The following is a 57671-nucleotide window of genomic DNA, read 5'->3' as shown; positions in this document are numbered from 1 at the left end:
CTGCCAATCTCTTACGCTTACATTGCCATGATGGGCGGGGAAGGTTTGACAGAGGCAACCAAAGTGGCTATACTGAACGCTAACTATATTAAGGCACGTCTAGAGAAGCATTACCCTGTGCTGTATGTAGGTTCTAAAGGCCGTTGCGCACACGAGATGATCCTCGATTGCCGTAACTTCAAAAAAGTGGGTGTAGAGGTAGAGGATATTGCAAAGCGCCTGATGGACTACGGCTTCCATGCGCCTACCGTATCTTTCCCGGTTGCCGGCACACTGATGGTGGAGCCAACGGAGTCTGAGGCACAGGAAGAACTGGACAGGTTCTGCGATGTGATGATATCTATTCGTGAGGAAATTCGTGAGATTGAAGATGGCAAAGCAGACCAGAAAGCGAACGTACTGAAGCATGCGCCACACACCCTGAAAGTTGCAATGACAGAGAACTGGAAAAGACCATACAGCCGTGAGAAGGCGGTATTCCCGATGGCTTATCTGCGCGACAACAAAGTATGGCCAACGGTTAGCCGCATCGACAGCGCATACGGCGACCGTAACCTGATTTGCTCCTGCGCGCCAATTGAAGCTTATAATGAAAATGGAAACGAGATGGTAGCTGTAGGCTAAGCCAATACGAAACTCCTGTTAATATAGAAAGCCCCGTAACAAAAACTGCTGCGGGGCTTTTTTGTGCTTGTCTCAAAAGAGCGTCTCCTATATAAAAATTAGACTAAAGCATGTGTAGCAGGAATAGTTAGAACAATCATTCAATATTTTGTATATTCCGGTGCTGTAGGCACTGTTGTTGGCGCGGTTACAACAGCTACAGCATATACCTCGTTATATCATTTAGAAAATAAATAGAAGTCTGAAATGATAAAAGCCACACCCTCTGGCACCTTTTTCCTGCTGCTTATCACCCTGCTGTCTTTGGCCGGCTGTGCCCGCATTCCGTTGGCAGATGTACAGTATGCATATGACCCAACTGTAAATTACAGAAAGTACCGCACCTTTGGCTGGTACAGAGCAGAGGTGCCGACTCCTGTTGCAGGAGGTTCAGGTCCTGCATTCAGTACACTTGTAGATGATAGAGTAAAGGGAGCCGTGGCCAGTGAGCTTGTAAAACAAGGGCTAAACCTAATGGTAGAGGGAACTCCTGACTTGCTGGTGGCTTACGATATTGCTGTTGATACTGCACTTCTGGTGCAGGATTATAACCTGCCACCAGGCTATGGCTACGCCTACTGGTATGGGTACCGCTACCGTTACAGTTATGCAGGTGTGCCAAACTATATGGATATAAGAAGGTATGACATCGGCACACTCGTTATCGATCTTATCGACCCAACCACAAACCAACTAATCTGGCGCGGCTGGGTAGGCTCCGACATAGACCCTGCTGCTCTGGATAATTCTTATATTCCGGTAGTTGTGGCAAACATCATGTCACGCTTTCCGCCAACACCAGATATAGCCCCCTAAGGCTATCAGGCCTATAACTTGTAGCTGATATTGATACCGCCATAGTAGTTGCGGTCGGGGGCAGGCTGGAAATAGCGACCGCCAAAGGCGTTCAGGTCATTCCCGAGGCTGTACTTTTCATCTGTAAGGTTGTCCACTCCTCCAAATACCTCCAACCCGATGTGGTAGCCGAGTTGCCGCTTAAAGCCAGCCCGTGCTCCCAATACTAAATAGCTGTCGGCGTATACCGTGTTGGCGTCATTCAGTGGAATTTCATCCACGTAAGTGCCTGTTGCATTTAAGTAAAACCCTAGGCTGGTGTTGAGGTCGAGGCCTGCAACGGCAGCGTGTGGCGCTGTGCCGGTCAGCCTGTTGCCGGAGAAGTTGTCTTCGTCCCGTTGGTATTCGTCAAAACGGAAATGGTTATAGGTATAGCTGGTCCAAGCCTTGAGTAAACTTAGCGTCTGCTCCGGCTTATCTATGAATGTGTAGCCTATACTCGTCTCGATTCCTTTCTGATTTGTGGAACCCACATTCCGAAACACAGCCACACTCGACACATCCTGTCGGCTCACAATAGTCTCACTCAGCCGGAAATAAAAGGCTGCCACATCAAAGCTCAGCTTGTCTGCCAAAGCAAACCCGCGTACGCCTACTTCATAGTTTGTGCCTCGCTCTGCCTCTAAATCCTCGTTTAAAATACCGTTAGAGGTGAGTATCTCCTCTTCTGTGGGTGGAGAAAAACCTGAACTTACGCTGGCATGAACCGATATATTATTAGAAAACTGCTTCAGCAGGGCAATTCTTGGAGAAAGTTCGGCCTCAAAGTTACGGGTATATATGTAATCGCCGGTGGCTACCTGTTGCAGCCGGGTTATTTCGTAGCGGGTGTCGTTCAAGCTAAGCGCTGCGGTGGCAATGATACCGGCAGGCAGTTCAAACTCAGCCTGGGCAAACAGGAAACCTGACTTTGCCACCACTTCGTCGTCGGAGCGGAGGGCGCCGGGTTCGCCGCCGTTGTTGTCATAGGTGCGGGATGCCTCAAAGCCCCGCTGGAACTCGCCTCCTACTGTAAAAGCAGCTCCTACACTTCCGAGGTTCATATCGTAAACAAAACTGGTGCGACCACCGAATTCCTGGCTGGCGTTGCGCTCATAGTCAGTGTTGAAAGGATGGTTCCTGAAGCGGTGCAGCCCATACAACACGGTGTTGTTCCGGAACTGGTCATTGAACCTGTACTCCTGCTTTACGCCTACATTAATACCCTCCTGGTTCATGGAAGCATTCTGTGCTTCGCTGCCAAACATGCCGCCCCGTGCCTGCCGTGGGTTTTCGTCATACTGCTCCTGCGTCAGCCCACCGGGAAGTTCATAGTATAGATTGGAGTAAATGATATTTGCCCCGACTGTTCTTTTCTCGGAAGGGTAAAATTCCGAGGTGATCAACAACACATCACGGTCAATGGCTGATTGCGGGCGATAGCCATCATACTGCTGTTTTGCATACTGCACCAGCACATTAGCTTTCTCTGTGCCGAAGCCAGCGGTGGCCGAGTACCGCCTAAAACCATAGGAGCCTGTGGTGGCACCAACCTTCAAAGCGCTTTCTCCGGTAGCGGCACGTCTAGGTTCCAACAACACGGTACCGCCTGTACCGGCACCGTAAATACTACCTGCAGGCCCCTTCAGCACTTCAATTCTTCCAATATTAGCAGCATCCATCAGGTTCAGGGCTGTCGTGCCATTGGCTTCTGTAAAGGGTATACCATCGTAGTACACCTTCACATTCCGGATACCATAGGGCGAACGCAGGGTACTTCCCCGGATAGAAAGGCGGTAACTGGCGGGAGCCCGCTCCTCCATCCGCACACCCGGCACTGTGTTCACGGCTCTTACAATGGAGCTCTCGTCGAAGCGCTCTATCACCTCCCGATCTATCAAACTCACGGCGCCGGCTGTTTGCAGCAAGGGCCGGTTGCTTTCATACCCTGTTATTACTACCTCCTGCAAACTGGCAGCGCTAGGCTCCAGGAGCACGCGTAGTTCCTCTCCGGCCGGGGGAATTGTTGTTCGCTGTGTTGTGTAGCCGAGGTAACTGAAGACTAGCCTTCTTGCTCTTTCCGACACAGATAAGCCAAAGTCACCCAGCTCATTTGTTACAGCCTGCTCCCCGGTACTAGCCGTAACGGTAACACCTTCCAGTGGTAATTCACTTCGGGCGTCCAGCACCCGGCCACTCACAAGCCGCTGGGCCAGCAGCGCCTGCGGTAGAAAAACCATTAAAATAAAGAGGAAAAAGGAGAATAGAGGTAAAGAAATCTTCATCAGATAATGTTTAGTAATAATCTCAAAACGGAAGAAGCTACTCAAAGTTTGAGCACTGTTTTACAACCTGTAGCAAAAGTACCCTTCATGTCTGCCTGTAACAATTCTTCAGACTTCAAGTTATAGATAGGAATCAACCATAAAGCATCTTGTTCCAGGATGCCGCTACGATACAAGACACAAAGTAAAACTATGAAAACATTTAACACCGCCTTGGCAATAGGCTTAGCCTTTACTTTTTCGGCTGCCACGGCACAAAACAGCGGTCAGCCTATAACTGCCTCCATGGAAGGGCATATTTATAAACCTGTTAAAGTACCCGCCACCGACGAACGGGTACGCCAATTGAAGGTACCCGCCGGCTTTACGATAACTAAGTTTGCTGAAAACCTGAACAAGCCGCGCATGCTGGCAGTTAACTCCGACGGCACAGTATACGCCACTGACCGCGACAAAGGCACTGTGACCATGCTCCGCGACACAAACAACGACGGAAAAGCAGACCAGCAGAAAGTGGTTGCGACAAAAGACCAGATGCACGGCATTGCAATCCGCGATGGTAAAGCTTACCTGATGACAGTGTATGACATTTACTCGGCCGACATTAACAAAGACGGCACATTGGGCGAGTTGAAAACCGTTGCCACAAATTTTCCTGCCGGGGGCCAGCATGCCAACCGCACGATTGAGTTTGGGCCTGACGGCATGTTGTATGTATCTGTAGGAAGCACCTGCAACGCCTGCAAAGAAACAGGAGAAGAGAGCGCTACGCTGGTGCAGATGAAACCCGACGGCTCCGGCCGCCGCATTTACGCCAAAGGCCTGCGCAATATGATTGGCTTCGACTGGCACCCACAGTCTAAAGAGCTATACGGCTTTGACCACGGCATCGACTGGCTGGGAGACACCACACAGAAGGAGGAACTCAATAAGATAGTTGATGGTGGAAACTACGGCTGGCCTTATGTTTACGAAGACGGCGAAGCCAACCTGGCAGATGAGCCGCCACAAAACATGACATGGGAAGAGTATGCAAAGAAAACAGAGTTCCCTGTACTGACGTATGATGCACACTCCGCTCCTATGGACCTCGTTTTCTACACTGGCTCTCACTTTCCGCAGGAGTACAGGGGAGATGCCCTTGTAACCTTGCACGGCTCCTGGAACCGGAGTGAACCTGTTGGGTATAAAGTAGTGCGGGTGCGTTTCGAAAACGGTCAGCCTAAGCAAATTGAGGATTTTGTAACCGGATTTTTAATGGAGGATGGCAAGTCCCATTTTGGGCGGCCGGTAGGTATAGCACAGCACCGGGATGGCTCACTGCTGATAGCAGATGATGATAATGGTGTTATTTACCGTGTAGCTTCTAAGAAATAAGCTTTAGATTCAGAGAAAGACTAAAACAAATATCCAGTAACAAGAAGAGGCTGACCGATTTGGCCAGCCTCTTTTTCATTGGTGTCTGTTAGATTTATTATATCGTTATCACACTAAATACTGCGCACGAAGCTGTTCTGCAGAACCCACCCCTGCCCCTCCCAAGAGGGCCCCTACCCCCAGGAGGGGAATCTGCAGACAGTAAAATGCAATGCGCATGAACCCAGCCGATAGTGGTATTAATTTTTCTTGATGACGAATTCTGTACGGCGATTCTTTTGATGATCTTCCTCAGAGCATATCACGCCATCCCCACAACCATTCACCAGCCTTGTTTTACCATAGCCTTTGGCAGTCAGCCTGCTTCTGTCTATACCCCTGGATACCAGGTAATCTACAGCGGACTGAGCTCTTCGCTCTGAAAGGATTTGGTTGTAATCCTGACTCTCGCGGCTATCGGTGTGGGCACTCAGCTCAATCTCGATTTGCGGGTTATTTTCCAGCAGCGTGGCCAGCTTGTTCAGCTCACTTGCAGCATCCGTACGGATATCCGCCTTGTCAAGGTCGTAGTAGATATTCTCCAGCACAATGGCTTTCTCCAGTTCATTCTTGTCAAACAGCAACACCACCTCTACGGTGTCAGGGGCTGATGCTGGCACCTCTGCAGTGGTTTGCATTTTCAGGTAACCGTGCTTCTCACCCATAAAGGTATAAGCATCCCCTGCTCTGCCATCCAAGAAGTGCTTACCGCGCTCGTCTGTGACAAACACAGTAGAATCTTTTATACTCTTCTGAGCCATTACGATTCTTGTTTCAGGAAGAAGCTCCTGCACCGTCCGCTTCTGCTTGTCTTGCTTACGCTCGAGTGTGGTGATGGCAAGCACTACCGGCTTGTTCAGGATATCGAAGGTAAATATATCATCCGTTCCATTGCTGGCATCGCGGTTAGATGACAGCAGCCCTTTCTTACCCGGCTCTGTAAACATGATGCCGTAGTCGTTCTTCGGCGTGTTAACCGGGTAACCCATATTTTTAACTTTACGCCAGTTGCCTTGTGTTCCCTCAGCAGAGAAGATATCAAGGCCACCCATACCTACATGGCCATCAGAAGCAAAGAACAGCTTACCTTTGGCGTCTACATAAGGGAAACTCTCACGGCCCGGGGTGTTGACAACAGTACCTGCATTTATTGGTTCACCCCAGCTGCCGTCGGCCTTGCGAAGGGAGTAGTATACATCCGTATCGCCCATACCTCCCGGCATATCAGACACAAAGTACAGCACCTGCCCATCGGGTGACAGTGCGGGGTGACCTACTGAATATTCCTCTACCTTGTTGTATACGAAAGGCTGAATGTTGCTCCAGCTTCCGCCTTGCTTTTCAGCAGTGAATATCTCTAGGCGGTTCACGTAATCCTTCGCCTCTGGCTCGGCCGCTTTTACCCAACTGGTTGGGTCAGAATTTACATGCATTTTTCTCTGCATTACCTGCGTGCGGGTAAAGTAAAGCGTTTTACCATCCTCAGCGGCAGAAGCAGTAGCGTTGTGATAGTCGGAGTTGATGACATCCTGCAGTGGCATGGGGTTGCCCCAGTTACCCTGCACATCCTGCTCAGCGGTAAACAACTGCAGATAAGGGCGGCCGGTCCAGCCGTGCAATAGCGCCTGGTCTTTCTTTTTATCGCCGGTGACCGGCTTCACTCCCCTGTCAGAAGTGAAGATAATGCCTTTGTTGCCGTACTGCATCGGGCTGAAATCGGAGTAGTTAGCATAATTAAGCACTTGCAGCGGCTCTACTTTGGCCACAGCAGGCTGACGCATCCATCTTGCTGCCATTTCTGTTGCCTCTATCAGCTCCTGGGCCTGCTCTGCTTTGTCGGGCATTTCTTCGCCCCATGCCATGTACTGCTCTTTTGCCTCTGCATATTTGCCGTTGCTGCGCAGTGCATCCGCAAAGTAGAACAGGTTTATCGGCTCGCGGCCGGTCATCTTCACTATTTTACCGTACCAGTTTTCGGCTTGCGCTGTCTGGCGCGTCAGGCGGTATGCATCCGCGATGCGTGTGGCTGTCTCTAAATCTGGTGTGCGTTTCTGGATGGCCTCCTGGTAGTTTTCCAGCGCCAAAGCGAATTCGTAATTCTCGTATTGTTTGTTTGCCTTGCGAAGGGATGACTGGCTATGCGCCACAGGGCCAAAACCTAACATCGCCGCCACAACTAAACATAAGGGTGTGTATTTATATCTCATAGGTGTAAGCGCTAATGGTTAAAAGTACTGCGGTGTGAGCATTTTTGTCTCTTTCTTCTTTTTGAAGAAGTAGTATCCAACGGATACCTCGTGCGTGTTGTAGCCACTCAGGCCGTTCAGCATCTTATCGTAAGAGTAGCCGAGGCGAAGTGTCTTGAGCACTTGCAGCTCCGCGATGAGCGCCACTGCCGTAGGTCTGCTCAAACCCTCTCCTTCCGCTTCGCCTATCAGGTTCATGCTGGTGCGGTAAGAGCTGCCCAGCCACAGGCGGTCGCCCAGCAGCACAAAGGCATTCAGGTCGATGTTAGCCGGTGCGTTGAAATCTTCTTTGATGAGCACGCTTGGCTTTACTTTCACAAAAGGACTTACATCAAACACATAACCTGTCGTGAAGTAGTAGTGGCGCTGCGGCTCTATCTGCTGCATGTCTTTGTACTGCAGCAGGTCTGAAGCAGACAGGCCAGCATAAAAACGGTTTGTGTGGTAGTAGGCACCAATTTTAACGTCTGGCTTGATGTACACTTCTTTGCCTGAAGGAATCGCGTCGTCACCCTCAAAGTTGCCGAGTGCTGTGCCGTCTATCATGTTCTGCACCAGGCCAGGCGCTATACCTAAACTTATGACAGAGTTCTCACTCAGCTGCAGCTTCACTGCAAAGTTAGCATAGGCGCTGAGCGTGCTCTGCGCGCCTATTTCATCTCGTGTCAGGTTCAGGCCCACGCCCACCCGGTCGTTTGCCAGCACGCCATCCACAGCCAGCGACTGCGTAGTGGGCGCTCCGTCAATTCCTGTCCACTGCGAACGGTGGAAAGCGTTCAGGTTCAGCACGTTTTTACTTCCGGTATAAGCCGGGTTAATTCCCATGCTGTTGAAAATGTATTGGGAGTACTGCGGATTCTGCTGTGCGCTGGCTGCTGTTGTGAACAACAGCGCCAGCAATAAATAAAGTATTCTCATATTCATTGAAGTTTCAGATTTCATAACCACTGCTTATCGGAAAAGGGTTGTATAGCCAGTGAACTCTTTTACAACGCCCTCACATAATGTTACCCTTACCTTATAGAAGTAAGTACCCGGCTCCAGTTTGCTTGCACTCCAGTTGCTCTGGTAGTTTCTTGTTTTGTATACTTCAGAACCCCAGCGGTTAAAGATGGTCACCTCATTGGCTGTGAACTTCTCCAGATTCGTTATAACCCAGGTATCATTCTTGCCGTCTCCGTTCGGGCTAAAGGCTTTCGGGAAGTTAAGCTGGCCATCGGCAAGTGAAATATCTATTGTTGCGCTGGCGGCAATGCCGCTGCAAGTACCGTTTAGGGCGGCCACTGTTACCTGACCCGCTGCAGTCGGGCTATCCGCTGTTACGGTGATGGTGGTTGTGCCCTGACCTGAAGTGATGGTGAAGCCTGACGGAACAGTCCAGGTATAACCTGTCGCTCCTGTCACAGCATTGATGGTGTAAGTCAGGCCGTCGCATACATTACTGTTGTCTGTAATGACACCTGGTGAAACCGGCGGCACTGTGATGCTGACATCTTTGGAGATGCTTTGAGCGGTGCCGCAGGTGTTAGTTGCAATAACAGAGACAGTTCCTGCAGTTGCTGTCGTGTTCACCGTGATGGTGCCTGTTCCCTGGCCGGATACTAGTGCCCAGTTGGCAGGCACTGCCCAGGTGTATGTTACGCCATCTTCTACAGTAGCCAGCGTATACGTTACGGTCTCCCCGTACTCACACACGGCGCTGTTACCAACTATCTCATTTGTTTCGGTCGGAGCCAGCACTGGAGCCACATTTAAAGTAGCGGCATTGCCTGTTCCACAACCATTTATCACGCCTACTGTAACCTGACCTGCCTCTTCACCTACTTCCACTACAATGCTGGTCGTGTTCTGGCCGCTAACCAATGTCCAGGTAGCCGGCACTGCCCACGCATAACCCGTGGCGCCAGTTACAGCAGGAATGGTATAAGTTAGGCTTTCTCCGATACAGGCACCTACCTCTCCTGTTATAGCCGGAGCGGCAAGTTTGTCATTCACCGTTACTGCCAGCGTTGCTGCGGAGCTGCCACCGCAGTTGTTGTCTGCTGTTACACTGATAGCACCTGCTGCTGTGCCAACCTGCACAGTTACCCGTGCTGTGCCTTCGCCACTTACGATACTCCAGCCTGCAGGCAGTGTCCAGGTATAACCGGTAGCACCTGCTACGGCAGCCACCGCATAGGTTGCTTCAGTGCCGGCGCATACAGTTGCCGCGCCAGTAATAGCCACCGGAGCTGCCGGCACTGGACTGATGGTGCTGTTATAAGTGCGCTCCCCGCTGTCGCCGCATTCGTTTGTTGCTTTTACTTTGATAGCACCTGCCGTTTCACCTGCTGTTACGGTAATGCTGGTAGTATTCTGCCCGTTCTCGACTGCCCAGCCATCAGGCACCGTCCATACATATCCTGTAGCACCGTCTACGGCAGCTACACTATACACATTACCTGTTCCTTCGGCACACACGGCAGATGGGCCTGTGATGGCACCCGGGGTTGCCGGTTTGTCGTTTACTGTTACAGCTAGTGTTGTAACCGGGCTGCTACCGCATCCATTGTCTGCTGTTACGGTGATGTTTCCGCCTGCTGCGCCAACTTTGTAAGTAACGCTTGCAGTGCCTCCCCCGCTAACGATGCGCCAGCCAGTTGGAGGTGTCCAGGTATAGCCTGTCGCTCCTGCAACAGCAGCTACAGTATAGGTTACATCAGTTCCTGCACATGCAGTTATTTCGCCGGTGATGGCTGCAGGAGCTGCTGGTGTTTCATTTACCTGTACCGCTATAGTAGCAGCGCTTGTGTTACCGCATGCATTGGCCGCTGCCACGCTTAGGTCTACATTGCCCGGAGTGTTGCCAACCTGTAGTGTAATTGTTCTGGTACCTTCCCCTGAAACTACCGTCCAGCCAGCAGGCACAGTCCATAAATAACTGTCGGCTCTGGCTACTGCTGCGGTGCTGTACGTTACCTGGTTACCTACACATACTGTTGCGCTACCGGTTATAGCAGTTGGTGCATTTGGTAAAGTAGTAGTGGTTATCGCTTTGGAAACAAGTGTAGTGGTAAAGCAGCCGTTGCTTACAACTAATGTTAAGGTGCCACCTGCCAAGCCTGCGCTTAATTCCACCGCAGGTGTGTTTTCGCCAGCGGTTATCTGTAGGCCGCCTGTTGCCACCCAGGTGTAAGTTGCATCATCGCCGTAATCGGCCACACGATACGCGTTGCCTGTACTGTTCTGGCAAACTTTAGCTGGTCCTTCAATAGTCGGGTTCGCCAGTCTATTTAAAACTTTGATTTCCTTTGAGGCGGTAAAGGTGTTACCGCAGAGGTCTGTCACCGATACTTCCACTGTACCTGAAGCGGCACCGGCACTCACTGTTATGCTGTTACCAGTCTGAGAAACTTTTGTCAGGCCGCCTGTAACGGTGAAAGTATAAGTGGCACCTGGTACTTGAGTTGCCTCGAACACAGCATTCGTGATTCCTTCGCAAAGGCTCAGGTTACCTGTAATCTCAACTGCTGCTACCGGTACGCAGGTTGCCTCAATTTCTTCTCCACCTGTGTTGTCACCCGGTGTTAAGTCCGGCACATTACCACCAGGAGATACAGTAACCGTGTTTACAATTTTACCCGGTGCGTTTATCTTTGCTACCAGTGTAAGCGTTGCCTGGCTACCTACTGCTAAGTCGCCGATTGTATAAAGCCCTGTAATGTTATCATAAGCACCCTGGCTAGCAGTGGCAGAAACAAACCCTAAGCCTTCCGGAAGCACCTCTGTCAGTGTTACCGCTTTTGCATCGTATGGGCCTATATTGTTCACCGTGATGGTGTAGGTTACATTGCCACCTACATAATAAGGTGCGCCTGCTGCTACTTTCGTAACGTTGAGGTTTGAGCTTATTTCCGGTACTTCAATGATTACTTCATCCTCATTGTCTTCTATCTGAGGGTCTTTTTCTTCACTTTCAACAATAACCGTATTGACAATTCTGCCTGCGCTTAGAATTTCAAATGTAAGCTCTATCTCCCGGCTCTCACCGAACTGCAGGAAGTCTAATGACCAGATATAGTCGCTTTCATCGAATACGCCGTCAGTATAAACAGCAGAACCAGGTATATAGCGCAGGCTTGCCGGGAATCGCTCTTTCATATTCACGACCGTAGCCGTACCCGGACCTTCGTTGTGCACTAAAATGGTGTAAGTAATTTGGTCACCCACACGATAGTCTCTAGCTGGTGCTGTTTTGACAACACTCAAGTTGGGGTCTATGGTTGAAGGCAGGAACAGGTTGTTCCTTTCTCCATTGAATATTACCTTACCTTCCAGCGATATAGCCCGGCCTTCTACAGTTACACCAGCCAATGTTATATCTCTTTTAGCCAGCATGTTGCCTTTCATCGCAGATATACTACCTAATCTGACTTCTCCGCTTATGATCCAAAAAAGGTTTTTCACGTGGCCCCCATTCTGTCCTATAATACTGGCATTAGGGGACTCAGACAGGAGATTGCCATCCACGATAATGATGAAAGTAGAATTATCGTCACCCAACCCTTCCAGCGTTAACCTGCCCTGCAAACTGAGGTCTCCACTTATCTTATGAACACCAGGTGTTAACGTTGTCCCGGTTCCAATTATAGAAGAAAGCGTTTTAGTTTCGTCGTGGTCCTTCTGTGCTAAGAAATGATTATACGCGGCTAGCGCATCTTCCTGAGCAGCTGCGGCGATGGCAGTACCTTTTTCGGTTCGCCCCTGCAAAATGCTCATTCGATCCTCGCCGATAATAGAATTGCCCGGATGTACTCCCACGTTTCCTGTCACCCCTGTCCGGTCTGCGTTGTTGATGATTTCTGTGGAAGCCAGCACGGTGAAGGTGGTTGCCCTCTTTAGCGCGGGGTCTGACTGTGCAAGGCTAAGGGAAACGCCCAGTGTCAGAAAGAAGAAGACTAGAAGTAAAGCTCGGTTCATATAGTGTTAGTAAAGCAAAATGGTAGTTCCTGTTTAGATTAATTCAAATATAAATAGATATAAGTACATATATATACTCCCCCGTATATACTTGCCTTTCTTTATTTAGTTTCCGAAACAAAGAAAAAATTGTAAATAAATATAAATTGATCTATATATACTGACTAATTTATACAAGAGGAACTTAAAGCATCCGCTTTACAGTGCCTGTAGAAAAAACTATCGGGACATTCCATGGTTTCTGAAAGCAAAAGTAATGATATTTATATATTATAAAACTATATGTTTAAATATATAAGAAATAAAATACACTTTATTCTAAAAACCTCAATAGCGTTAAATGCAGCACTATAATTCGCTCAACTTCAAAAATGATTTCCTGAAAAATTGTGCAATAAAAAACCCGGCTACATCCTATGTAGCCGGGTTTTTTATATTCTTTGCTTATGTACAGCTTATATTAAACGTTTACGTGGCGCTCTGCGTGATAAGAAGACCGCACCAACGGGCCAGACTCCACATACTTGATTCCTCTTTTCAAGCCTTCCTCACGATAATGGTCGAACAGGTCGGGGTGAATAAACTCTGCTACCTCCAAGTGCATCTTGGTAGGTTGCAGATACTGCCCTAAGGTCAGGATATCGCAACCGTTGGCTGTAAGGTCGTCCATGGCCTGGTACACCTGCTCCCGGGTTTCGCCGAGGCCCAGCATGATACCGGTTTTGGTTCGCTTGCCATACTCCTTGGTGCGACGGATCTGCTCTAAGCTGCGGTCATACTTCGCCTGCGGGCGTACACGGCGGTACAGCTCTTTTACTGTCTCCATATTATGCGATACGACCTCCTGTCCTGGAGAAATCATCGTGATCAAGGCATCCCAGTTTGCTTTCACATCCGGAATCAGTGTTTCAATGGTAGTGCTTGCCGACATGAGCTTCACTTGCTTCACCGTATCGTGCCAGACGGCAGCGCCACGGTCTTTCAGTTCGTCGCGGTTCACAGAAGTAATCACGGCATGTTTTACTCCCATTAGTTTGATAGCCTCTGCCACACGGCGCGGCTCATCTTCGTCGTACTCGTTTGGGCGGCCGGTAGCCACAGCGCAGAATGAGCAACTGCGGGTACATACATTGCCTAAGATCATGAAGGTGGCTGTACCTGCACCCCAGCACTCACCCATGTTAGGGCAGTTGCCGCTTTCGCAGATGGTGTGCAGTTTATATTCGTCTACAATGCTTCTTACTTTGGCGTACTCCTTCCCAACCGGTAGTTTTACACGCAGCCAGTTTGGCTTGCGTGGCTGGCCCAGCGCGTTCAGCCCCTCGGGCTGTGCATTAGGCTGTATAACCGGAAGTGTCATTAATTCATCCATGGTGCAAAGATAGGAAGTTATGGGTTAAGAGGTTAACCTTGGGCTAAAAATGTAACCCTTACAGGTTTTGCCTCTGTAACAAAGTAGCTGCTCTGTTTGTTCGGGGATGGTTTCAGAGCGTGTTTAAACTTTCTCTTTTGAGTTGCAAATAGATGTTTCCAGGACCTGACAACACTCCTTTACGCATTCAGCACCAGATGTAAACGTGCTCTAATTACGGCTGCCGTAGTACAGGTTCAGGTAAACGGAAGTGAATGTTTTGTGATTGTCAGCATCCGGGATAATGATGGGTGTGTTGAGAAAGCGCTCTACCAGAAAACCTACCTCTATGCCGGCAATGCTCTCGCGGTAGCGGCCGTACTCAAAGGTGAGACCCGCTTTGAAATGTACGCCGGGGTTCAGGCTAGCTTCTCCGAGCCCCCTGAGCACACTGTCGCTGCCAAGAATATAGTCTCTGTCCTGGTGGCGGCTCGGGTCATACTGCTCTGTGCGTATATCGGTGCCCTGGCCACCATAATTATAATCAATATAATACGGCACCAGTAAGCCAAGTGACGGCCCTGCAGCTGCGAGGGCATTTACCTGCACCCCCGACTCCGGCGCCTTCCTGAACAAAACCAGGTCACGGCCATAATGTGGCCGCACTACAAAAAGGTAGTTCTGTTTACCATCCACAAAGGACTCACCGGAAATAGGGCTGAAGTAGCGGTTTTCTTTCGGGTGCTTTACTTCTACAACCTCTATGGCACCGAACTGGTACATGTTATCATTCATGAAAAAAGTAGAGCGAATGAAAGCACCTCCGATAAGGCCGCCATTGGAGTTGAAATTAACGCCATAGCTCAGCTCATTCTGAAAGCCTTCATCTTCCTCGGACTGGGCTTTAGCCGGAGCGGCTGCCAACAGTGCGAAAGCAAACAGGAGTATAAGGGTTCTCACCAAGTAATTTTTGAGTTTTGGATTGTATAAAAGTAAGTATCTTTACGCTGATATCAAAACAGAGTTTATACCTATGGCTACTATAAGCAGCACTTACCAGGGAGGCTTGCGCACTACTGCTCAACACCTTGCCTCTGGCAATACCATCATCACCGACGCCCCTGTTGACAACAACGGCAAAGGGGAGGCTTTCTCGCCAACCGACCTTGTTGCTTCCGCGCTGGGCTCCTGTATGATGACCATCATGGGTATTGTCGCCAACCGCGCCGGTATCGACATTGACGGCATCGCGGTAGAAACCACAAAGGTTATGGCTGCTGAGCCACGCCGCATTGCAGAGGTGGTACTGCACTTTACTATGCCGGTCGGCAAAACCTATTCTGAGAAAGAGAAGGCGATGCTGGAAAAGGCTGCCCGCACCTGCCCTGTAGCACTTAGCCTGCACCCCGACATCAAGCAGTCGGTAACTTTTCAGTACTAAAGCATTAACGGCGTGGCAGCCTGATAATTATCGCTACGCCGTTACTTTTTTCTTCAGTGCATCTACGCCAATACTCATATGGGAGGCATTGTAGGTGCAAACTCCATCCTGCACCAGCAACAGCTGCGGCGACTGGTGCTCAACCTGCAGCGCCTCGGCTACCTCGTTCGACACTGGCCGGTATCGCAGTAAATCCAGGTAATAGGTTTTTACATGGTCTAAGCCAGCGCCTTCCCACTGGCGCTCTATGCGGCTTTTAGCCGTGGAGCTGATAGAACACGAGGTGCTGTGCTTAAAAATCACCACCGGTGTCTCTTTCGACTCTTGTATTACTTCATCCAGTTGCTCCGGGCTTGTTAGCGGGTGCCAGTTCATAGCTGTCTCTCCTTTTCCTTCTTTAGTTAAATTAATCTTTCTTTCTCTCCTGCTTCCTTTTCTTCTTCAGGAAGTGATACCATCTTATGGGCTTGCCCCTCTCATTAAACTGGTAGCTGGCAAGCTCATCTTTTTTTGCCCGCTTGCGGGCAGCCGTTCCCTTCCTGAAGGTGTAAGTGTTTGTGTTAAGATGAGTTTCTTTGTAGGCAAGGTCCGCTTTGGCAGCCTCTTTCAGAGATTTGCGCACCTCCCGCCCATGGTTTTCATGCGCCTTAAAGCTAATCTGAGCATAGCCTGGCAGAGCTCCGAAAAGGAGCAACAGCACCAGGGGCAGTATTACTTTGAGAGCCTTTTTCACTGCAGTACTCACCATCATCTCTTTCATATTTTCAGGAGATTATACTGTTCTTCACAAAAGTAGTTTCCGTTGCTTACCATATACGCCAGCCTCCTTTCTTCACTCTGCCATTCTTATCCCGGGGTACTTTGATGGCCTCAAACCCCTGTCCTGCTTGTGTGGTCATTTTTACACGGTTCTTATTGCCTGTTGGCTTGGGGCAGGGAATACCTTTACGCTGGCAGCCGGTACCCAGCAGCAGCCCCATGCAAAGCGAGGCTAAAAGAAATGACCGAAGTATGCGCATGGCATGGTGCTTTATGTTTTGATATAGTACTTGTACAGTATAAGCAAATATAACTTAATACGCCAACATGGCTTCCACTTTCTGGCGAAGGCGCTGCTTTGGCAGGAAGTCCTGCTCTAACTGTGGCGCAAACGGAACAGCCGTATCCAGGCTGGCGACACGGGCTACCGGAGCATCCAGCAGTTCAAAGCAGTTTTCTCCAATCCAGGCAGCAATCTCACCGCCAATGCCTCCTGTTAGGGTGTCCTCATGCAATACAAGCACACGGCCTGTTTTTGCAACAGCCTGCTGCACGGCTTCTTTATCCCAGGGCAGCAGCGAGCGCAGGTCCAGTATTTCAAGGCTTGCATCTGTCAGCTCTTGCTGCAACTGGCTGGCCCAGTGCACGCCCATACCATAGGTGATGATGGTCAAGTCTGTGCCTTCAGCTACTGTTCTGGCTTTGCCAATTTCTACGGTATAATAGTCATTTGGTATCTCCTGCGAGATAGAGCGGTACAACAGCTTGTGCTCAAAATACATCACCGGGTTCGGGTCTTCTATGGCCGCATTCAGCAAGCCTTTGGCATCATAGGGTGTGGAGGGATAGACCACCTTCAGACCAGGGGTGTGGAAAAACCACGCCTCATTGCTCTGTGAATGAAATGGACCTGCCGCTGCGCCCGCTCCTGTAGGCATGCGCACCACCACGTCGGCAGCCTGGCCCCAGCGGTAATGGCTTTTGGCCAAGTTGTTTACAATCTGGCTGAAACCTGTGCTCACAAAATCTGCAAACTGCATTTCCACAATGCTCTTTTTACCGCGCACCGACATCCCGAGGCCTACACCAAGTATAGCGGACTCACACAATGGCGTGTTACGAATGCGTTCTTTGCCGAACTTATCAACAAAGCCCTCCGTCACTTTAAACACTCCGCCGTACTCCGCCACGTCCTGCCCCATCAGCACCAGTTCCGGGTAACGCTCCATGCTTTGGCGTATGGCATCCGAAACGGCATCCACAAAGCGGCGTTCTGTTTTTCCTTCCGAAGCTGGCTTTATCACCTCCTGGTCAAAGGACTTATACACATCCGCCAGTTCCTCCTGCCTGTTGGCTTCCGGCATTGGCGTAGCAAAAGCCGCCTGAAGCCCAGCCTCTATCTCGGCCGCTATCTCTCCTCTTATACTGTCCATTACCTTTTGCGTCAGGATGAGCTCTTCCAGCAGGAACTTCTCGAAGTTTTCCACAGGGTCTTTTTTCGCCCACTTCTCAAACAGCTCCTGCGGCACGTATTTGGTACCGCTGGCCTCTTCGTGGCCGCGCATCCGAAACGTAATGGCCTCTATCAGCATTGGGCGCGGATTTTTGCGGATGCTGGAGGCTGCCTGCCGCACGGTATCGTACACTTCCAGCACGTTGTTGCCGTCAATCTGCAGGGCATCTATGCCGTAAGCCGGACCTTTGTCTATAAAGTGCCTGAACTTGAATTGCTCGTTATTCGGTGTGGATAAACCGTAGCCATTGTTTTCAATCATGAAGATAACGGGCAGGCCCCACACGGCTGCTACGTTCAGGGCCTCATGGAAATCTCCTTCTGAAGCCCCTCCATCGCCACTAAACACCAGTGTTACTTTCTCTTTCTTCTCCAGCAAATCAGCCAGGGCAATGCCATCTGCCACCGCCAGTTGTGGCCCCAGGTGCGAAATCATCCCGACAATATGGTGCTCGTTGCTCCCGAAATGAAAAGAACGGTCGCGGCCTTTGGTAAAGCCGGTGGTTTTACCCTGGAACTGGGCAAACAAACGATCTAATGGAACTTCGCGGCTCGTGAACACGCCCAGGTTGCGGTGCAGGGGCAGAATATACTCATCTTTCTCTAAGGCCAGCGCCGACCCTACCGAAATAGCTTCCTGGCCGATACCTGAGAACCACTTGCTCACTTTGCCCTGCCGCAGCAGCACCAGCATGCGCTCCTCAATCATGCGCGGCTTCAGGATAGCGCGGTAAAGGCTGATGAGTTCGTCTTCGGTATAGTCTTGGATGTTATAGTTCATCTGTAAAAAGGAAACCTTGTTATATGGTGGCAAGTTAATGTATTGGCGGGTGACCTGAAATTTATGCCGCTCTTTTTTAATTTTGTTCTTATTTCAAAAGCTGAATGGCTGAATAGTTTAATTGTTCAATGGTTTGAAAATTGATTTTTAGATTGAATGACCGAGAACTTAAATCAACAATTTAGCAATTCAACAATGTAACAACTACCTATGATAGAATTTAGAGAATTTACACTTGATAATGGCCTCCGTGTGATTGTGCACGAAGACCACACCAGCCCCATGGCCGTGCTGAACGTGCTGTATGATGTAGGATCCAGAGATGAAGAAGAAGCCCACACTGGTTTTGCCCATCTTTTTGAGCACCTGATGTTCAGCGGCTCGAAAAACATACCTGTTTATGATGAGCCTTTACAGCGTGTAGGCGGCGAGAACAACGCCTTCACCAGCCCCGACATCACGAACTATTACCTCTCGCTTCCGGCACAGAACATTGAGACCGGCTTTTGGCTGGAGTCGGACCGCATGCTGGAACTGGCCTTTAGCGAGAACGGCCTGGAGGTGCAGCGCAAGGTGGTGGTAGAGGAGTTTAAGCAAAACTACCTGAACCAGCCTTACGGCGATGTGTGGCTCAAACTGCGTCCGCTGGCTTACAAGGAGCATCCGTACAAATGGGCGACCATCGGCAAAGAAATTTCTCATATAGAAGAGGCGACGATGGATATTGTAAAGGCTTTCTTCCGGAAGCATTACTCCCCGAGCAATGCCATACTGGTAGTGGCCGGCAACGTAACGTTCGAGCGCGCAAAAGAGCTGACAGAAAAATGGTTCGGTCCGATACCTGCCGGGGAGAGATATGTCCGCAACACCCCCAGAGAGCCAAAGCAAACAGAGCCGCGCGTACTGGAGACAAGCGCCGATGTACCGTTAAATGCCATCTACAAGACATACCACATGCCTGCCCGCACTGAGGATGACTATCATGCCGTTGACCTTATCAGTGACATACTGGGCCGTGGAAAGTCGAGCAGGCTGTATGACCAACTGGTAAAAGAGCAGAAGCTGTTCAATTCCATTACGGCTTCAGTTTCAGGTTCTGTGGAGCAGGGGCTGCTGATTATACAGGGCAAACTGAATGAGGGTGTGGACCTGCAGGAAGCGAACGCTGCCATTGAGGCTATCAACCAGGAACTGATGGATAAAATGGTAGATGAGGAAGAGCTGAACAAGGTGAAAAATCAGGCGGAAACGGCTATTGTGTTTTCTGAGATTGAGCTGCTGAACCGTGCCATGAACCTGGCCTATAGTAAACTCATGGGTGATGCGAACCTCATTAACCTGGAAGGAGAGAAAGTACAGGCTGTGACGCCACAGGACATTCTGCGGTGCGCAAAGCAGGTACTGGACCCGAACAACTGCTCCACGCTACTGTACAAAGCGGAGAAAAAGAAAGACAAGGTGCAAGAGCCAGTAGAAGCAGAGGCGTAAGCCTTACCACCATATTTCAACCAAAAAAGGAATGGCTGCCATACTTTGGCAGCCATTCCTTTTTTAAATACTTTCGCTCAGCCCGCTTAGGTCACCTGCTCAAACGCTCGGTGCCATGCTGCAGGCTAAAACTTAGTCTTTCATGTTGATGGAAGGCCAGTTGTCTTTGCCCCACTTCATTTCTTTAATTCTTAGTTTAGGTTTGCCTTCGTCCTTTTTGTCGTAAGCATGGAAAATCAGGTAATCTTTCCCGTCAAAGGTATAGGCAGCCGGGTGCCCTGCAGCCGCCCACTCATCATTGCCCTGCGCAACCAATGTTCCTCCACCATGAACCAGCTTTTTACCCTCCTTGTCAAGGTAAGGGCCGGTTATGTCTTTCGATCGGCCTACCAGAACTTTATACGTGCTTTCCAAACCACGGCAGCAGCGGTCCCAGGACATAAACAGGTAGTAGTAGCCGTTCTTCTTAAATAGAAACGGAGCTTCAATAGAGCCATTTTTCATGTTCCTGGCCTGCTCCAGCATCTCCGTCGTATATAGCGTTTCATAGTCCAGTTCAGGATTGGCGGCATCGCCTGCATCCCGCTCATCCAGCAGCCAGTTTCGTTCTCTGGCTGCAATAGTTTGCCAGCTCTGGTCAGGGCCAGTGGCAACAGAAGTCAGGTCAGGATTTAACTTCACTAATTTAAGGCCTTGCCAGAAGGAACCAAAGGTCATCCAGGGTGTGCCTTTGTCATCAAATATGACATTCGGATCAATGGCATTCCACATATCGCGGCCCGGCACAGACTGGATAACGACACCCTTGTCTTCCCACTTGAAATTTGGATCATTGGGATTCAGAGTTTTGTTGGTGGCCACTGCTATGGCTGAGTTGTTGCGACCAAAAGAAGACACAGAATAATACAGGTAGTAGGTGCCGTTGTGCTGAATGATGTCGGGTGCCCAGATGTTGCCATCGAATTTCGGAATCATCTCAGTGACCCAGCTTGGAGTGCTTGCAAAAACCGGCTTTTCTTGCTTCCAGTTTTTTAAGTCCTTCGATGATTTCACATGAATACCCTCCCCTGTATGAAAAACATAATAAGTGTCATTCTGCTTGATCATAACCGGATCATGCACAATAACGTCACGCGACTGTGCCAGCAGGTTAGTGCTTCCCAGAAACAAAGCCAGAATCAGGGAAAGGAGTGGTTTAATATTTAGATGAAGGTTATGCATATTTAAAGATACAGTTTAGTAATTTAAAATTCATTTATTAAATGTATAAACTACATTTATAATAGGCAAGGAATTTTGCTTCTATTATACTTGTAATTAAAAATGTAGCACACTTAACCTTCACTTTTGTTGTAAACGATCATGGAGTAGCGATCTTTTTCGTCTTACTGAGGAAGCTTTCTGACACAGAATTTTCTGGCTATTATCCCCACCTCTGCCTTTTGTTACCTGTCGTTTTATATCTTTTGTCCAAATGCCTTTTTCCTTTAGACAAGTCTTCCAGAAGCCCCTTTGCCAACACATCTTTTGTTATGACAGTAACCTTACACCTACAAATTTTGTATATACAAATATCATTCGTACCTTTGTTCCCATTAAAGGAGCTATGCGCATAGAAGACGAAATACATCAGAAGAATTTCAAGGACGACTACCGTCGCCTGCTGGCTAACCTGTTGTTTACGAACAACTGGTTGAACCAGCAACTGATGCCTTTCTTTAAAGATTTAGGTCTTACCCTGCAGCAGCACAACGTGCTGGCCATATTACGTGGGCAGCAACCTGACCCGGTATGTTTTGGCGATATTCAGAACCGGATGGTGGATCGGAACTCAAACGTTACGCGCCTCATTGATAAGCTGATTGAGAAAGGTTATGTGACCCGTGATATCTGCCAGACGAACCGACGTATGATTGAGGTGCGTATCACAGAACCAGGGATGCGTAAATTAGGACAGGTGGACGAGAATTTCCCCAAGCTGTTCGCGAAGCTTCATAACCTGACGCAGGAGGAAGCTGTTTTAGTAAGTAACCTTTTAGACAAGCTACGCGGGTAGCCTATTTTTTTACTTGAATATTTGTATATACAAGTAATGTACTAACCGATAATAAACAGATTATGAAAGACATAAAAATAAAAGGCGCTACAATACCCGCACTGGGGTTTGGCACCTTCCAGTTAACCGGCGATACAGCACACAAACTGGTCAAAGCTGCCTTGGATACAGGCTACCGCCACATCGACACAGCCCAGATGTATGGCAATGAGGCGGCCGTAGGCAGTGCCATAAAGGAATCAGGTATAGCCCGTGAGGAGGTATTTTTGACCACAAAAGTGCTCCCTTCTAACCTAAGCAGGAAAGACTTCCTACCCTCCGTGGAGGAGAGCCTGCAGAAGCTGAAAACAGATGCTTTAGACCTGTTGCTCATACATTGGCCAAACTCGGAGGTACCTGTGGAGGAATACATAGGGGAGTTGGTGAAGGCACAGGAAAAAGGCTACACGAAGCATATTGGTGTTAGTAACCACACCACTGCACTTCTGAATAAAGTGCTAGCCACAGGTGCTAACATCATCACCAATCAGGTGGAGTACCACCCTTTCCTCAACCAGAATAAGCTGTACAACTATATGCGCCAGCACGATCTTACACTAACCGCCTACAGCCCGATTGCGCACGGTAAAGTGATGAGTAACGACACACTGAAGCAGATTGGTGAAAAGTATAACAAAAACGAGGTACAGATCACGCTTCGCTGGCTCATCCAGCAGGATGGGGTCCTGGCTATTCCAAGGTCTTCGAAAGAAAATCATATGCAGTCCAACTTCAACATTTTCGATTTTGAACTGACAAAGGAGGAAGTGCAGCAAATAGACAAACTGACACAGGCAAACAACCGCCTCATCGACCCCGGTTTCGCACCTGACTGGGATTAAATTAATTATGAATTACGAATTATAAATTATGAATGAAGGTGGAGGGAACAGAAGCTATACAGTACTCTTAACTTTTTAACCCTCTAACTTTTTAACTTTCTAACTTAGAAAAACATGTCTCAATCACTTTTGAAACCAATAATTATCAACGGCCTGGAATTGAAAAACCGGGTAGTGATGGCCCCAATGACGCGCAGCCGCGCAGACAATGAAGGCAATATACCAAACGATCTGATGGTAACTTACTATACGCAGCGCGCCGGAGCGGGCCTGATTATTTCGGAAGGTTCCCAGGTTTCAAAGCAGGCCGTAGGTTATATCAACACACCCGGCATCTACTCGCAGGAGCAGGTAGAAGGCTGGAAAAGAGTAACAGACGCCGTGCATGCAGAAGGAGGCAAGATTTTCCTGCAGCTGTGGCACGTTGGCCGTATGTCGCACCCTGACTTCCATAACGGTGAACTACCGGTGGCGCCTTCCCCTATTAATCCGAATGATAAGTCTTATACACCGGAAGGTTTTAAAGACACCGTTACGCCACGTGAGTTGACTGTGCCGGAGATCAAGCAAATTGTGCAAGACTTCAAAAACGCAGCTAAAAACGCGATAGCTGCAGGTTTTGACGGAGTGGAGGTTCACGCTTCTAATGGTTACCTGTTCCACCAGTTTTTTGTGACCACCGCCAACCACCGCACAGATGAGTATGGCGGTTCTAAAGAGAACCGTGCCAAATTGCTGTTTGAAGTACTGGATGCCATCAAGGCAGTAATTCCGATTGAGAAGATAGGCGTGCGTCTGAACCCAAGCCTGCACAACGGCTTCGGCATCACCGTGAATGAAGACACCATTCCAACCTACGATTATATTATTGAAAAGCTGAATGACTATAAACTGGCTTACCTACACCTGTCAGAGCCATTCTCAGACGTAAGTGATGTGCCGCATGCAGAGTCAGATATTGCAAAACGCTACCGCCCGGTATATAAAGGCAACCTTATCATCAACGCTGGCTTTACGCAGGAAACAGGCAACAAAGTAATAGAAGAAGGCGATGCTGATATGGTGGCTTTCGGCGTACCTTTCATTGCAAATCCAGACCTGCCGGAGCGATTTGCTCAGAATGCAGATCTCCAGAAACCAGACCAGAACACCTTTTACTCTCCTGGTGCCAAAGGCTATATCGATTACCCTTCGTTAGTGGAGGCAGAGGCCTAAGCCAAAGACGCTTTTTCATATATCTTTTTACAGCCAGCTACCGCAAGGTAACTGGCTGTTTTTTTAGCGGCAATCCCTTTTCTGGTGCTATAGCTTCTACAAGGCAAAGGCTAAAAAAGAATACCTGCATTATGTCTCAACATCAAAAACCGGAATGCTTTTTGCCCACTTCAGCACAAATTAAGCTACTTTTACGTTTTGGACCTGCTGCCAAAGGGAAGCGCAACAGGCTCGGACACAAGTATAATTACATGAAACTGAAAATAAGAACCGGCTTTGGCTACGATGTGCACCAGTTGCAGGAGGGATTGGACTTCTGGCTCGGCGGCATCAAAATACCGCATACACACGGAGCACTGGGCCATTCTGACGCCGATGTACTGATTCACGTTATCTGCGATGCCTTGCTGGGTGCAGCAAACATGCGTGACATCGGCTTTAACTTTTCCGATAAAGACCCTAAGTACAAAGGCATCGACAGCAAAATTCTGCTGAAAGAGGTGGTGCACCTGCTGGCCATGGAAGGCTACGAAATCGGCAACATCGACTCTACCGTATGCCTGCAGGAGCCAAAGGTAAACCCGCACATCCCAGCCATGAAAACCTGCCTGGCGGAAGTAATGGGCATTCCGGAGGCAGATATTTCCATTAAAGCCACCACCACCGAGAATTTAGGCTTTGTAGGAAAAAAAGAAGGCGTAGCCGCCTACGCAACCGTACTGATTATGAAGCAGTAAAAGAGGGACACAGGCGAAAGTACCTGATGTACCGTAGAAGCGAACAAGCTATAACGTTGTCATACAGGGAAAAGCTGCCTGCTTCGTCTTTTATCCTTTGTCAGAATATCATTTGTCTAAATAACCACACCTTTATCTAAACTAACAAATCTACAATATGAAACACAATGCCTATGGGTATTTGCTGCTAGCCGCCCTTGGGTTTGGCTGCGCGCAAACACCTACCACTTCTACTCCGCAGGGCCCTGTTACAGATGTGGCCCAGCTAACTGAAGTTGCTCCACAATATGCCAGCACCGTTACCGCCGCTGACCTCTCCAGGCACCTGACCATTCTGGCATCAGATGAGTATGAAGGGCGCAATACTGGTGAAAAAGGCCAGAAAATGGCCGCCGAATACATTGCCCGTGAGTTCCGGGAGGATGGTTTGACCGGACCGGTACAAGGCGGCAGCAACCCTTATTACCAAACTTTCGACCTGGAAAGAAGCCAGTGGGGAGACGGCTATATGACAATTGGCGAAGAGAAATACCTGATGATGCAGGACTTCTTTGTACTGGGCAGTTCTCCGTTTCAGACAGAGCAAGCCGTTGATGCAGTGTTTGCCGGATACGGTATTGATGCAGAGAATTACTCCGACTATACGAACAAGGACGTAACCGGCAAAGTAGTAGTTGTATTAGCAGGCGAGCCAAGAGACAGTAATGGCAACTTCCTTATCAGCGGCACAGATAAAGCCTCTGACTGGGGCAACGACTACCGCACCAAACGCAATGCCGCCACAAAGCACGGTGCCAAAGCGGTACTTATCGTGACGGGCACCAACGAGTCAGAATTTAACAGCCTGACGCAGCGTTACAAAGCATACGCCAGCCGTCCGTCTATTGGCTTAAGAAACAGTGGCAACCAGGAAAACGCGGCAACTGTTTTTATTTCTCCAATTGCAGGTGCTGCCCTGTTTGGCATCACCACTGATAAACTCTTTGATTATACCAATCAGGTAGTACAGGCAGGCGGACCAGTGGCAGCCAATCTTACGGCAGTAAAAGATGTGAATATCAAAACTTCGCGCGACGCTTCCCCGCTTCCAACTGAAAACGTGCTGGGCTTTGTGGAGGGCTCTGACAAGAAAGACGAAGTAATAGTAGTAACAGCACATTACGACCACGTGGGCGTAGACAGCACACTGCAGGGCGACCAAATTTTTAATGGTGCCAACGATGACGGCTCAGGCACAGTGGCTGTAATAGAACTGGCCGAGGCATTCGCACAGGCAAAGAAAGATGGCTTCGGCCCACGCCGCAGCATCCTGTTTATGACGGTAACAGCTGAGGAGAAAGGCCTGCTAGGTTCTGAATATTACTCAGAGAACCCCATCTTTCCGCTGGAAAACACTGTCGCCAACGTGAATATCGACATGATTGGCCGCATGGACAAGGAGCACGAGAAGACGAACGACAGCAACTACATCTACTCTATCGGGGCAGACAAGCTTTCATCGGAACTGCACCAGATAAACGAGGAGATGAACCAGAAGTATGTGAAACTGAAGCTGGATTACACTTACAACGATGAGAACGACCCAAACCGCTTCTACTACCGTTCAGACCACTATAACTTCGCCAAACACGGTATTCCAATCGTGTTTTATTTTAATGGCGTACACGATGACTATCACCAGCCGTCAGACGAGGTTGACAAAATCATCTTCGAGAGTGCCGAGAAAGTAGCAAGGCTGGCCTTCCATGTAACATGGGAGTTAGCGAACCGCGAAAACCGCATTGTGGTAGACAGCAACAAAAAATAGTACACTACAGCGGCCGGAACAGCTGTTAGAAGTATAAATATTTACAGCTTTATTAGCTTTCAGAAAAACACCCTAACTTTAAGGGTGTTTTTCTTTTTTATGACTGCCTAAGGTGCAGCCATATACAGAGAAAGAACGTAGGGGGAGAATAATTATGAGTAAACTGAAACAGTTTCTGCTGGACGCGGAGACAAAAGCATTTGACCAGGGCCACCGCGCGACCATCAAGTTTAACATCGGCAAGTATAATACCGCTGTGCAGCGTGGCCTTACCCAGTACTCCGACCATGAACTGGCCCGCGAGCGGGGCTCCTATATAAAAACGAACACCATCAATAACCTGGACAAGTACCTGATGGAGTTTGAATCCAATTTCACGGCGCGGGGCGGTAAGGTAATCTGGGCCCGCGACGCCCAGGAGGCACTGAAGGAAATAGGTGAAATCATGAAGCGGAAGCGCGCCCGCTCTGTCGTAAAATCTAAGTCGATGACGACGGAGGAAATTCACCTGAATGAGTACCTGGAGAAGAACGGCATTGAAACCGTAGAAACCGACCTGGGGGAGTATATTGTGCAGCTGGCGGAGCAGCGACCTTATCATATCGTAACACCGGCCATGCACATGTCTAAGAAAGACATCTCTGAGCTGTTTGTGCGCAAGCTGGGCATCGCGCCCACTGACAATGCCGAAGAACTCGTAGCCGTAGCCCGCAAGCTGATGCGAGAGAAATACACCGCTGCCGAGGTAGGTATAACAGGGGGTAACTACCTGATAGCAGACGTAGGTGGCGTAGCCGTGACAGAGAACGAAGGCAATGCTCGCCTTTCCACCACCTTCCCGAAAACGCACATTGCCATTGTGGGTATCGAGAAGATGATTCCGTCTATCATGGACCTGGACCTCTTCTGGCCACTACTGAGCACCAGCGGCACGGGTCAGGACGTAACTGTGTACAATACTATTATGACGGGCCCGCGCCAGCCAAAGGAAAAGGACGGCCCGGAAGAGATGTATGTGATTCTGCTGGACAACGGCCGCACCGACCTGCTGGCACTGCCGGAAAAACGCGAGGCGCTGAACTGCATCCGCTGTGGGGCCTGCCTGAATGTATGCCCGGTTTACAAAAACATTGGCGGCCATACCTACGAGAGCACCTACAGCGGCCCGATTGGTTCTGTTATCACGCCACATTATAATGGGATGGCCGAAAACAAGCACCTGAGCTTTGCCAGCTCTCTTTGCGGTGCCTGTACTTCCGTATGCCCGGTTAAAATTAACATCCACAACCTGCTGCTGCTTAACCGCAAACAGAGCGTGGATCAGGGAATGGCCGATAGTGGGGAGGCAACAGCTATTAAGTTCTGGCTGAAAGCGATGAAGAGCCGCACGCTGCTGAACCTGGCTCCTGCCTTTGCCAAGAACTTTGTGCTGAAACAGGTGCTGAAAGACACTTGGAGCAAACGCCGTGAGCCGCTGCAGGTGCCTGCTAAATCGTTTAACCAGCTCTGGAAAGAGCGCAACAGATAATAAAAAAAGCCTGCTTCACGCAGGCTTTTTTTATTATGAAGTTTTCCTATTGTCCTTCTTCTCTAGTTGAGAACTTATAGACGGTTGTTGTTTCGTAAGTGTTTCCCGGCTCCAGAATGGTGGAAGGGAACTCCGGCTGGTTTGGAGAGTCAGGGAAGTGCTGGGTCTCCAGCGCAAAGCCGTAGTGCTGCTTATAGACTTTGTTCCCGCTTCCGGTGATGGTGCCGTCCAGGAAGTTGCCGGAGTAGAACTGGATGCCGGGCTCTGTGGTGAAGACCTCCATCACCCTGCCGCTGGTCGGCTCGTATACCGTGGCCGCCTTCTCAAGTGAATCATCTGTGTTGTTGAGCACGTAGTTGTGGTCGTAGCCGCCGCCCTCCACCTGCTTCACGCGGGCGCCTATGGTCTGAGGCGAAGTGAAGTCCATCACCGTGCCCTCCACATCGCGCAACTCCCCAGTTGGAATCAGCGACTCGTCCACCACTGTGTACTTGTCTGCGTTTATCGTCACCACGTGGCCCAGCGCATCCTCAGCCTCTCCTGCGGCCAGGTTAAAGTAACTGTGATTGGTCAGGTTTACTGGCGTGGCCTTGTCAGTGGTGGCTTGGTAGTCTATCCTAATCTCGTTGTCGTTGGTGAGGGTGTAGGTGACGGTGCTGGTGAGCGTGCCGGGATAACCCTCCTCCCCGTCTGGGCTCACATAAGTCAGTCGCAGGGCGTTCTCTCCTTGCACCGGCTCTGCCTGCCACATCACTTTATCAAAGCCCTTGTCTCCCCCGTGCAGGTGGTTCTCGCCGTTGTTGGTAGCCAATTGATACTCTTCCCCGTTGACGGTGAACTGACCCTTGGCTATCCTGTTGCCGTAGCGCCCCACAATGGCGCCGAAGTAAGGTCCGCTTTTTACGTACTCCGGACTCTGATAACCTTCCATACTGTCGAAGCCCAGCACCACATCGCCCAGTTCCCCTTCCCTGTCAGGCACAAGCACCGAGGTGATAGTGGCCCCATAGTTTGTAATCTGCACCTGCATGCCATTGGCGTTGGTGAGGGTGTAGAGGGTGGTTTCTTCTCCTTCGCTGGTTGTGCCGAATGGCTCTTGCTTGATATTCATGTTATTTTCGTTGTTTGCTGTTGTCGTCTCTGTGTTTTCCTCGTTGCCCTCCTGGCTGGAGCAGCTGCTTAAGCCAGTGGCTCCGATACAACCTGCCAAAGTTAGCATTAACAGCTTTTTACTTAGGTGTCTCTTCTTCATGTTGAATTTAGGTGTTATATGTATGTGATTGTTTTTTTGCATTTTCTAAAACGGGAAACGTTTTCTTTCTTTTCTAATTGTCCACCCGGAACCAGTCAAAGGCAGCGGTGGCGTTTTCCGGACCTTTTGCTGTCAGTCCCACGCGAACGCCCCGGTCCCAGGGCGGCAGGTAAGAGGCGTCTACAGCTTCGCCCTCATTGAGGGGATGCCAGGTGGTGCCATCGGCGCTCCAGGCAAACTGCATTTGGTCGCCCTCCTCTGTGGTGAGCCGCAGCTGCACCATCTCCTCCCCGGCGGGCGCGGCTGTTCGGGCAATTGTAGAGAGGGAGCCTCCTTTCATCGCCCAGAGCACAATCTGTTCGTCGCTGAGGGCGATGCCCACTGCATTATCGTTGTCGCCGATAGCCGTAAGACCCGCCATAATACCGCCATGCAACGCACTTTTTCTAATGGCTGTGGTTGCCGTATAGTCAGCATCTACAGTACGCTTCCCCAGCACAGTTCCTATTTTCCCTGGAGAGGCTTCCAGCACCAGCAGTCCTTCATCAAAAGTATAAGCTGGCTTCTGCTCTACCGGCCACTGCCAGGTATCAGAGAGGCTGCCGTCATTAAACTCTTCGCTGATATCCAGGTCTTCTGCTTCGGAGGCAGTAGCTCCCCCTGGAACTGGTATCTGCGCGGTGGTGGCTGGAGAGTTATTCTCAAAGTATGGCCAGCCATCTTCTCCCCACTTTATTTCATCCAGCAGCCCCTGACGGCCGGCGTACACGAAGCTGTCGGTGTTGTAGGCATGGTACAGGAAATAGTCGCGGCCGCTTGGGTCAGACACTACGGTGCCGTGACCGGGGCACTTCCACTCCTCGTTCTGCTTCATAATCGGGTTCTGCTCATACTTCTCCCACGGCCCTTTGATGCTTGTGGCCCGCGCCACACCCACCCCATAGGTGCACTCCCGGCCGCAGCACTTGTCGCCCGCATAAAAGTTATAGAAATAGTCGCCGCGGCGCACGATGGCAGGCCCTTCTACCAGGCCTCCCTCCCATGTACCGGGGTCGTTGCGGAACATTTCGAACATCTCGCCTGTCAGGGCGGTCCGCTCCTCATTCATGCGCTGCGCCCAGATGGGTGTGGGCAGTCCTTGGCTGTTGCCGTCTTCCTTCCAGACCAGGTACAGCTGCCCATCCTTGTCCCTTATCTCATAGCCGTCTATAGAACCTACTTCCTGGCATACCAGCGGCCCATGGTCAACATAAGGCCCAGTAGCACTCGCTGAACTGGCTACCCCTACGCAGAGGTTCCCGCCTTTCTTTTTTGCTGTATAGTAAATGTAGTATCGGCCGTTTTCATGAGCAATCTCAGGGGCCCAGAAATGTGCCTCCGCCCACTCCGGAAGTTTATCAGGAAAAACATGCCCTACCGTTTCCCAATCCACCAAGTTTTTGGAATGCAGGATAGGGAATAAGGGAGCCCATTCAGAGGAAGTGGCCGTGGCCCAATAATCATCCCCGACCCGCACCACCGAAGGGTCGGCATAGTCGCCGGGCAGCACAGGATTGGTGTAAGATATTGTTTGAGTAGCGACCGGCTCACTGACAGCAGTTTCCTCTTGGTTTATGGGCGTGTTGCTGGTACAGGAAAAGGCTAGCAAACCCGCCAGGTATAGGAGCCATGTTTGTTTTTTCATTTCTTTCACAGTTGGTGTTTTAGTGAAGACCTCGCTTATTTTGATATTACGCTACAGGATGCGGGGCCGGTTCTTTATGTTTGTTCGGGTGTACTTACTCTTCCTGCCCAGAAGGTACCGGTATGGGTATGCCAACAGGTATAGGTACGCCGAAGAAAGGAGTTCCGTCCGCTGTCCAGGTAAACTCCTGCGCCCGTATATTCCGGTCCCAGCCCGGCACCTCACTTTTTTTTGAATGATACAGAATCCAGTGCTCTCTACCGTCTGGAGATGTAGTGAAGCTGCTGTGGCCTACGCCCAGCACTTCGTCTGTTCCCTCGAATACAGGCCCTGATTTCTCCCAGCACGAAGCTTGCATGGGGTTGAGCAGGGTATCAGAGAGCGTCAGCTGCCCCAGACGGTACTCCTTCAGCCACGACTCCCGCGTAGAATAGATGATAAAAACTTTCTCCTGATGTTTCAGCACCTGCGGTCCTTCATTTAAATCAAGGGGGCCACCAGTCTCCCAAGGCTCCTCAGGAGAGGATATCAGTACTCTGTTGCTACTAATTGTCCATGGGTTACTCATGGTGGCCATGTATAAATGCTGCTTTGTTTTATCTGTATCTGCATTGTCTTCCCAACCCGACCAGATGGCATACAACTGCCCGTTCATTTGCAGCGGTGTTAAGTCTATGGCCCATTTGGCTTCAGAAGAAGCATATTGAATGCTGTCGCCGGTGTAAAGCATACCCTTGTCTATATAAGGCCCAAACACGTCGTCTGCCACCGACTCCAGCACACCGGACCGCTGGTGTATAAAGGGGCCTCCGCCTTTTTTGGCAGCGGCATAGTAAATGTACCACTTGCCGTTGAAGTAATGCAGTTCCGGTGCCCATACATTGCTCTTGTTCCATCCTGAATCAGGCGTCTCCCAGACGACCACTTTGTCTCCGGGCTCTGTCAGCTTCTCTGATTTGGAGACTTGAATACCTCCGTTGCCGGAGCTGCAAAAATAGTATGTGTCGCCTTTTTTAAAAACCCACGGGTCAGCTCCATCGGCAATCGGGTTGGTAAAGTATGCCTCTGCTACCGGCTGGCTGCTCTCCTGTTCTTTTACTGGCGCCACAGCCGTGGTGCAGCCAAGTATAAAGAGCGGGAACAGCAGTAGCCCGAGCAGCGCCTTCTTCATTTTTATATATCTGTAATCAGCAGTATTCATCCAATCGCATTAATTCTGTTCAGCTTTGGTATAGAGGTAAAAGAACCTGTGTCGCTTCTTTACTTTACCTCAAACTGCCTGTAGCCTGTTGCTTCATCTTAACCAAAGAAGGATCATATAACTTGGAATGAACCTGCCGCAGCTTCTCAGCCGGCACTTTGATTACCTTCCGGTCATAAGTCATCAGGCCGTTTGTTTCGATTTCTACGTCTGTGGTCTGGGTATATATTGCTGCCGAAAGCCCTAACTGGATCAGGTCTTCCAGTTTTTCAGTGAAGGCTTTGTACCGCTCAAACAGCTCATCAGCGTTTTTAAAGCTCTGGTAGCCCCAGTTGTCTTTCTGCTGCCATGTGTGCCCTTCCACTGGCAGACCCAATCCTCCGAACTCTCCCAGCACAATCACCTGCTTCTCTCCAAACAGTTCGGGACGCGGCATAACCGGGTCAGGGTAGTTGTGCAGGTCGATTATCTGACCCACCGGGTGGAAGTTGCCACCACTGGCGCTGTTTACCAGCCGCGACGGGTCGCGCTCCATTGTCCAGTTCGTTATTTCGTCTGTTTTGAACTGCCCCCAAGCTTCGTTGAAAGGCACCCACACCACGATGCTAGGGAAGTTGTGCAAATCATCCATTATTTCGGCCCACTCGGTGCGGAATATTTTCTCTGACTCCGGAGTCCGTTCTTTTTCAGTACCGCGTCCTGTAACACCCGGGCGAGACTCCCATCTGTTGCCCATGTCACCGCTTGGCATATCCTGCCACACCAGCATACCTGTTTTGTCTGTGTGGTAGTACCAGCGGGCAGGCTCCACCTTCACGTGTTTGCGTATCATGTTAAATCCCATCTCCTTTGTTTTGTCGATATCAAAAACAAGGGCTTCCTCAGTGGGAGCTGTGTATAGGCCATCCGGCCACCAGCCCTGGTCCAGTGGACCGTACTGAAACACGAACTCGTTATTGAGCAGCATGCGCTGCACACCATTTACATCAGGTTCCATGCTTATTTTGCGCATGGCAAAGTAGCTTTCTACCTCATCCTGTACTTTGCCGTTTCGCACCACAGCTACCCGCAGATCGTACAGGAAGGGATTTTCCGGAGACCATAATTTAGCGTTGTTTACCTGCAGCACAGCAGGGCTATTGGCACTTACCTCCTGCTCTGCTACCTTCTTCTTACCGTCCCAGGCTGATACTCTTAGCCGGTCATTAGCCTGCAGGTTCTGTACATCGGCCGACACTGTAACGATTCCTTTGTCTATGTCCGGGGTTTGCCTGGTAGAGGCGATGTATGTTTTAGGCATCGACTCCAGCCACACTGTCTGCCAGATACCGGTTACGGGAGTGTACCAGATTGACTCCGGCTTCTTCACCTGCTTACCGCGCGGCTGTGGTCCGTCATCACTGGGGTCCCATACGCTGATAGCAATATCCTGCTGATTGCCGTTTTTCAGGTAAGGCGTGATATCGAAAGAGAAAGGGTCGTAACCGCCCTGGTGGGTGCCTGCTTTGCGTCCGTTTACATATACATCGCTTTGCCAATCCACAGCGCCGAAGTGCAGCAGCACGTTCTGCCTGCGCAATTTGGCAGGTATATTGATGCTTCTCCTGTACCACAGCACACTGTCTTTGCCCACGGTTTTGCCTACACCGGATAAAGCAGACTCAATGGCATAGGGCACCAGAATTTTCCCCTGGGAAGTAGTTGGCAGGTTTGCCTGTTGCGCTTTCGGCACAATGGCGTAGTCCCAAAGCCCGTTCAGGTTCTGCCAGTTTTCGCGCACCAGGTGCGGGCGCGGGTACTCCGGCAAAGGATTAGAAGGATTTACTTGTTCTGCCCAGGGCGAAGTGATTTTGCCTTTGACGATGCTCCAGTCATTATTTTGCGCGTCTACTATAGCTGTCTGCAGCAACAGGACAAGCAGAAAGAATATCTGTATTTTTTTCATATTTAAATATAAACATTCTTTACTAGTTCTACACGCCCTTTACATCCTGATTAGTTGCGAGCTGAAGCTAGTTCTTACGCAGCAGCAGGTGACTGTACGCTGTATCTACCTGCTGCAGGTAAGTTACAAATCAATGGATACGTCCCTCTTTCCAGTATACCTCACTGTGCCCATCCCCAAAGTTTCGGGTTGTGATGATGACCAGCGTCTGCGGATCTTTTAGAAAGAGTGAACTATAGTATGCGCCTTCATACAGAGGCAGGTCTGGCCAGGGATAGCTGATGTTGGTGAAGTTTTTGGCAACACTGTTGCCGACCAACACCAGCATCGTGTTCTTTTTCCAGTCAGAACCAATTGCTCTGCCTCCTCTGTCCTGCACCGACAGCACTGTTTCGCCTGTCGGCAGCTGTATAATGTAAGGCGCGCCTCCCCATATAGATTCTCTTGTGGCAAGCCAGCGCCTTTCGTTTTGTATCGCACCGACTCCAGCATAATCCCACCTCGCCTCCAGCGATGACCACAGAATCCAGGGGGAGGCTGTGTTGTTCACAGACTCAATGGGGAAAACAATACCTTTATCATTTTGCAGCACAAGCGGTACCGCCATACCATCGCGCATACCCGGCGTATACGCCACCTGAACAGGATAAGACCAAGTAGCTCCGTTATCCGTGGAGCGCACCATCAATATCTCCTGCTGTTCGGCTGTGGCGCCCGGTCCGGCCCACCAACGGGCCTCACTTGAATAAAAGAGTTCTATTTCACCATCCGGCAGTTGTATCATGGCAGGCTCCCAGGAGCGGCCGGTAGCTACTATCTGGGGCGGCCCAAATGTCCAGCCTCTGTCTTTGCTGACACGGATTTGAATATTAGCGTGCGCGTTATCATCCGGATTGCCCCGCCCGGTGTAGGCGAGTATCACATCCCCATTCTGGAGCGTGATCAGTTCCGGGTTAGCGAACCCGTAGTAGTTGGGGTTGTCGTCGGCCACGATGGTTTCTGCCTCAGACCAGGTGTTGCCACCGTCAATACTTCTTTTGATGGCAATGTTGTCCCATTCATTCTGAAAGGGACCAAAATGATAGGTAAATAAAACAGTATCTCCTTTTACTCTGTGTGCCCGCCCGTACTCAGCAAAATATACGTCATGCGACATTTTGATGGCATCCTCTTCCCACGTAATGGTCAGGCTGGGCGTAGAGGTATCTACTGGCGGCAGGTCATCTGGCGCAGCCGTGACGGGAGTTGGGGTAATGGGGTCAGTCTTCGGGTCCTCTTTGCAGGAAACCAAAAACAGTTGCCCTAATAGAAGTACAAGAACTTTGATTTTGAGAAACTTCATGCTTGAGTAATTTAATTTTTACTCCGGCAGGTGATTATTCTTCTGTACAACTTATCAGCTACCATCTGTAATGAAAAATCTCAGGGTCTTGGGAGTTGCCGGAGCAACTCCCAAGACCCTGAGATAAAGTATATGCCTTAGTAATTTGGATTCTGTACTAAGTTCGGGTTAATGTCAACATCCCGCTGTGGAAGAGGCAGCAGCCTGTGTCTGTCAAGCATGAAGGTTTCAAAAGCCGGGTCTCGTTCAATGAGTTCATTCAGTTTTTCCTGGCTTTCAAAGTAACCCCATCTGTCTAAGTCGTTCCAACGGTGGCCTTCACCAGAAAGCTCTGTTACTCTTTCATGCTTAATCTGCTCATGGAACTGCTCCTGCGTCATGTTAGGTCTAACCTCTGACAGAGGAGGAAGGTTGACTCTCTGTCTCACCCGGTCTACGTACTGGTATGCCTCCTGTGTTCTTCCCAGTTGGTTCAGTGTTTCAGCATACATCAGCAGCACATCTGCATAACGGATGAAGCGGTAGTTGTTAGCAGAACGGAATCCCTCTCCTGTACGGCCAGGTTCGGCATCATTGGCAAACTTCCTGAACCAGGCTCTGTCGTCGTCCAGTCCATACCGCTGCGCAAAGGTCTGTCCATATATCATGGTGAACTCAGGCCCTCTTACATCAGTAGAATCAAAGAAGATGGACGCTTCCAAGCGTGGATCTCTTTCTCCGTTCACAGTTTCCTCTTCATAGAATTCATCGACTACCCAGCGGCGTACTTCCGCATCAGAGAAGCCAACGTTTGCCGGTGCGATAAATTGAGCAAGTGGTGAACCATAGTTCTGATTTGGCGTAGCCACGTCGTTGTCTGTAAACTCAGACTCGTTGGTGGCAAACTGCCATTCAAATACTGACTCCACGTTGTTTTCAGTGGACGCCAGAAAGTTGTCACGGTAGTTTGGCACCAGGTCGTAAACCTCACTGCCCGGCCCTTCCACAAGCCACTGCAGTGGCTCTAAGGCAGCAGCATAGTTCCGTTGCTGCATGTACACCTTCGCAAGTAAAGCCTTTGCAGCTCCTCTGGTTACGCGCCCTACATTTGCACCAGAATAACTGAGAGGTAATACTTCTGCAGCCTCTGTCAGGTCTTGCGCCACCTGTGCCCAGACTTCATCCCTGGTAGCATTTGCCGGCAGAATAGTGGGAGTAGATGGCTCCAGGATAATCGGCACATTTCCGTATAAACTGGCTAGGTTATAGTAGAAAAAGCCCCGGAGGAATTTAGCCTCTCCGATAATGCGGGCCTTTAGGTCTGGGTCCATTTCTATGTCCGGAACATTGGCGAGCACCTGGTTGGCACGGAAAATACCAATGTAGTTGTCCCCATAAATCCAGTTGGTTTCACCGAAGTTATAGTCCGTGATCAGGAACTTGTCCATGTTGTTCGGGATGTCTACCCTAGGGCTTCGGCTAAAAGCCTCGTCAGAGCGTACGGTGTAGTAAAACCACTGCCACAGCACGATAGGCCCCCGGTGCAAGGTGCTGTAAATAGCGTTAACCCCCTGCACTGCATCCGTGGCATCCTGCCAGAAAACGTCAGTGGTAGGCGCATTCGGGTTTACAATATCCAGGTCGTTTTCACAACTGGTCATCGTTAACCCGGCTGCCAACATTACATATAGTATCTTTTTCATAAATGGATTCTTCTTTTGGATAAGCATTAAAACTCAAAATTCAGGCCAAGTGAATATACCCGGCTGGCTGGCCAGTTTCCGGCATCCAATCCTCTTTGTAAGAGGCTTGCACCCGTTACATCAGGGTCAAGACCTGAGTACCCTGTAAATGTCAGCAGGTTTTGTCCACTGATGAATACACGGGCATTGTTCGTATGAATCCTGCTCAGAAACGTTGCTGGTAAATTGTAGCCTATTTCTAAGTTACGTACCCGCACATAAGAGGCATCTTCCAGCCAGCGATCACTGTCAGCACGGTTATTCAGTATTATCCCCTGCTCTGTATTCCGAGCCAGTCTTGGATCAGAGGTATTAGTGTTCGTCGGAGTCCATGGGCTAATATCGCTGCGGAAGTTTGTATTCACGTATGAATCGAGTATTCTTCTCACGTCATTATACACTGTATGCCCGAATACTCCCACCAGTTGCAGGTTAAAGGTAAAGCCACCATAAGAAGCATTAAATTGCGCTCCTGTTTGCAGCGTAGGCCATGGCGAGCCGGCAAAGGTCCGGTCATCGGCGTTTATTTCTCCATCGTCGTTCAGGTCCACGAAGCGAATGTCACCCGGCTGAGAGAAAGGCTGTATCACGTTACCGTCTGAATTTGTATGATTTAGTACTTCCTCCTCGCTCTGGAAGATACCATCTGTTTGTATTACATACCACTCTCCTACACCACGGCCTATTTGAGAGCGGGTATTTCCAGCTATAATGTAGTCTATTCCTTCTCCCTGATTACCAACATCCTCTACCCTGTTTTTGATGGTGGTAAAGTTAGCGGAGGCATCCCACTTAAAGGCATTCTCAAAGCTGCGGTACGTGGCAGAGAACTCAAGGCCTCTGTTACTGATGGAAGCCGCGTTCACAAATGGAGCGCCTTCAAGATTACCAGTATAGAAAGGAATTTCTAGCTGAACCAATACGTCTTCGGATAAGGAGTTGTAATACTCCGCCGTTACCAGGAGCTTGTTATTAAAGAATGCTGCGTCAAAACCATAGTTCTGCATTGTTCTGACTTCCCAGCGCAAGTCTGGGTTCACCAGGCGGGCTTGGTACGCACCTACAGCGATAATATCGTTATTAGGACCGAAAACCACCCTTGGGTTGTTGTTAATTACACCAACATCATCCCAGGAGTTAACCTGAACAATGCCCAACTCGCCATAGGAAGCACGCAGTTTCAGGTCTGATAACCAATCAATGTTTAGGAAGTCCTCATCACTTATTCTCCAACCCAGCGCTACGGAAGGGAAGAAGCCATTACGATTGTCTTCACCAAAGCGGGAGTCTTGGTCATAACGACCCGTCAGGGTTAGCAGGTACTTATCATCAAAGGTATAATTTAGCCTACCCAGTGTACCGTTAATACGGTAGTCAACTGGTATACCACCTTCTGAAGACTGTTCCCCGATAGCAGAACTGATGGTCGTGAAGGTTCGCCCTCCAAAGTTAACCAGCTCATTGCGTCTGGCTTCCATCACCTCTCTTTTATTCCACTGTTGTGTATATCCCAACACACCGTTGATGCTATGGCGGCCAAACTCCTTGTTAAAATTAAGGGTATTCTCAAACAGCAAAGAATGGAAGTTCTGCCGGTTCTGGTACACGTGGCTTGGCTCAAATGCCTGCGCAAGCACCCAGTTACCAGGTGTTCTCACGTTCTGATGGAAGTCGAATCCTGCATCCAGACCAGCGTTGAAGCGGTAGCTTAACCAGTCAAATATTTCAACATCGGCGTAAGCATTACCTACTGCCCTGGAAAATCTGTGCGTGGTGTTAAACAGTTCTGTCATCGCAATATAGTTCCAGGCGTATACAGGCGCTGCTGTCTGGTCACCTAAGCCCCAGCCTCCTGGGTTGCCTGGGCTGACCAGACTAGGATCCTGCACAGGGATGACAGGAAGCAACTGCGGCATATCATAGAAAGGGTTGGCCAGCAGAGGGCGCTCTTCCCAAGAGTGCGTCAACACAAGGTTTTCGCCGAAGGTTACTCTGCCCTTTTTACCCTGCGTGTTCAGGCGTAGACTGGCACGATCAAAAGTGTTGCCAACCACAACGCCCTCATTTGTGAAATATGACCCGGAAAGCAGGTAATTGCCGGCTTCTGAGCCTCCTGATAAGGTTACGTTATAGTCTGCCAGTGTTCCTAACTGTGTCGCCTCATCCTGCCAGTCAGTGTCTGTCCGTGTCCAGTGCCTTACATCATCATAATTAGCTGGGGGAGTAAGCGTAACACTGGCGGGCGGTGTGGCTCCGGAGTTTTCATACTGCTGGCGCTGTGTGGCCGCAAATTCCTCCGAATTCATCATATCCCAAAGCTTAGGCAGCTGCTGCACACCGTGCTTTACAGAGACAGCAATTTTAGCCGGGCCTGCCTTTCCTTGCTTTGTTGTGATAATGATTACCCCGTTACCTGCTCTTGAGCCATAAATAGCAGCCGCAGAAGCATCTTTCAGGATTTGGATGGATGCAATATCATTTGGATTGATGGTAGGAGTCGCATCCGCAATCATACCGTCAATAACATACAAGGGGTTTGTGCCCGAAAAGCTGGCAACACCTCGTATATCAATCGCTGCGCCTGCTCCCGGCCGGCCTGAGTTACGCACCGTAACTCCCGGGGCTAAACCCTGAATGGATTCTGCTACGGTAGCGGCCGTTACTTTATTGGCTGCTTCCGGACTTACAACAGAGGCCGCACCTGTCAGGTCTTTCTTCTGTATGGTCTGGTAACCGATAACCACCACCTCTTCGAGTGCTGTTACATCGGGTGCTAACTCCACATTAATAGTGCTCCTGCTATTGATAGGCACTTCCTGAGCTGTGTAACCGATGTAAGAGAAGACTAATGTGCCATTTTCCTGGCCATCAGGCACCGTCAGTGTATAGTTACCATCAATATCTGTGATAGCGCCTAAAGATGTCCCCTTTAAAGCCACACTTACCCCGGGTAAACCAGTACCTTCCTCACCTGTCACTCTACCTGACACAGTGATGGCAACTGCTTTCTCTGACTTAACAGCCGATTTTACAGCCAGCATGATGCTCTCATTCTGGGTAGCAGACGGAAGCAGAGGTGTATTATTCTTTAGCTTCTCAATAGATAAATTCTTGTCAGGCAGCAGCCCTGACATTGCCGTGAGCGCCTGCGCATGGGCGGGAAATTGTAGCCCGGCACACAGCACTACTGGCATCAGTAGCGGAAATTTGCGGAAAGGTTTCATCATGTATTCTAGTTTGTGAGTAGTATAGTGTTTCAAATAACTTCCATCTTATTCCACCTGGGTAGCTGGTTTACATGGGCCTTCAGTGGTTTTGATTTGTTTCCCTTGTTCAGTGTTTTAAGATGAAACAGCATCTTTAACGCAGTGCAGTTTATTTACTGCGCCGCTGACCTTATAGTGGCAACATTAGCCTTTGTTAAGGTGACCTTCTATTCTCATTATTTTGCTGTACCTGGTCTGCTACCGAGGTAAGTGGGGCGTCTGAGCTGATTGTTTAATTGTTTATGTAACTTGTAAAAGCTTATTAGTGAAAGCATACTCTCTTGTATAATTCAAAATAGCAAACTAAGAAAAGAACTGCATCAATAAAAATCTGCTTACCAGGCAAATTTGTGAGTAACCACTCAAATATAAACGTCTTTTTGACGATTAAAAAATTTTTACATCAAATAAGCTTTACGACCTAGTAAAACGCGATTTATTTAGTGCTAAATATAGCACCAGTACATCCTTATGAGTTATACGATGCATTTATTTTATTGTACTCCAGAAGAACTGAAGATTACTTTTCCTTTCTTGCTGCAGTTGACACTCCGGTTACCTCAGGCCAGCCTTTCTTATCCCAACTTAACTTTTCTATTCTAAGCTTTGGCTTGCCCTCGTCTGCTGCGTCATATGCATGAAAAACTAGGTAGTCCTGCCCATCAAAATCATACACAGAGTTATGCCCGACGCCATGCCAGTTATCATCGCCTTCCAGGAGCAGGCTGCCGCCCCCTTGCGTCATCTTCTTCCCTTCTTTGTCAACATAAGGCCCGGTCACTTTCTCAGAGCGGCCAACAACCATTTTATAGGTGCTTTTAGGGCCGCGGCAGCAATAGTCAAAGGAGGCAAAGAGATAGTAGTAGTTTCCCTTTTTATAGATAAAAGGCGCCTCAACAGCACCGTTTCCTGCGTATCTTTCATCTAATGTGTCAGTACGCTCCCGCTGCACAACGGTATGCCACTCCTGCGGATTTTCCGCAACAGAAAGCAGGTCTTTCTTTAGCTTCACGATTTTTAGCCCGTTCCAGAAAGAACCAAAAGACAGCCACGGCTGGCCCTGCTCATCGAGAATCAGGTTAGGGTCAATGGCATTCCACATGTCCCGCCCCGGCACCGACTGCACCACAATGCCATGATCCACCCATTTATAGTTTGCATCGTTGGAGTTCAGTGTCGTATTTGTCGCCACTCCGATGGCAGAAGTGTTTTTACCAAATGCAGAGACAGAGTAGTAGAGATAATACTGACCGTTGTGCTTAGCAATATCCGGAGCCCATATATGATTCCTGAAACCCGGCACTACGTTATTAACCCATTCCGGAGCCTTTTCAAAAACAGGCTTCTCTCTTTCCCAGTTTATCATGTCTTTCGACGACCACACTGCTATACCTCTCCCCGTGGCAAAAAGATAGTAGGTATCGCCCTCTTTAGTCATCACCGGATCATGCACAGAAATCCGTTTATTCTGTTGTGTCTGAGCAAACGCAGAAGGCACAGCTGCCAGCAAGAAAGTAAGTAGTACTACCAACTTTAGCAAGCCTGTTTTTTTCGGGTTATACAACATAGACCTGGTTTTTATTTGTAAAACATCCTTCGGGAGCAAGAGACAACAGCGAGAGAAAAACGCTGTGCCTGCTCTTTACCGTAACAAACAAAACACCCCTTGCTACTGCTAACGTTTCTTTCCCCATATAGCGGTGCCTTGCTCATCCAATCCTGTAAAAAGCAGCGTGCTGGCCTCTTTATTTTCCCAGTCTCTTCCGCGTTCCACATACATCTTTTCGGTTCGGCCATTGCTCCATTTCAACTCCAGCCAAGGAGACTCATATGTCCAGGTACTGGCGGGGTCAGTGTTAAGTGTGCCGTCTGCATTCAACATTAAGCTGGTGGCCACCTGAAAGTCCGGAGAAACCTGCTCGTTGGCATAGCCGGGCACTATGTTGTACCTCAGCACAATCCGCTCCCAGTCCCCTACGAGTTCATCGGCAGCAACTGCCGTTTGTTCTACACCCGCGTAGCGTTCCGGAGACACCACAGGCCAGCCGCCTTCCGTCCAGTGTATTTTACGCACGTGCAGCACCATAAAGTACTTGTTCTCACCGGGCCTGCCCTGGTGCGCCATATAATACTGCCCATCATCTGCCCTGAATACGGCAGGGTGCGAGGTTCCCTGCCAGCCACTGTGGCCCATAAATTGGTAAGGCGCCAGAATCATCGGCAGGTTATCTTCTTCCTCGTTTAAATCGTTTCCATTGAAATCATAAAAAGGACCTTCCGGGGAGTCACTGCGGCCAACACGCACGTTATACTTTGTCTCCAGCCAGTCGTAGGAGATGAAAAGGAAGTACTTGTCCAACTCCGGGTTATAGATAACCTCCGGCCCTTCTATGTTACCGTTGATGCTGTTCCCGGTAGAGCCTCTTTGCGCGATTCTCCGGCCTTTGTCACCTGGCGTTGCAGCCAAGCCTGTGGCAGCGTCCAGTTTCAGCACATAGATGCCATCCCAGGCGGAGCCATAATAAAACCAATGGTCTCCGGCCTTGTCTACTACAACTGCAGGGTCGATGGCATTCGTTTGTGTGCTGTTGTTGTTAAGGGAGGTAACCACCAGATCCTTCTCTACCCAAGGCCCTTCCGGACTTGAGGACGTAGCCAGACCAATGACACTTAAACGAGGAGTGGGTTCAGGCGAGGACAAAGAGTAGTACAGCCGGTACTCGTTCCCTACTTTCATAATATAAGGCGCCCACAAAGAGTTAAAAGGAGTACCTCCGCGCTGCGTAATGAATTCGCGCCCTTTTTGAGGCAAGCCGTCAAAGGCCAGCCCTACATACTGCCAGTCTATCAGGTCTTTTGACCTTCGGACCTGTATGCCTGCCGGTACTCCACCTCCAAATGCGACATCTGTACTGTAACTGTAGTAGTATTCCCCCGCCTTAATAATGGACGGGTCATGCGTATTGTAGGGTCCCCACCTGTGGCGAAACTCGTAGGGCGCAATGTTGGCGTAAGTGTCGTTTAGCTGGTCTATATCAAAATCCGGGACATTTACTACAGGAGGTGTTGTACCCGGGCCGGTAGGTGCCGGTTCGTCCTTATCCTTTGAGCAGGAAAACACCCCCACACTTAACAGGCAGGCAGCTACTACTGCAATTACACTTCCTCGTTTTTTCTTCATATGACTTTGCTTCAATCCAAACGCCCTTCTTCCCGATGCTGTACCAGCTTAGCCCTGACTTTTTAATGTAATTTTTACATTTATTAAAATGTAGTAAAAAAAGCAGGCAACTATTATACTGCCTGCCTGCTTTTCAGCTATTACATATACAGCAATCAGCTGATTTTGTTTTAGGGCAGGGTTTGTTGCCCATATAATTTTACCTGCTTTTCTTCTTTTTTGCAGCGGCCTTCGTGCCCTCTTTTGCTGGCGCCACACCTTCCGTTGTCATCACAACACGCTTCATCGTTCCATCAGGGTTGTAAAAGATTTCATCAATGGCTACAGAGCGCCGGAAGCTACCCCCGTTCGGCTGTATGCCACCGGTATGGTATATGAAGTATGTTTTCCCTTTGAAGTCGATGATGGCTTGGTGATTGGTGTTGGAGTTGCCTGCCAGTTCATTCAGAATGCCTTTATACTCCCATGGGCCCTCAATGCTTTTGCTCATGGCATAAGCGGTTTTTTCAGGGAACTGGTAGGCATAGGAAAGGTAGTAGTTGCCCTTGTGCTTGTGCACATAAGGAGCTTCGGTAAAGTTCGGCAGGTTATCGATGGTTTTTATCGGGCCATCCAACTCTACCATGTTATCCTTCAGTTTGGCATAGTAGGCTTTCGTATTGCCCCAGAACATATACGCCTGGCCGTCATCATCTATAAAAACAGTAGGGTCAATATCATCCCAGTCAATGGAAGTGCCGGTGGTCATCTCGTTCGTAATAAGCGCTGAACCTCGGGCATCTTTGAAAGGACCTGTCGGGCTATCGGCAACGGCAACGCCTATTGCCTTTCCTGGCTTGGTATCGTCGTGGGTAACAGTTACATACCAGTAGAACTTTCCATCCTTTTCTACAACCTCTGCAGCCCAGGCGTCACCCTTTGCCCATTTAAAGTCAGATGGCTTTAGAGGCACCGGGTGCTCTGTCCAGTTTTCCATGTCCGGTGATGAAAACACCAGCCATTCATTCATTCTGTAGAAATGAAAGTCAAGTGGTGCTTCGTCGCGCCCGGCATAAAGGTAAACTTTCCCATCGTGCACAAGGGCTGCCGGATCGGCTGTATACTTGTGCGTAATGATGGGATTGCCTTTAGCACGGAAAGTAGTATCTGCAGGATTTCCAAGATCAATTGCGTTGGCAGGAACAGTTGCCACAAGGGCACCGACCGCAACAAGTAAACCTGCAAAAAAGCTTTTCGCAACAAATCTTTCACCTATCTTCTTCATTATTCTTATTTACTTCCTGTATTAAACTTGTCTTTCTTCAGCAACCTGAGTGATAGCTTCAGGCTATGACAGGTTTATTAGCAAAAGCCTCTCCAGTTTTATTAAAGAGGCTTTTGCATATGGTACTATTAAATTTACTTTAACTCCAGCACTACCACAGAGAACGGCGGCAGCTTCACCATCAGGTTATTACCTTTTAATCTGGCACCTTTAAAGTTCTCCGGCTTAATAACATTCGGGTTATCGAAGGAGTTGTAATCCTGCAGCTTTTTAGAAGTCAGCACACGGCCCGTTACGTTTTTGTATTTTGCCCCCTCAATGTTGATGGCTATTTCCTGCGCTTGCTTGGCATCGATGTTCGTCAGCGAAATGTGCGTCAGCCCGTTCTTGTCCTTTGAGGCCGACCCGGAAACAGCTGGCAGCTTCTCGTTGCCTACTACATAGCTTTCGCTCCTGATCGTCAGCGGCAGCCAGGTTGCATCCTGGTGCACATTGTACATCTCCATCACGTGGAAAGTAGGCGTCAGGATCATTTTCTCCTCGTCCGTCAGGATTACAGCCTGCAGCACGTTAATGGACTGCGCCAGGTTCGCCATCTTCACACGGTTACTGTAATTATTGAATATGTTCAGGGTAGTTCCAGCAATCATGGCATCGCGCATAGTGTTCTGCTGATACAGGAAGCCAGGATTAGTACCCGGCTCCACCTCGTACCAGCCCCCCCACTCATCCACCACGAGTGCTACCTTGTTCTCCGGATCGTATTTATCCATGATCGCGGTATGCTTCTGGATCAGTTCTTCCATAAACAGGGCACTCTTCATAGTCTGAAAATACTGCTGCTCATTGAAGGTAGTAGAAGGCCCTTTTGCACCCCAATCTATAACTGAGTAATGGTGCAACGCCACGCCTTCAATCAGGCTTTCAGGTATGTTCTTCATCAATACTTCTGTCCAGTTGTAATCCGCTGAATTGGCACCGGAAGCAATACGAAAGAGCCCGCCTGAGTTATTCCAATCGGCCAGGAAAGTGGCGTATTTGCGGTACTCGTTGGCATAATACTCTGCCGTCATGTTACCGCCACAGCCCCAGGCTTCGTTGCCGATACCCCAGAACTTCACGTTCCATGGCTCTTCACGGCCGTTCTCACGGCGCAGATCCGACATCGGGCTCTTACCGGCAAAGTTTACGTACTGCACCCAGTCAGCCAGTTCCTGTACGGTACCGGTTGCCATGTTACCTGCCAGGTAAGGCTCCGTATCCAGTAGTTCGCACATGTTCAGGAAGTCGTGCGTACCGAAGCTGTTATCCTCCGTTACCCCACCCCACCAGGCATTCACGATAGTAGGACGATCTTCTTTCGGACCAATGCCATGCTTCCAGTGGTAAGTATCGGCAAAGCAACCGCCGGGCCATCGAAGGTTCGGAATCTTCAATTTCTTTAATGCCACAACAACATCATTTCGCACACCAGCGGTATTAGGGATTTTTGTGTTGCCTTCGCCCACATAAAACCCTCCGTAGATAGACCGCCCCAGGTGCTCTGCAAAGTGCCCGTAAATATGGCGGCTAATTATTCTGTCCGGGCTAACTGGCACATTAAGGTCGCCGGTGTTCTGCGCGTAAGCAGAAAGGCTGCAGATGAGCACCAGGCATACCGTTAATACTTTTTTCATATTGTAGCTTGTGTTCGAGTAAATCATAAAAGGATAGGGTATTTGACTCTGATATTTTTTAAATGTTATTATTACATTTATAAATGTAAGCTATTAATCACATCAAAAGCAAGTATAACCTTATTAAACTTGCTAAAAAAGTGCGTGCTGTCTTCTGACATTATTCTGATTTAAAGTTACTACCCACTGGTTTGAACGTGTGTTGATGTCGATTATTTTACCTTTTCATCACTCAGGCATTTTGCTCAAGTAAAAGAAGTTAAGCAAGGCAGGCGCAAAGCAACACTGCCCTGCTCTTTCTCAGGTGCATTGTCCAAAACAAATCCGGGAGCTGCTTTCAGCTAATTTTAGAAGAAGTTGTAACTTGTAAGGCAATCAAAACATACCCACACCCATGACTGTTTCTAAGATGGCACAAAACCTTATCGGCTCCGAAATTATACGGATTGCTGGCGAGGTGAACGCAATGATAGCCAAAGGCAACCCAATATGTAACCTGACCATTGGCGACTTTAATCCCGCTATATACCCTATTCCGGAGCAACTGCGCAAAGGCATCACTAAAGCCTATGAGCAGGGGCATACTAATTACCCGCCTGCTAACGGAGTGGCGGTGCTGCGGAAGGCCGTGGCAGCTTTCACACAGGAAAAACTGGGCCTCTCTTACCCCGAGAATGACATTCTGGTGGCTGGCGGCTCCCGCCCACTGATCTATGCCACCTACATGGCCATTGTAGATCCGGGTGATAAAGTCATTTTCCCGACACCCTCCTGGAACAATAACCACTACTGCCATTTATCAGGTGCTACGCCTGTGATGATAGAGACACGCCCGGAGAACAACTTTATGCCAACGGCCGCCGACGTGAAACCACATTTGAAGGACGCTACAATGCTGGCGCTGTGCTCGCCGCTCAACCCGACGGGCACCATGTTCACACAAAAGGACCTGGAGGAGATCTGCGATTTGGTGCTGGAAGAAAACCTCAGCCGCAGCAAAGGGGAAAAGCCGCTTTACGTGCTGTACGACCAGATTTACTGGATGCTTACTTTTGGCGCTGCCGTGCACTACAACCCGGTAAGCCTGCGCCCTGAACTACGCGACTACGTGGTATACATCGATGGCATCTCTAAAAGCTTTGCTGCTACCGGTGTGCGTGTAGGGTACGCCTTCGGCCCGGCAGTGGTGCTGGATAAAATGAAGTCTATCCTGGGCCACGTGGGTGCCTGGGCACCTAAAGCCGAGCCAATGGCGACAGCCGGTTTCCTGCAGCAGCCACAGGAAGTGGACAGCTTTTTAAATGCATTTAAACCTAGTGTGCAGGAAAGCCTGGATAAACTGTATAACGGTTTCCAGGAACTGAAGGCGGCTGGCTTTGCCGTAGATGCCATTGAGCCGATGGGGGCCATTTACCTTTCCGCAAAGCTGGACATAGCAGGCAAAACTACGGCTGATGGAAAGGTGCTGGAGACAAGCCAGGACATTACCTTTTATGTGCTGCACGAGGCAAAGCTGGCGGTAGTACCCTTCTCCGCCTTTGGCTCTGACCGCGGCCTGAACTGGTTCCGACTGTCTGTGGGCGGGGCTTCTCTGGAGGATATTAAGGCCTCTTTAGGAAGGCTGCGGGAGGCATTGCAGAAACTGAGGTAAAGCTGTTTACAAAAAGAAGCTGTAATGCGGAAAAGCCGCTGCAAATCATACTGCAGCGGCTTTTGGTGTTGTGGCTTTAGCCTTATAGCAGAATCTGCCGGCTTATACTTTCTTCCAGCGAAATCAGGGTTTCCGTGCGCTGTACGCCCTCTACTGCCTGCAGTTTTTCGTTCAGCACTTCGCGCAGGTGTTTTGTATCGCGGCAGATAAGCTTGGCAAACATACTATAAGTACCTGTGGTATAGTGCAGTTCCACCACTTCCGGTATCGCTTTCAACTGCTCCACGGCATCTTTGTACTCTGAGCCTTTCTCCAGGAATACTCCGATGAAGGCACAGATATCAAAACCTACCGCCGCCGGATTCACTAATAATTGAGAGCCTTTTACCACCCCCATCTCGTTCAGCTTCTTCATCCGAACGTGAATAGTACCACCCGAAACGCCTAACTCTTTGGCGATATCAGTATAAGCACGAGTTACATCCTGCATCAGCAGCCTCAAAATCTGCTTATCCAGATTATCGATTTCATAATTCATAAGCTCCTATCCTTGCTGTTTTTTACAATGTTTCAAATATAGCATCTATTTCATATGAATATATCAATTGTGAAAAATATATTTATGGTATTGTCAATTAAGCATTAGGGTTGTTATATTTGTTAAGTATAAAATTGGAAGATCTTAATAAATCCGCAAAATAATGGAGCAACAAACCACTGGAACACCAACAGCACTGGATGCTACACTGAGTCACCTAAGTCGTACTGTTCTGCCAAAAGTTTTGCAAGTGCAGCAGGGCATTATTCGCGCCACGCATGAATTCATGTTTAAGAAAGGCCTGACGCAGCTCATGCCGCTCATGCTCTCTCCCATTACCGATCCGCTGAACCATGGCGTGGTAGATGCCACCATCCAGTACGCCGGGCAACACTGGAGCCTGACCAAGTCTATGATTTTTCATAAGCAACTGGCCTTGCTGCACGAAGACCTGGACAGCCTTTACATCATATCACCCAACGTGCGCCTCGAGTTCGCAGACCGTGCCGACACGGGCCGGCACCTGTTCGAGTTCACGCAGATTGATTTCGAATTCAAGGGCAAAGACCGCTTCTTTGTGATGGAGTTTATGGAAGAGTTGGTAAACTTTGTTTTTGCCCGCCTTAATTCAGAGATACCGGAAGTGCTGCTGGAACTCCGTGGCGAGCTGCTGCCACAATATGAGCAATGGCCTGTGTTCCGCACCGAAAAGCTGGAAGCTAGCTTGGGGCCTGACTATGAGCACCTTCAATCAAAAGAGGCCACTGCCCCTTTCTGGTTGCTGAACCACCGCCGCGAGTTCTACGACAAGGAAGACCCAAAGAAGCCGGGAACCTACCTGAACTATGACATGGTATGGCCGGAAGGCTACGGGGAAGGGCTATCCGGAGCGGAGCGCGAAAATGAGTATAATCAGATTCGCAAACGCATGGGAGACGTTGGTACGGACGAAAACATTTTCAGGCATTATTTAGAAGTTGCGAAAGAAGGTGGATTACCTAAATCTGCAGGTGGAGGCTTTGGTGTAGAACGGATGACCCGCTTTATATGCCGGCTAAAAGACGTAGACGAAGTAACTGTTTTCTCGCGCAAGCCTTTTACTTCCGCTATATTTTAATCTATTAACTGCAGTTGCGCCTTTAGTCCCGGCGGGACGATCTGTTTATAGAAATTAACTCAAAACTTCTGATAAACCTCTGGCTATAAACAGGACGTCCCGCTGGGACTAAGCACACAGCAACCATAGCTTTGCATACATCCCTTAACGATAGTATAGCTACCGTACAAGAACACAAGCGTTTTCCTTGCCTTATGGAGTAGTATCAAAAAGGCCTGCTGTAAAAAGCACGCCTTTCTTATAGACGGCTCTTTGCAGCCAACCGCGGCACTACCTCTTCCCGTAGTAAGCTAGTACAGCAAATGAAATCAAGCTTATGCTAACCGGACGCGTAAACGCACCTGAAATACAAACTGAATACGGCTGGCTTAACACCAACCGAGACTGGTCTATCAAAGACTTCAGAGGTAAAATCGTGCTCCTCGACTTCTGGACCTTCGGCTGCATTAACTGCCAGCATATTGTTCCAGACCTGAAGCGGCTGGAGGAGGAGTTTGCTGATGTGCTGGTAGTAGTGGGCGTGCACTCTGCTAAATTTGATGCCGAAAAGCAGAGCGAAACGATTCAGCAGGCTATCCGGAAGTTTGGCATTGAGCACCCCGTTGTGAACGATGCAAACTATAAACTATGGAACGAATACGGCATAAGAGCCTGGCCGACCACTGTACTCATCGATCCGAACGGGAAGGTAATAGGACAACATGCCGGGGAAGGCGTGTACCAGACGGTGCAGCCGTATATTCAGAAACTGAAGGAAGAGTTTGAAGGCAAACTAAACCGGGAGCCAATCAACTTTCAGGCAGAACAGCGCGAAGAGGAGACGGTGCTGTCATTCCCATCCAAGCTTATCAACGATAGCGATGGCAATATCTATCTCTCCGACAGCGGCCACAACCGCATCCTGAAACTGAACCAGGAAGGCCAGGTGCTGGAGGTAATCGGCAGCGGCAGGCAGGGCTTCGACGACGGCAGCTATAAAGAGGCAAGTTTTTACGAGCCACACGGCATGGCGCTGCACGGTCACTTCCTGTATGTAGCCGATGCCAAGAACAACGCCATCCGAAAGGTAGACTTAGAGCAACGGCACGTAAGCACCGCCGCCGGCACTGGGGAACTGGATTACTATTTTATGGACAATAAGGTGGACGTGCCGGTCAATCCAAACAGTCCATGGGACCTGCTGCTGCTGGAAGACAATATCTATATCGCCAATGCCGGCAACCACCAGATTCTGCGCATGGACCTCAGCACTGAAGAAGTGTACCGCTTCGCCGGCAACGGACACGAAGCGCTGGCAGATGGGCATTTACTCAAGGCAGCTTTTAACCAGCCCAGCGGGTTGGCTAACAATGGCCCTGTGCTGTATGTAGCCGATGCCGAGGCCAGCGCTATCCGGACCGTGCACACCAACACCGGCATGGTGCTCACGCCGCTGGGAAAGGGCCTGTTTGGTTTTGGGGATGTGGACGGCCACGTGGACGATGCGCTGCTTCAGCACTGTGTGGGCCTGGATATTATTGACAGCAACGTATACATAGCCGACACTTACAATGGCAAAATAAAAATGCTGAACATGAGCAGGCTGCGCGTGCACACGGTAACAGACGGACTCAGCGAGCCCAATGATGTTTTATTCTTGAACGGGCAGCTGTGGGTAACCAGCACTAATAGTCACCAAATCTTCAAAGTAGAGCCACATACCGGGGAAAAGGAGGAACTGGTGGTACAGCTGTAAGAAAGCCCGTGCACAAGTTCCCTTTAAGAGCCAACGTATCTTTATTAGGCCTTCACGTTCTCTGCCTGCTCTGACGTAAGGGAGGCGCGCAGCTTCTGGAAGAAGCCGAGTGTAACCTGGAAAATTGGGCTGATGATAAAGGTATAGAAGAACGTAACGATAAATACTGGTCCGCCTAAAAGCCAGCCGATGCCAAGCACTATACACTCCACCACAATACGCGCACGACTCACGGACAGCTTGGTTCTTTCAGCAATAGAAAGCATAAATCCGTCTCTCGGTCCTGCTCCTACACCTCCGGCAACATACAAACCTGCTCCTATTCCTACAATTATAATAGAGCAGGCAAGCTGCAGGTAGTCCCAGGGCGTATGGGAGGCATCCGGCAGAATACCCACCCACAGGAAAAAGTCCATGATAGGACCAATGAGCAAGGCGTTCAGGAAAGTACCAATGTTGATGTACTTCTTGTTCATGAACCATGACACCACTACCACTAGCAGCCCCACTACAACGCTCCAGGCACCAATGGTAAGGCCAAACTTCTGGTACAGCGCCACATTCAGCACCTCCCAGGGGTGCAGGCCCAGGTACTTCACTTTAACAGCAATGGCATTGCCAAAGCCAAATAAGATCAACCCCAGAAAAAAGAAAGTATACTGTATAACCCGATCACCCATTTCTCAATAGCTAGCTGCTCCGCTCCTGTGTATGAACACTAAAAGCGCCGCAAGAAAGCAATTTTATACGGGAACAACTCAAAAAGAAGGTAAAGCGGCGGCAACAGATAGGCAAAGTTGCAGAAATGTAAGCCACTTGTACCTGAGCTTGTCGCCTCTTACACCTTCCTGTTACATGAAAAAATAATAATTGATAAACGCCCTACGCCGCGGCCTGCTTTGCAAGCTGGGCCTTAACACGCATGGCCTGTTGTATATGGCGTTCCTCGTGCAGCACTACAAACTCCAGTGCTTCCCCTATTCGCAGCTTCAGTAGCTTGAAAAATTCCACGGACACGGCTTTCTTATGCAGGTTCGCCTTACCGGCACGTTTTAGCAGGTGCAGCAACCCCTCCTGGTGCTTCAGGAACTCTTCTACCGTGGCACGCCCGAGGGTGCTGTTGATAGGGTTCATGTGCTTCACGGTTTTATGCTTCTTTGTATGCTGCGGCCGCACCATTTCCAATGATTTCGTTCCGAGCCAGCTATAGCTTATACTTTGTACAGAAGCATCATCAGCAGCGTTAGCTTCAATAGCCTTGGCGAGGGCAGGATTATAGTAACGGCTGTAGCGGTTCAGGTGCTCCAGGCACTCCAGTATACTCCAGCTGCCGGTAGCAGTTTTGAAGTTGAGGGCACTCAGGTCCAGCGACGCAAGCTCGGAGCTTACGGTTTGGGACAGGCTGTGTGTAATTTGGGTTAAGCTCTCTAAAGTGTTCATAGCGGTCATAGTTTTATGTTAACAGAGCGAATGCAGGAGGCAAACTTACCTGGTTCCTGCATTCAAATCCAAATTCACACTTTAGCCGCCGGGAGAAGCCTCTAAAGAAACTGCTCCTATTAATGTATTGTAGCTGCTTCCACTACAAATCTCCAGGTGCTTTAAGCAGCAGGCGCTGGCGTAGTTGCTGTTGCATTGGCAGGGCACCCGGGTTATCTTCTACTACAAATTTAAGCTCCACACGCTCTTCTTCCGGCGTAAATGTCTTTTTGTGTAACTCGTTCTGCCGCAAATAGGCAAGCTCCACGGTATCCTTGCCCTCCACCTCAATCAGCGGCTTTATAAGCTGGTAAATGTTTTCCTCTGTTAAAGGCTCACCGTTTACCGCATACAGGATATCATACTTCTCCAGTCCGAATCTGTTATCCATCGGCTCGGCTATCCAGAAGAACTTCTTTTCTTTCTCAAAGCCCAGCCTGAACTCCCCGAAGGTTAGCTTCGTGCCCTCCTTCTGGTCTGCATAGGCCCAGCCAATCTTGTTGTAGTACTCCGCGTAAGGCAACGGTTTGTTGCCGATTACATAGTCATCGAAAAACTGGCGGATTTCAGGATAGGTGCTGGCTACAATCACATCAATTAACTCATCATCCTTAAAGGGCTTATTAGGGCCGTATTGCTTTGAGAGGTTCAGCATCAGTTCACGCAGGCCCATCTGCCCATTGCTCAGCTCCTTCAGGCGGATATCGAGCAGGAAACCGATAAGTGCGCCTTTCTGGTATACGTTGCTGTACATTTCCTGGTACTCCGGCTCAATAATGCGGCGGCTCATCTCCGTAAAGGACACATCTTCATACTCACTCGCGCTGCGCATTTTGTCCATCATCTCCTTCTGAAACGCCTCATAGGTTTTGAGGCCTTCCTGCAGCTGCACGAGGTGCGAGAAGTATTCTGTTACCCCTTCATACAGCCACAGGTGCTGCGACAGCTTCGGATCTTTAAAATCGAAATACTCTATTTCCTCGCTGTGCACATTAAGCGGTGTAAGGATGTGCAGAAACTCATGCGAGGCTACGTCCAGCACCATGCTCTTTAAATCATCGCCGGTTTGCTCGGGCAGAAAGTACATGGAACTGTAGGAGTGTTCTAAGGCGCCGTAGCCGCCATACCTGGTAACAGTAGTGTTTCCCATCTTCGGGAAGTACATAATGAACTGGTAGCGGTCCACGGGCATGCCACCGAAAAAGTTGGTGAGCGCCGTGGCCAGCGGTTTAATCATTTCATTGATGCTGTCCGCCTGCACCATGCCCGTTTCAGAATGCACTGCTACCGAAACTATGGTGTTGCCGGTGCGGAAGCTGGCGGTATCAGGGCGGCTGTACATGATGGGGGCATCGGCCAGGCGCACAAAATCGGAGGCCTGCACCACATCCTGCTCCGGCGACTGGTGCGTGACCGGCAGAGAGGTGGCAGCCAGCAGGTGCGTCGGCTTCTGCACGTTCAGCGTGTAAGGGAGCATCTTATAACCTTCCAGATAGCCGTAAAAGCCGAAATGGTTGATTACAAAGTTGCTGTTGGCATTAATGTTGGTGCCGCCCGGCTGGAAAATATAATTATCTTCTTTCTCTACATCCCAGGTGTCATCCACGAAGTACTCCAGGCGGTCCAGCTTTTTTGCCTTCTCAATCACGAAGAGGTTCTTCCCCTGCCGCTTTGTTTTGAGCTTCTTTCCTTTTGCATCATAAGCCTTAAAATTGCTGATGAAGCGGCCATAGTCTTTCTGTGAGTAAGAGCCCGGAATTACGCTTGGAATAATGTAGGTGATTTTGTTTTCTTTCACCTCCGGCGTGTTCACCACTACCTTCACTTTATCATTAGAAACATTCTTCAGGTCGAGGGAGACAGTATAAGTTTGTTGCGCCATCACTACAGATAACAGCAGGAGCAGAGAGCCCAGGAGGGAGATGCATTTCATGTGCACGTTTTTTGTTGTACAAGGGTAGCGGGGGCTGCGTCCCCGGCTCATAAAGTATAAGTAAAGATAAAAAGTATAATCCACTTATCCTTATACTTTACCCCCTACAACCGTGTACTTGCAGGCTAAAGCAGAGCATATTCTCAGGGAGCAGCTGGTGCAAGTGCTCTTTAGTATAATATCCCCCTGTAGTGCCGGTAAAAGGAAAGGCCGAAGGAGGGAAACCTTCGGCCTTGACCACCTTAAACAAACAAAAAACTTCAATGCATTGCTATTTGCTTTGCTAAGATAAGAACCAACTCAGGCTGTGATTGTTTGGCTGGCATAGCATTATTTATCAGAATTTTTCTTAAACAGAAAAGGCATTTTCTGTATCTTCCAGAAGAACAATTGAAACAAAAAGCCATAAACCAGCTAGCCTCCTCAAAGCGCTATACCTCCTTCAAAGAGTTTTACCCTTACTCCCTATCGGAGCATCAGAACACCACCAGCCGTGTGCTACATTTTACGGGCACTGGTTTATTAATTATGGTTGCCGTGGCGGCTATCGCTTTGGGTAAGTTTCTGTGGTTGCTGCTGGTGCCTGTTATCGGCTAAGGCTCTGCGTGGGTGGGCATTTCTTTTTTTTGAACGCAATAAGCCGGCTACATCCGAGTACCCGTTCTACAGCTTAGCGTCAGACTTCAAATTCTTCTTTGATATTTTGAGGGACAGGCAGGCAGGGGTTTGAAGCCAGTTGCAGGTAAAATGCATTGTAACAATGCTGGTAGCAAAACTCCCGGGGAAAAAATAATTACATAATAGTGGAAAGCATCATCGCTATCAATGCTTTTACCGCATGCATCACCACATTTGGGCTAGAAGCAGCGTCTGCGCTATCTTCCTCTGAAGAGAAAGCATTTTTGAAATAGGCCACCGGACTAGCCAGCACTTCCGTATCCAGCATAGATTTCTCAGGGGGTTTGTTGCTTACTTTCTGCCTGGCCTTCGCAGAATTAGTATCACCGATAACAGCTGTAACTGTTGACTGGCTGTTCGTATGCTCAGAAACAGTAGTTGCAGCTGCTGTAGTACTACTTCCCCCATTATTATTCGTACTTGCCTGGGCAGTAGGAACAACTACCATACACAGCAGCAGTACTGCTGCCACAGGTACATATTCACGCATTTGCTGCCACAGGTTTTTCATGCTCAAAACTAAAAATAAAATTTATACCAAACAATAATTCAGTAGGATAATTTAGAGAATATAATTCTTACTATAGTAAACATATCTCCACTATTGTCATACCGTTATATACACGAATAATAACCTCACCCTTACTTGCCTTTGGCAGGTTTAATTACTTTTAACTCTACAGGCACTACACCTGCTTTTATGAAGTCCAGCCGCCTCGCCGCCTTTTCTGATAAATCAACGATTCGTCCTTTTATAAAGGGGCCTCTGTCTGTAATTTTCACCTTCACGCTCTTATTTGTTTTAACGTTGGTCACCTTCACCTTGGTTCCCAGGGGCAGCGTGCGGTGTGCGGCGGTCATCTTTCCCCGGCGGTATGGCTGGCCATTGGCCATGTCACGGCCCTGAAACTTGCGGGCATAGTAAGAAGCTTTTCCCTCCTCGGTATAGCCACGCTCCCCAAAAGCCGGTTCCGAGCTGGCACAGGAGGAAAGGCAAACGGCCACACAGCCGGCGGCTATTGCGTGTTTTGCCCAGGTAGCAGCAGCATGTAAGGGTGTAGAAATGGGGCGTAAGGACTGTAACATAGATTTATGCTGATATTTTTATATTAAAACGGTTGCCTGACTGATGAATTGCCTGATTTCCTGGTTTAACTTATCCACAGAAACAGTTTCGAGGGGATGGCGTGTAGCCGGAAGCACCTGCAGTTGTGCCTTTGGAAGCTGCCGGTACGCCCAGAGCGTCTCCTCCACGCTCACCATGTTGTCCTGGTCGCCCACGGCTACGTGTATGGGCACCTGTATCTGCGGCAGCACATCGGAGGTAAGGGCGGGCTGCTCCCCTAGGTGCAGCATCATTTCAGCAGTTTTATGCATTACCTGCTTCCAGTGCACCGGATGGTGCCGCAAAGCCAGCGCCTGTGCAAAAGCAGGCACCTTCTCCTCTATTTTTTCCGGGTTCAGTAGCTTCGTCTCTTTTGCTGCCGTTTCCGGGGACCAGGCAAACTTAGTAGCCAGCGTAAAAATGCTTTTCACGCGCTGCGGGTGCTGCTGCGCCAGGCATAAGGCGGCATAACCGCCCATGCTATAGCCAAAGATATGCGTACTGCTGATTTCCTTTTCCTCCAGCAGTTGGAGAATATCCTGCACAAACAACTGCATGCTGAAGGGCTCCTGCGGGAGAGTCCTCCCCCCATGGCCTGTAAAATCCAGCGTATGAACCTGAAACTGTTTCTGCAGGGCATGCGCAAGAGGTTCCATGGTAGAGGCGGCGCTAAGGGCGCCATGCAGCAGCAGTAAATTCTCCATAGGTAACGCAACAGCCTGGTTTGACTAAGCCCAAAGTTAAACTTTTACAGTCGCAAAATTATAAAACTCCTAAATTGGCAGCGAAAATATGCTAATATACCTACATCAGAAAATTATACGATGTTGATAGAAGAACTACAGGGCATTTGCCGGGAGTTACCCGGCGTAACAGAGGATATCAAATGGGAAAATGACTTATGCTTTTGCGTAGGGGGCAAAATGTTTCTGGCCGTGGGTCT

General features: G+C 49.4%; 46 protein-coding genes (2 of these 46 cut by a window edge). 17 read left to right on the top strand and 29 right to left on the bottom strand.

What is annotated here, in order from left to right:
• Both gcvP and E1919_RS16325 read left to right on the top strand, forming a co-directional pair.
• Window positions 1-624: the final stretch of an aminomethyl-transferring glycine dehydrogenase gene (gene gcvP / locus E1919_RS16330; RefSeq protein WP_162054475.1), read on the top strand. The gene continues 2295 nt to the left of window position 1, outside the view; the window shows 624 of its 2919 coding nt (coding positions 2296-2919); the start codon falls outside the window, past its left edge; the stop codon is at window positions 622-624.
• Between the two features lie 246 nt (window positions 625-870).
• Window positions 871-1479 carry a DUF4136 domain-containing protein gene (locus E1919_RS16325; protein WP_162054474.1) on the top strand — a complete coding sequence of 203 codons (609 nt, stop codon included), beginning with the start codon at window positions 871-873 and terminating at the stop codon, window positions 1477-1479.
• A gap of 11 nt (window positions 1480-1490) precedes the next feature.
• On the opposite strand, the gene E1919_RS16320 is transcribed toward E1919_RS16325, so the two are convergent.
• Window positions 1491-3782 (bottom strand): TonB-dependent receptor, encoded by a 2292-nt coding sequence (locus E1919_RS16320; protein ID WP_237144524.1) that lies wholly within the window; start codon window positions 3780-3782, stop codon window positions 1491-1493.
• Between the two features lie 192 nt (window positions 3783-3974).
• Between E1919_RS16320 and E1919_RS16315 the strand changes: the two genes are divergently transcribed.
• Window positions 3975-5159 (top strand): PQQ-dependent sugar dehydrogenase, encoded by a 1185-nt coding sequence (locus E1919_RS16315; RefSeq protein ID WP_162054473.1) that lies wholly within the window; start codon window positions 3975-3977, stop codon window positions 5157-5159.
• A 239-nt stretch (window positions 5160-5398) separates the two neighbouring features.
• On the opposite strand, the gene E1919_RS16310 is transcribed toward E1919_RS16315, so the two are convergent.
• The 5 genes from E1919_RS16310 to E1919_RS16290 all read right to left on the bottom strand — a co-directional run bounded on the left by E1919_RS16310 (window position 5399) and on the right by E1919_RS16290 (window position 14714).
• Window positions 5399-7405, bottom strand: coding sequence for an OmpA family protein (locus E1919_RS16310; RefSeq protein WP_162054472.1), 2007 nt, complete (start codon window positions 7403-7405; stop codon window positions 5399-5401).
• Window positions 7406-7423: 18 nt separating this feature from the next.
• Complete coding sequence (locus tag E1919_RS16305; protein WP_162054471.1) at window positions 7424-8362, bottom strand: PorP/SprF family type IX secretion system membrane protein; 939 nt, start codon at window positions 8360-8362, stop codon at window positions 7424-7426.
• A 33-nt stretch (window positions 8363-8395) separates the two neighbouring features.
• On the bottom strand, window positions 8396-12403 hold the full coding sequence (locus tag E1919_RS16300) for an ice-binding family protein (RefSeq protein ID WP_162054470.1): 4008 nt from the start codon (window positions 12401-12403) through the stop codon (window positions 8396-8398).
• 460 nt (window positions 12404-12863) lie between these two features.
• Window positions 12864-13775 carry a lipoyl synthase gene (gene lipA, locus E1919_RS16295; protein WP_237144516.1) on the bottom strand — a complete coding sequence of 304 codons (912 nt, stop codon included), beginning with the start codon at window positions 13773-13775 and terminating at the stop codon, window positions 12864-12866.
• A 210-nt stretch (window positions 13776-13985) separates the two neighbouring features.
• Window positions 13986-14714: a hypothetical protein gene (locus E1919_RS16290; protein WP_237144503.1), complete on the bottom strand. Its 729-nt coding sequence runs from the start codon at window positions 14712-14714 to the stop codon at window positions 13986-13988.
• A gap of 73 nt (window positions 14715-14787) precedes the next feature.
• Here E1919_RS16290 and E1919_RS16285 point away from each other — a divergent pair, with 73 nt between their 5' ends.
• Entirely contained in the window at window positions 14788-15195 is a 408-nt protein-coding gene (locus E1919_RS16285) for an OsmC family protein (RefSeq protein WP_162054468.1), read from the top strand.
• A gap of 33 nt (window positions 15196-15228) precedes the next feature.
• Here the strand turns inward: E1919_RS16285 and ytxJ are convergent, their stop codons facing one another.
• From ytxJ to E1919_RS16265, 4 genes are read right to left on the bottom strand one after another with little or no spacing between them, the layout of a single operon-like run.
• Entirely contained in the window at window positions 15229-15570 is a 342-nt protein-coding gene (gene ytxJ, locus E1919_RS16280; RefSeq protein WP_162054467.1) for a bacillithiol system redox-active protein YtxJ, read from the bottom strand.
• 31 nt (window positions 15571-15601) lie between these two features.
• Window positions 15602-15955: a hypothetical protein gene (locus tag E1919_RS16275; RefSeq protein ID WP_162054466.1), complete on the bottom strand. Its 354-nt coding sequence runs from the start codon at window positions 15953-15955 to the stop codon at window positions 15602-15604.
• A gap of 46 nt (window positions 15956-16001) precedes the next feature.
• A complete protein-coding gene (locus tag E1919_RS16270) occupies window positions 16002-16214 on the bottom strand; it encodes a hypothetical protein (RefSeq protein ID WP_162054465.1) in 213 nt (70 codons plus the stop codon).
• Window positions 16215-16268: 54 nt separating this feature from the next.
• Complete coding sequence (locus tag E1919_RS16265; RefSeq protein WP_162054464.1) at window positions 16269-18248, bottom strand: alpha-ketoacid dehydrogenase subunit alpha/beta; 1980 nt, start codon at window positions 18246-18248, stop codon at window positions 16269-16271.
• A gap of 210 nt (window positions 18249-18458) precedes the next feature.
• Between E1919_RS16265 and E1919_RS16260 the strand changes: the two genes are divergently transcribed.
• Complete coding sequence (locus E1919_RS16260; protein ID WP_162054463.1) at window positions 18459-19736, top strand: M16 family metallopeptidase; 1278 nt, start codon at window positions 18459-18461, stop codon at window positions 19734-19736.
• Window positions 19737-19868: 132 nt separating this feature from the next.
• Here the strand turns inward: E1919_RS16260 and E1919_RS16255 are convergent, their stop codons facing one another.
• A complete protein-coding gene (locus tag E1919_RS16255; protein ID WP_162054462.1) occupies window positions 19869-20957 on the bottom strand; it encodes an arabinan endo-1,5-alpha-L-arabinosidase in 1089 nt (362 codons plus the stop codon).
• A 385-nt stretch (window positions 20958-21342) separates the two neighbouring features.
• Here E1919_RS16255 and E1919_RS16250 point away from each other — a divergent pair, with 385 nt between their 5' ends.
• From E1919_RS16250 to E1919_RS16225, 6 genes are all read left to right on the top strand, one after another.
• Window positions 21343-21792, top strand: coding sequence for a MarR family winged helix-turn-helix transcriptional regulator (locus E1919_RS16250; RefSeq protein WP_162054461.1), 450 nt, complete (start codon window positions 21343-21345; stop codon window positions 21790-21792).
• A gap of 62 nt (window positions 21793-21854) precedes the next feature.
• Entirely contained in the window at window positions 21855-22673 is an 819-nt protein-coding gene (locus E1919_RS16245) for an aldo/keto reductase (protein WP_162054460.1), read from the top strand.
• A 114-nt stretch (window positions 22674-22787) separates the two neighbouring features.
• Window positions 22788-23888, top strand: a complete 1101-nt coding sequence (locus tag E1919_RS16240) for an alkene reductase (protein WP_162054459.1) — start codon at window positions 22788-22790, stop codon at window positions 23886-23888.
• Between the two features lie 251 nt (window positions 23889-24139).
• Window positions 24140-24625 carry a 2-C-methyl-D-erythritol 2,4-cyclodiphosphate synthase gene (ispF, locus tag E1919_RS16235; RefSeq protein ID WP_162054458.1) on the top strand — a complete coding sequence of 162 codons (486 nt, stop codon included), beginning with the start codon at window positions 24140-24142 and terminating at the stop codon, window positions 24623-24625.
• A 157-nt stretch (window positions 24626-24782) separates the two neighbouring features.
• Complete coding sequence (locus E1919_RS16230; protein ID WP_162054457.1) at window positions 24783-26432, top strand: M28 family peptidase; 1650 nt, start codon at window positions 24783-24785, stop codon at window positions 26430-26432.
• A 154-nt stretch (window positions 26433-26586) separates the two neighbouring features.
• Window positions 26587-27960, top strand: coding sequence for a LutB/LldF family L-lactate oxidation iron-sulfur protein (locus E1919_RS16225; RefSeq protein ID WP_162054456.1), 1374 nt, complete (start codon window positions 26587-26589; stop codon window positions 27958-27960).
• A 46-nt stretch (window positions 27961-28006) separates the two neighbouring features.
• On the opposite strand, the gene E1919_RS16220 is transcribed toward E1919_RS16225, so the two are convergent.
• The 11 genes from E1919_RS16220 to E1919_RS16170 form a co-directional block, all read right to left on the bottom strand.
• Window positions 28007-29212, bottom strand: a complete 1206-nt coding sequence (locus E1919_RS16220) for an aldose epimerase family protein (protein WP_162054455.1) — start codon at window positions 29210-29212, stop codon at window positions 28007-28009.
• A 73-nt stretch (window positions 29213-29285) separates the two neighbouring features.
• Window positions 29286-30896 carry a family 43 glycosylhydrolase gene (locus E1919_RS16215; protein ID WP_162054454.1) on the bottom strand — a complete coding sequence of 537 codons (1611 nt, stop codon included), beginning with the start codon at window positions 30894-30896 and terminating at the stop codon, window positions 29286-29288.
• Window positions 30897-30990: 94 nt separating this feature from the next.
• Window positions 30991-32067, bottom strand: a complete 1077-nt coding sequence (locus tag E1919_RS16210; RefSeq protein ID WP_162054453.1) for a glycoside hydrolase family 43 protein — start codon at window positions 32065-32067, stop codon at window positions 30991-30993.
• Window positions 32068-32161: 94 nt separating this feature from the next.
• Window positions 32162-34042: a glycoside hydrolase family 2 protein gene (locus E1919_RS16205; RefSeq protein WP_162054452.1), complete on the bottom strand. Its 1881-nt coding sequence runs from the start codon at window positions 34040-34042 to the stop codon at window positions 32162-32164.
• Window positions 34043-34172: 130 nt separating this feature from the next.
• Window positions 34173-35384, bottom strand: coding sequence for a sialidase family protein (locus tag E1919_RS16200; protein WP_162054451.1), 1212 nt, complete (start codon window positions 35382-35384; stop codon window positions 34173-34175).
• 137 nt (window positions 35385-35521) lie between these two features.
• Window positions 35522-37066, bottom strand: a complete 1545-nt coding sequence (locus E1919_RS16195; protein WP_162054450.1) for a RagB/SusD family nutrient uptake outer membrane protein — start codon at window positions 37064-37066, stop codon at window positions 35522-35524.
• A gap of 26 nt (window positions 37067-37092) precedes the next feature.
• Window positions 37093-40332 (bottom strand): SusC/RagA family TonB-linked outer membrane protein, encoded by a 3240-nt coding sequence (locus E1919_RS16190; protein WP_237144501.1) that lies wholly within the window; start codon window positions 40330-40332, stop codon window positions 37093-37095.
• A gap of 559 nt (window positions 40333-40891) precedes the next feature.
• Window positions 40892-41938, bottom strand: coding sequence for an arabinan endo-1,5-alpha-L-arabinosidase (locus E1919_RS16185; protein WP_162054449.1), 1047 nt, complete (start codon window positions 41936-41938; stop codon window positions 40892-40894).
• Between the two features lie 108 nt (window positions 41939-42046).
• Entirely contained in the window at window positions 42047-43552 is a 1506-nt protein-coding gene (locus tag E1919_RS16180; RefSeq protein WP_162054448.1) for an arabinan endo-1,5-alpha-L-arabinosidase, read from the bottom strand.
• 199 nt (window positions 43553-43751) lie between these two features.
• A complete protein-coding gene (locus E1919_RS16175; RefSeq protein ID WP_162054447.1) occupies window positions 43752-44816 on the bottom strand; it encodes a glycoside hydrolase family 43 protein in 1065 nt (354 codons plus the stop codon).
• 134 nt (window positions 44817-44950) lie between these two features.
• Entirely contained in the window at window positions 44951-46492 is a 1542-nt protein-coding gene (locus E1919_RS16170) for an alpha-N-arabinofuranosidase (protein ID WP_162054446.1), read from the bottom strand.
• A 394-nt stretch (window positions 46493-46886) separates the two neighbouring features.
• Between E1919_RS16170 and E1919_RS16165 the strand changes: the two genes are divergently transcribed.
• Window positions 46887-48143 (top strand): pyridoxal phosphate-dependent aminotransferase, encoded by a 1257-nt coding sequence (locus E1919_RS16165; protein WP_237144499.1) that lies wholly within the window; start codon window positions 46887-46889, stop codon window positions 48141-48143.
• A gap of 82 nt (window positions 48144-48225) precedes the next feature.
• Here E1919_RS16165 and E1919_RS16160 read toward each other — a convergent pair whose 3' ends face one another.
• Window positions 48226-48681 carry an Lrp/AsnC ligand binding domain-containing protein gene (locus E1919_RS16160; protein WP_115567631.1) on the bottom strand — a complete coding sequence of 152 codons (456 nt, stop codon included), beginning with the start codon at window positions 48679-48681 and terminating at the stop codon, window positions 48226-48228.
• A 163-nt stretch (window positions 48682-48844) separates the two neighbouring features.
• On the opposite strand from E1919_RS16160, the gene E1919_RS16155 reads away from it, so the two are divergent.
• Together E1919_RS16155 and E1919_RS16150 are read left to right on the top strand one after the other, a co-directional pair.
• The gene (locus E1919_RS16155) at window positions 48845-49798 is read left to right on the top strand and encodes an asparagine synthetase A (protein ID WP_162054444.1); all 954 of its coding nucleotides are present in this window, start codon (window positions 48845-48847) and stop codon (window positions 49796-49798) included.
• A gap of 316 nt (window positions 49799-50114) precedes the next feature.
• Window positions 50115-51533, top strand: a complete 1419-nt coding sequence (locus E1919_RS16150; protein ID WP_162054443.1) for a thioredoxin-like domain-containing protein — start codon at window positions 50115-50117, stop codon at window positions 51531-51533.
• A 44-nt stretch (window positions 51534-51577) separates the two neighbouring features.
• On the opposite strand, the gene E1919_RS16145 is transcribed toward E1919_RS16150, so the two are convergent.
• The 3 genes from E1919_RS16145 to E1919_RS16135 all read right to left on the bottom strand — a co-directional run bounded on the left by E1919_RS16145 (window position 51578) and on the right by E1919_RS16135 (window position 54945).
• Window positions 51578-52213 (bottom strand): YczE/YyaS/YitT family protein, encoded by a 636-nt coding sequence (locus E1919_RS16145; RefSeq protein ID WP_162054442.1) that lies wholly within the window; start codon window positions 52211-52213, stop codon window positions 51578-51580.
• A 202-nt stretch (window positions 52214-52415) separates the two neighbouring features.
• Window positions 52416-52973 (bottom strand): DinB family protein, encoded by a 558-nt coding sequence (locus E1919_RS16140; protein WP_237144497.1) that lies wholly within the window; start codon window positions 52971-52973, stop codon window positions 52416-52418.
• Window positions 52974-53115: 142 nt separating this feature from the next.
• Complete coding sequence (locus tag E1919_RS16135; protein WP_162054440.1) at window positions 53116-54945, bottom strand: M61 family metallopeptidase; 1830 nt, start codon at window positions 54943-54945, stop codon at window positions 53116-53118.
• 390 nt (window positions 54946-55335) lie between these two features.
• Between E1919_RS16135 and E1919_RS27605 the strand changes: the two genes are divergently transcribed.
• Window positions 55336-55542: a DUF962 domain-containing protein gene (locus E1919_RS27605; RefSeq protein WP_237144495.1), complete on the top strand. Its 207-nt coding sequence runs from the start codon at window positions 55336-55338 to the stop codon at window positions 55540-55542.
• Window positions 55478-55675, top strand: coding sequence for an Mpo1-like protein (locus E1919_RS27600; RefSeq protein ID WP_237144489.1), 198 nt, complete (start codon window positions 55478-55480; stop codon window positions 55673-55675). The genes E1919_RS27605 and E1919_RS27600 overlap by 65 nt, the downstream gene beginning before the upstream one ends.
• A 63-nt stretch (window positions 55676-55738) precedes the next feature.
• Here E1919_RS27600 and E1919_RS16125 read toward each other — a convergent pair whose 3' ends face one another.
• The 3 genes from E1919_RS16125 to E1919_RS16115 all read right to left on the bottom strand — a co-directional run bounded on the left by E1919_RS16125 (window position 55739) and on the right by E1919_RS16115 (window position 57432).
• Window positions 55739-56134 (bottom strand): hypothetical protein, encoded by a 396-nt coding sequence (locus E1919_RS16125; RefSeq protein WP_162054439.1) that lies wholly within the window; start codon window positions 56132-56134, stop codon window positions 55739-55741.
• Window positions 56135-56265: 131 nt separating this feature from the next.
• Window positions 56266-56709 (bottom strand): septal ring lytic transglycosylase RlpA family protein, encoded by a 444-nt coding sequence (locus tag E1919_RS16120; protein WP_162054438.1) that lies wholly within the window; start codon window positions 56707-56709, stop codon window positions 56266-56268.
• 18 nt (window positions 56710-56727) lie between these two features.
• Window positions 56728-57432: an alpha/beta fold hydrolase gene (locus tag E1919_RS16115; protein WP_162054437.1), complete on the bottom strand. Its 705-nt coding sequence runs from the start codon at window positions 57430-57432 to the stop codon at window positions 56728-56730.
• Between the two features lie 120 nt (window positions 57433-57552).
• On the opposite strand from E1919_RS16115, the gene E1919_RS16110 reads away from it, so the two are divergent.
• Window positions 57553-57671: the 5' end (the start) of an MmcQ/YjbR family DNA-binding protein gene (locus E1919_RS16110; RefSeq protein ID WP_162054436.1), read on the top strand. The gene runs 232 nt beyond the window's last position; only the first 119 of its 351 coding nucleotides appear in the window; it begins with the start codon at window positions 57553-57555; the stop codon falls past the right edge of the window.

Origin of the sequence: Pontibacter pamirensis (assembly GCF_010015475.1) — a bacterium.
In the GTDB taxonomy this organism is placed as follows: Bacteria; Bacteroidota; Bacteroidia; order Cytophagales; family Hymenobacteraceae; genus Pontibacter; species Pontibacter pamirensis.
Note: the sequence above shows the minus strand (reverse complement) of the source record. Positions and strands in the feature narration are given on the sequence as shown.

Bases quoted from the DNA above. Each gene is read 5' to 3' on its own strand.
- E1919_RS16325 (WP_162054474.1), top strand. From the start codon at position 871: ATGATAAAAGCCACACCCTCTGGCACCTTTTTCCTGCTGCTTATCACC.
- E1919_RS16320 (WP_237144524.1), bottom strand. From the start codon at position 3,782: ATGAAGATTTCTTTACCTCTATTCTCCTTTTTCCTCTTTATTTTAATG.
- E1919_RS16315 (WP_162054473.1), top strand. From the start codon at position 3,975: ATGAAAACATTTAACACCGCCTTGGCAATAGGCTTAGCCTTTACTTTT.
- E1919_RS16310 (WP_162054472.1), bottom strand. From the start codon at position 7,405: ATGAGATATAAATACACACCCTTATGTTTAGTTGTGGCGGCGATGTTA.
- E1919_RS16305 (WP_162054471.1), bottom strand. From the start codon at position 8,362: ATGAGAATACTTTATTTATTGCTGGCGCTGTTGTTCACAACAGCAGCC.
- E1919_RS16300 (WP_162054470.1), bottom strand. From the start codon at position 12,403: ATGAACCGAGCTTTACTTCTAGTCTTCTTCTTTCTGACACTGGGCGTT.
- lipA (WP_237144516.1), bottom strand. From the start codon at position 13,775: ATGGATGAATTAATGACACTTCCGGTTATACAGCCTAATGCACAGCCC.
- E1919_RS16285 (WP_162054468.1), top strand. From the start codon at position 14,788: ATGGCTACTATAAGCAGCACTTACCAGGGAGGCTTGCGCACTACTGCT.
- ytxJ (WP_162054467.1), bottom strand. From the start codon at position 15,570: ATGAACTGGCACCCGCTAACAAGCCCGGAGCAACTGGATGAAGTAATA.
- E1919_RS16275 (WP_162054466.1), bottom strand. From the start codon at position 15,955: ATGAAAGAGATGATGGTGAGTACTGCAGTGAAAAAGGCTCTCAAAGTA.
- E1919_RS16270 (WP_162054465.1), bottom strand. From the start codon at position 16,214: ATGCGCATACTTCGGTCATTTCTTTTAGCCTCGCTTTGCATGGGGCTG.
- E1919_RS16265 (WP_162054464.1), bottom strand. From the start codon at position 18,248: ATGAACTATAACATCCAAGACTATACCGAAGACGAACTCATCAGCCTT.
- E1919_RS16260 (WP_162054463.1), top strand. From the start codon at position 18,459: ATGATAGAATTTAGAGAATTTACACTTGATAATGGCCTCCGTGTGATT.
- E1919_RS16255 (WP_162054462.1), bottom strand. From the start codon at position 20,957: ATGCATAACCTTCATCTAAATATTAAACCACTCCTTTCCCTGATTCTG.
- E1919_RS16250 (WP_162054461.1), top strand. From the start codon at position 21,343: ATGCGCATAGAAGACGAAATACATCAGAAGAATTTCAAGGACGACTAC.
- E1919_RS16245 (WP_162054460.1), top strand. From the start codon at position 21,855: ATGAAAGACATAAAAATAAAAGGCGCTACAATACCCGCACTGGGGTTT.
- E1919_RS16240 (WP_162054459.1), top strand. From the start codon at position 22,788: ATGTCTCAATCACTTTTGAAACCAATAATTATCAACGGCCTGGAATTG.
- ispF (WP_162054458.1), top strand. From the start codon at position 24,140: ATGAAACTGAAAATAAGAACCGGCTTTGGCTACGATGTGCACCAGTTG.
- E1919_RS16230 (WP_162054457.1), top strand. From the start codon at position 24,783: ATGAAACACAATGCCTATGGGTATTTGCTGCTAGCCGCCCTTGGGTTT.
- E1919_RS16225 (WP_162054456.1), top strand. From the start codon at position 26,587: ATGAGTAAACTGAAACAGTTTCTGCTGGACGCGGAGACAAAAGCATTT.
- E1919_RS16220 (WP_162054455.1), bottom strand. From the start codon at position 29,212: ATGAAGAAGAGACACCTAAGTAAAAAGCTGTTAATGCTAACTTTGGCA.
- E1919_RS16215 (WP_162054454.1), bottom strand. From the start codon at position 30,896: ATGAAAAAACAAACATGGCTCCTATACCTGGCGGGTTTGCTAGCCTTT.
- E1919_RS16210 (WP_162054453.1), bottom strand. From the start codon at position 32,067: ATGAAGAAGGCGCTGCTCGGGCTACTGCTGTTCCCGCTCTTTATACTT.
- E1919_RS16205 (WP_162054452.1), bottom strand. From the start codon at position 34,042: ATGAAAAAAATACAGATATTCTTTCTGCTTGTCCTGTTGCTGCAGACA.
- E1919_RS16200 (WP_162054451.1), bottom strand. From the start codon at position 35,384: ATGAAGTTTCTCAAAATCAAAGTTCTTGTACTTCTATTAGGGCAACTG.
- E1919_RS16195 (WP_162054450.1), bottom strand. From the start codon at position 37,066: ATGAAAAAGATACTATATGTAATGTTGGCAGCCGGGTTAACGATGACC.
- E1919_RS16190 (WP_237144501.1), bottom strand. From the start codon at position 40,332: ATGATGAAACCTTTCCGCAAATTTCCGCTACTGATGCCAGTAGTGCTG.
- E1919_RS16185 (WP_162054449.1), bottom strand. From the start codon at position 41,938: ATGTTGTATAACCCGAAAAAAACAGGCTTGCTAAAGTTGGTAGTACTA.
- E1919_RS16180 (WP_162054448.1), bottom strand. From the start codon at position 43,552: ATGAAGAAAAAACGAGGAAGTGTAATTGCAGTAGTAGCTGCCTGCCTG.
- E1919_RS16175 (WP_162054447.1), bottom strand. From the start codon at position 44,816: ATGAAGAAGATAGGTGAAAGATTTGTTGCGAAAAGCTTTTTTGCAGGT.
- E1919_RS16170 (WP_162054446.1), bottom strand. From the start codon at position 46,492: ATGAAAAAAGTATTAACGGTATGCCTGGTGCTCATCTGCAGCCTTTCT.
- E1919_RS16165 (WP_237144499.1), top strand. From the start codon at position 46,887: ATGACTGTTTCTAAGATGGCACAAAACCTTATCGGCTCCGAAATTATA.
- E1919_RS16160 (WP_115567631.1), bottom strand. From the start codon at position 48,681: ATGAATTATGAAATCGATAATCTGGATAAGCAGATTTTGAGGCTGCTG.
- E1919_RS16155 (WP_162054444.1), top strand. From the start codon at position 48,845: ATGGAGCAACAAACCACTGGAACACCAACAGCACTGGATGCTACACTG.
- E1919_RS16150 (WP_162054443.1), top strand. From the start codon at position 50,115: ATGCTAACCGGACGCGTAAACGCACCTGAAATACAAACTGAATACGGC.
- E1919_RS16145 (WP_162054442.1), bottom strand. From the start codon at position 52,213: ATGGGTGATCGGGTTATACAGTATACTTTCTTTTTTCTGGGGTTGATC.
- E1919_RS16140 (WP_237144497.1), bottom strand. From the start codon at position 52,973: ATGAACACTTTAGAGAGCTTAACCCAAATTACACACAGCCTGTCCCAA.
- E1919_RS16135 (WP_162054440.1), bottom strand. From the start codon at position 54,945: ATGAAATGCATCTCCCTCCTGGGCTCTCTGCTCCTGCTGTTATCTGTA.
- E1919_RS16125 (WP_162054439.1), bottom strand. From the start codon at position 56,134: ATGAAAAACCTGTGGCAGCAAATGCGTGAATATGTACCTGTGGCAGCA.
- E1919_RS16120 (WP_162054438.1), bottom strand. From the start codon at position 56,709: ATGTTACAGTCCTTACGCCCCATTTCTACACCCTTACATGCTGCTGCT.
- E1919_RS16115 (WP_162054437.1), bottom strand. From the start codon at position 57,432: ATGGAGAATTTACTGCTGCTGCATGGCGCCCTTAGCGCCGCCTCTACC.